This window comes from Desemzia sp. FAM 23989, from assembly GCF_045528345.1.
Taxonomy (GTDB): Bacteria; Bacillota; Bacilli; order Lactobacillales; family Carnobacteriaceae; genus Desemzia.
The window spans coordinates 1-57,671 of record NZ_JBGQQT010000007.1; the positions used below are offsets into that span (position 1 = coordinate 1).

Annotated in this window: 44 protein-coding genes and 3 pseudogenes (1 of these 47 running past the window's edge); 8 read left to right on the forward strand and 39 right to left on the reverse strand. The window is 37.5% G+C overall.

Features of this window, described 5'->3' with window-relative positions:
* Nucleotides 1-100: 100 nt before the first annotated feature.
* Nucleotides 101-1,129, reverse strand: coding sequence for a DUF1538 domain-containing protein (locus ACEN36_RS05635; RefSeq protein WP_407126140.1), 1,029 nt, complete (start codon nt 1,127-1,129; stop codon nt 101-103).
* A gap of 191 nt (nt 1,130-1,320) precedes the next feature.
* The gene (locus ACEN36_RS05640) at nt 1,321-2,595 is read right to left on the reverse strand and encodes a mechanosensitive ion channel (RefSeq protein ID WP_407126141.1); all 1,275 of its coding nucleotides are present in this window, start codon (nt 2,593-2,595) and stop codon (nt 1,321-1,323) included.
* Between the two features lie 184 nt (nt 2,596-2,779).
* On the opposite strand from ACEN36_RS05640, the gene ACEN36_RS05645 reads away from it, so the two are divergent.
* Nucleotides 2,780-4,120, forward strand: coding sequence for an MATE family efflux transporter (locus tag ACEN36_RS05645; RefSeq protein ID WP_407096435.1), 1,341 nt, complete (start codon nt 2,780-2,782; stop codon nt 4,118-4,120).
* A 233-nt stretch (nt 4,121-4,353) separates the two neighbouring features.
* Here ACEN36_RS05645 and ACEN36_RS05650 read toward each other — a convergent pair whose 3' ends face one another.
* From ACEN36_RS05650 to ACEN36_RS05670, 5 genes and pseudogenes are all read right to left on the reverse strand, one after another.
* Nucleotides 4,354-5,214 carry a DegV family protein gene (locus tag ACEN36_RS05650; RefSeq protein ID WP_407096436.1) on the reverse strand — a complete coding sequence of 287 codons (861 nt, stop codon included), beginning with the start codon at nt 5,212-5,214 and terminating at the stop codon, nt 4,354-4,356.
* 53 nt (nt 5,215-5,267) lie between these two features.
* Nucleotides 5,268-5,690: a DUF1801 domain-containing protein gene (locus ACEN36_RS05655; protein WP_407096437.1), complete on the reverse strand. Its 423-nt coding sequence runs from the start codon at nt 5,688-5,690 to the stop codon at nt 5,268-5,270.
* Between the two features lie 145 nt (nt 5,691-5,835).
* Nucleotides 5,836-5,931 (reverse strand): annotated as a pseudogene (locus ACEN36_RS05660) (SEC-C metal-binding domain-containing protein); the annotation flags it as partial.
* Between the two features lie 1,125 nt (nt 5,932-7,056).
* Complete coding sequence (locus ACEN36_RS05665; protein ID WP_407126142.1) at nt 7,057-7,617, reverse strand: hypothetical protein; 561 nt, start codon at nt 7,615-7,617, stop codon at nt 7,057-7,059.
* A 121-nt stretch (nt 7,618-7,738) separates the two neighbouring features.
* A complete protein-coding gene (locus ACEN36_RS05670) occupies nt 7,739-8,173 on the reverse strand; it encodes a VOC family protein (RefSeq protein ID WP_407126143.1) in 435 nt (144 codons plus the stop codon).
* 289 nt (nt 8,174-8,462) lie between these two features.
* Here ACEN36_RS05670 and ACEN36_RS05675 point away from each other — a divergent pair, with 289 nt between their 5' ends.
* Both ACEN36_RS05675 and ACEN36_RS05680 read left to right on the forward strand, forming a co-directional pair.
* A complete protein-coding gene (locus ACEN36_RS05675; protein ID WP_407126144.1) occupies nt 8,463-9,512 on the forward strand; it encodes a hypothetical protein in 1,050 nt (349 codons plus the stop codon).
* A 24-nt stretch (nt 9,513-9,536) separates the two neighbouring features.
* Entirely contained in the window at nt 9,537-10,214 is a 678-nt protein-coding gene (locus ACEN36_RS05680; protein WP_407096441.1) for a PspA/IM30 family protein, read from the forward strand.
* Between the two features lie 457 nt (nt 10,215-10,671).
* Here the strand turns inward: ACEN36_RS05680 and ACEN36_RS05685 are convergent, their stop codons facing one another.
* From ACEN36_RS05685 to ACEN36_RS05710, 6 genes and pseudogenes are all read right to left on the reverse strand, one after another.
* Nucleotides 10,672-10,953, reverse strand: a complete 282-nt coding sequence (locus ACEN36_RS05685) for a DUF503 domain-containing protein (protein ID WP_407096442.1) — start codon at nt 10,951-10,953, stop codon at nt 10,672-10,674.
* A 28-nt stretch (nt 10,954-10,981) separates the two neighbouring features.
* Complete coding sequence (locus ACEN36_RS05690; RefSeq protein ID WP_407126145.1) at nt 10,982-12,508, reverse strand: pyruvate kinase; 1,527 nt, start codon at nt 12,506-12,508, stop codon at nt 10,982-10,984.
* Nucleotides 12,509-12,519: 11 nt separating this feature from the next.
* On the reverse strand, nt 12,520-14,001 hold the full coding sequence (locus ACEN36_RS05695; RefSeq protein ID WP_407096444.1) for a phosphate:AMP phosphotransferase: 1,482 nt from the start codon (nt 13,999-14,001) through the stop codon (nt 12,520-12,522).
* Between the two features lie 204 nt (nt 14,002-14,205).
* Nucleotides 14,206-15,390, reverse strand: a pseudogene (locus ACEN36_RS05700) (MFS transporter).
* A 145-nt stretch (nt 15,391-15,535) separates the two neighbouring features.
* Entirely contained in the window at nt 15,536-16,741 is a 1,206-nt protein-coding gene (locus ACEN36_RS05705; protein WP_407126146.1) for a LysM peptidoglycan-binding domain-containing protein, read from the reverse strand.
* Nucleotides 16,742-16,931: 190 nt separating this feature from the next.
* Nucleotides 16,932-18,179, reverse strand: a complete 1,248-nt coding sequence (locus ACEN36_RS05710; RefSeq protein ID WP_407126147.1) for a PQQ-dependent sugar dehydrogenase — start codon at nt 18,177-18,179, stop codon at nt 16,932-16,934.
* A gap of 942 nt (nt 18,180-19,121) precedes the next feature.
* Between ACEN36_RS05710 and ACEN36_RS05715 the strand changes: the two genes are divergently transcribed.
* From ACEN36_RS05715 to ACEN36_RS05725, 3 genes and pseudogenes are all read left to right on the forward strand, one after another.
* A complete protein-coding gene (locus ACEN36_RS05715) occupies nt 19,122-20,312 on the forward strand; it encodes a glycine betaine/L-proline ABC transporter ATP-binding protein (protein ID WP_407096448.1) in 1,191 nt (396 codons plus the stop codon).
* Nucleotide 20,313: 1 nt separating this feature from the next.
* Nucleotides 20,314-21,156 (forward strand): annotated as a pseudogene (locus tag ACEN36_RS05720) (ABC transporter permease); the annotation flags it as partial.
* 219 nt (nt 21,157-21,375) lie between these two features.
* Complete coding sequence (locus ACEN36_RS05725; RefSeq protein ID WP_407126171.1) at nt 21,376-22,260, forward strand: glycine betaine ABC transporter substrate-binding protein; 885 nt, start codon at nt 21,376-21,378, stop codon at nt 22,258-22,260.
* 639 nt (nt 22,261-22,899) lie between these two features.
* Here ACEN36_RS05725 and ACEN36_RS05730 read toward each other — a convergent pair.
* The 7 genes from ACEN36_RS05730 to ACEN36_RS05760 all read right to left on the reverse strand — a co-directional run bounded on the left by ACEN36_RS05730 (nt 22,900) and on the right by ACEN36_RS05760 (nt 29,445).
* Complete coding sequence (locus ACEN36_RS05730; protein ID WP_407126148.1) at nt 22,900-24,888, reverse strand: FtsX-like permease family protein; 1,989 nt, start codon at nt 24,886-24,888, stop codon at nt 22,900-22,902.
* Nucleotides 24,881-25,648: an ABC transporter ATP-binding protein gene (locus ACEN36_RS05735; protein WP_407126149.1), complete on the reverse strand. Its 768-nt coding sequence runs from the start codon at nt 25,646-25,648 to the stop codon at nt 24,881-24,883. Before ACEN36_RS05735 ends, ACEN36_RS05730 begins: the two co-directional genes overlap by 8 nt.
* 117 nt (nt 25,649-25,765) lie before the next feature.
* Nucleotides 25,766-26,791 (reverse strand): sensor histidine kinase, encoded by a 1,026-nt coding sequence (locus ACEN36_RS05740; protein ID WP_407126150.1) that lies wholly within the window; start codon nt 26,789-26,791, stop codon nt 25,766-25,768.
* Nucleotide 26,792: 1 nt separating this feature from the next.
* The gene (locus ACEN36_RS05745; RefSeq protein WP_407126151.1) at nt 26,793-27,473 is read right to left on the reverse strand and encodes a response regulator transcription factor; all 681 of its coding nucleotides are present in this window, start codon (nt 27,471-27,473) and stop codon (nt 26,793-26,795) included.
* Between the two features lie 299 nt (nt 27,474-27,772).
* On the reverse strand, nt 27,773-28,117 hold the full coding sequence (locus ACEN36_RS05750) for an MFS transporter (RefSeq protein ID WP_407126152.1): 345 nt from the start codon (nt 28,115-28,117) through the stop codon (nt 27,773-27,775).
* Nucleotides 28,080-28,382 (reverse strand): hypothetical protein, encoded by a 303-nt coding sequence (locus ACEN36_RS05755; protein ID WP_407126153.1) that lies wholly within the window; start codon nt 28,380-28,382, stop codon nt 28,080-28,082. Before ACEN36_RS05755 ends, ACEN36_RS05750 begins: the two co-directional genes overlap by 38 nt.
* Nucleotides 28,383-28,482: 100 nt before the next feature.
* Complete coding sequence (locus ACEN36_RS05760; RefSeq protein ID WP_407126154.1) at nt 28,483-29,445, reverse strand: D-2-hydroxyacid dehydrogenase; 963 nt, start codon at nt 29,443-29,445, stop codon at nt 28,483-28,485.
* A gap of 177 nt (nt 29,446-29,622) precedes the next feature.
* Here ACEN36_RS05760 and ACEN36_RS05765 point away from each other — a divergent pair, with 177 nt between their 5' ends.
* Nucleotides 29,623-30,285 (forward strand): hypothetical protein, encoded by a 663-nt coding sequence (locus ACEN36_RS05765; RefSeq protein WP_407126155.1) that lies wholly within the window; start codon nt 29,623-29,625, stop codon nt 30,283-30,285.
* A 92-nt stretch (nt 30,286-30,377) separates the two neighbouring features.
* On the opposite strand, the gene recQ is transcribed toward ACEN36_RS05765, so the two are convergent.
* The 6 genes from recQ to ACEN36_RS05795 all read right to left on the reverse strand — a co-directional run bounded on the left by recQ (nt 30,378) and on the right by ACEN36_RS05795 (nt 38,750).
* The gene (gene recQ / locus ACEN36_RS05770) at nt 30,378-32,555 is read right to left on the reverse strand and encodes a DNA helicase RecQ (RefSeq protein WP_407126156.1); all 2,178 of its coding nucleotides are present in this window, start codon (nt 32,553-32,555) and stop codon (nt 30,378-30,380) included.
* Between the two features lie 526 nt (nt 32,556-33,081).
* Nucleotides 33,082-33,897, reverse strand: a complete 816-nt coding sequence (locus tag ACEN36_RS05775; RefSeq protein WP_407103001.1) for an ABC transporter ATP-binding protein — start codon at nt 33,895-33,897, stop codon at nt 33,082-33,084.
* Nucleotides 33,898-34,905: a FecCD family ABC transporter permease gene (locus tag ACEN36_RS05780; protein ID WP_407103002.1), complete on the reverse strand. Its 1,008-nt coding sequence runs from the start codon at nt 34,903-34,905 to the stop codon at nt 33,898-33,900. It abuts the gene before it with no gap.
* Nucleotide 34,906: 1 nt separating this feature from the next.
* On the reverse strand, nt 34,907-35,893 hold the full coding sequence (locus ACEN36_RS05785; RefSeq protein WP_407103003.1) for a FecCD family ABC transporter permease: 987 nt from the start codon (nt 35,891-35,893) through the stop codon (nt 34,907-34,909).
* Nucleotides 35,880-36,827, reverse strand: coding sequence for an ABC transporter substrate-binding protein (locus ACEN36_RS05790; protein WP_407103004.1), 948 nt, complete (start codon nt 36,825-36,827; stop codon nt 35,880-35,882). Before ACEN36_RS05790 ends, ACEN36_RS05785 begins: the two co-directional genes overlap by 14 nt.
* Nucleotides 36,828-37,064: 237 nt before the next feature.
* Nucleotides 37,065-38,750, reverse strand: coding sequence for a methyl-accepting chemotaxis protein (locus tag ACEN36_RS05795; protein ID WP_407103005.1), 1,686 nt, complete (start codon nt 38,748-38,750; stop codon nt 37,065-37,067).
* A 357-nt stretch (nt 38,751-39,107) separates the two neighbouring features.
* On the opposite strand from ACEN36_RS05795, the gene ACEN36_RS05800 reads away from it, so the two are divergent.
* Nucleotides 39,108-39,848: an alpha/beta fold hydrolase gene (locus ACEN36_RS05800; protein ID WP_407103009.1), complete on the forward strand. Its 741-nt coding sequence runs from the start codon at nt 39,108-39,110 to the stop codon at nt 39,846-39,848.
* 139 nt (nt 39,849-39,987) lie between these two features.
* Here ACEN36_RS05800 and ACEN36_RS05805 read toward each other — a convergent pair whose 3' ends face one another.
* The 13 genes from ACEN36_RS05805 to pcrA form a co-directional block, all read right to left on the reverse strand.
* Nucleotides 39,988-40,458: a glutathione peroxidase gene (locus tag ACEN36_RS05805; RefSeq protein WP_407103006.1), complete on the reverse strand. Its 471-nt coding sequence runs from the start codon at nt 40,456-40,458 to the stop codon at nt 39,988-39,990.
* 157 nt (nt 40,459-40,615) lie between these two features.
* The gene (locus ACEN36_RS05810) at nt 40,616-41,590 is read right to left on the reverse strand and encodes a tRNA dihydrouridine synthase (RefSeq protein ID WP_407103007.1); all 975 of its coding nucleotides are present in this window, start codon (nt 41,588-41,590) and stop codon (nt 40,616-40,618) included.
* Nucleotides 41,591-41,812: 222 nt separating this feature from the next.
* Nucleotides 41,813-42,469, reverse strand: coding sequence for a hypothetical protein (locus ACEN36_RS05815; RefSeq protein ID WP_407096461.1), 657 nt, complete (start codon nt 42,467-42,469; stop codon nt 41,813-41,815).
* Between the two features lie 227 nt (nt 42,470-42,696).
* Entirely contained in the window at nt 42,697-43,923 is a 1,227-nt protein-coding gene (locus tag ACEN36_RS05820; protein WP_407096462.1) for a hypothetical protein, read from the reverse strand.
* Nucleotides 43,924-44,075: 152 nt separating this feature from the next.
* A complete protein-coding gene (locus ACEN36_RS05825) occupies nt 44,076-45,794 on the reverse strand; it encodes a DUF262 domain-containing protein (protein WP_407096463.1) in 1,719 nt (572 codons plus the stop codon).
* Nucleotides 45,795-46,773: 979 nt separating this feature from the next.
* Entirely contained in the window at nt 46,774-48,156 is a 1,383-nt protein-coding gene (rlmD, locus tag ACEN36_RS05830) for a 23S rRNA (uracil(1939)-C(5))-methyltransferase RlmD (RefSeq protein ID WP_407126157.1), read from the reverse strand.
* 121 nt (nt 48,157-48,277) lie between these two features.
* On the reverse strand, nt 48,278-49,294 hold the full coding sequence (locus tag ACEN36_RS05835; protein ID WP_407096466.1) for a diacylglycerol kinase: 1,017 nt from the start codon (nt 49,292-49,294) through the stop codon (nt 48,278-48,280).
* A gap of 20 nt (nt 49,295-49,314) precedes the next feature.
* Nucleotides 49,315-50,745 (reverse strand): Asp-tRNA(Asn)/Glu-tRNA(Gln) amidotransferase subunit GatB, encoded by a 1,431-nt coding sequence (gene gatB, locus ACEN36_RS05840; RefSeq protein ID WP_407126158.1) that lies wholly within the window; start codon nt 50,743-50,745, stop codon nt 49,315-49,317.
* 15 nt (nt 50,746-50,760) lie between these two features.
* Complete coding sequence (gene gatA, locus ACEN36_RS05845; protein WP_407126159.1) at nt 50,761-52,212, reverse strand: Asp-tRNA(Asn)/Glu-tRNA(Gln) amidotransferase subunit GatA; 1,452 nt, start codon at nt 52,210-52,212, stop codon at nt 50,761-50,763.
* A gap of 1 nt (nt 52,213) precedes the next feature.
* Nucleotides 52,214-52,519, reverse strand: a complete 306-nt coding sequence (gatC, locus tag ACEN36_RS05850) for an Asp-tRNA(Asn)/Glu-tRNA(Gln) amidotransferase subunit GatC (protein ID WP_407126160.1) — start codon at nt 52,517-52,519, stop codon at nt 52,214-52,216.
* A gap of 1,071 nt (nt 52,520-53,590) precedes the next feature.
* On the reverse strand, nt 53,591-54,778 hold the full coding sequence (locus ACEN36_RS05855) for a CamS family sex pheromone protein (protein ID WP_407126161.1): 1,188 nt from the start codon (nt 54,776-54,778) through the stop codon (nt 53,591-53,593).
* Between the two features lie 4 nt (nt 54,779-54,782).
* Nucleotides 54,783-56,834, reverse strand: a complete 2,052-nt coding sequence (ligA, locus tag ACEN36_RS05860) for an NAD-dependent DNA ligase LigA (RefSeq protein ID WP_407102684.1) — start codon at nt 56,832-56,834, stop codon at nt 54,783-54,785.
* Between the two features lie 34 nt (nt 56,835-56,868).
* Nucleotides 56,869-57,671, reverse strand: partial view of a DNA helicase PcrA gene (gene pcrA / locus ACEN36_RS05865; RefSeq protein ID WP_407126162.1) — the final stretch only. 1,435 nt of this gene lie beyond the right edge of the window; only the last 803 of its 2,238 coding nucleotides appear in the window; its start codon lies beyond the right edge, outside the window — the gene reads right to left on this strand; its stop codon occupies nt 56,869-56,871.

Here is a 57,671-nt window from a genome sequence, read left to right on the forward strand (position 1 = left end):
ACGAAGCTGAACAAACAGCTTAAGACTAATTTTAACAAATTCGGTCACATTAATGCAAGCTTTTGCGAAGTAAAAGCTTGCATTAATGTGAGCCTTGGTTTTAGGACATTTTAACTTTCGCTTGACAATAAACAGATGCATCCATACCAGCAAGATTGTATCCAATTAAACTCCCAACGTTCATGAATCCAGCATTCACACCAACTAAGAAAATAATCAATCCTAGAAATACATAAACAATTCCTTTCAATACTCTTGCCAAAGGACGTTTGTGCAATTTTAAAGACAAAAAGTTGTATCCTAAGAAAGTTACCACAATTGGTACCAAAGCAATAAAAATTTCTTGAGAAATGATAGGTATTTCATGCAAGAATGGTTCCCACACGGTTCCAGATGGATTTAAATCAACAGGTAATTCACCAGTTAATTCATTTTGGCCAGTAATGATATTTAAAAACATCACTGCCATAATCGCACCAGAAGAAGAAATAGCCACTAATCCAAAACTGTCTTTTTCTGAAGCTTTTCCATTTTTTTTCATAGAAGAAATACCAGATGACAAAGACAACATAAAAGGTACTGTAAGAGCCCCTGTTGTGGCACCTGAAGCATCAAAGGAAATCGCTAAAAATTCACTAGAAGTAAAAAGTGAGAGGATAAAAATGAAGAGATAAACACCTGTTAAGATTTTAAATAAAGGAATACTGAACACAATACGCAATATTCCAACGGTCATCATGACCGCTATTCCTATGGAAACCGACACCAAGATAGTAGAACTTGGAACCAGCCCTCCAGTGACAGTATTGATCTGATTAGCTAAGATGTGCAAATCAGGTTCAGCAATTGAAATAAAAAATCCTAGAAATAATCCAGCAATCACAACTACCCAAACTTTATTGCTTTTTGTAACTCCTTTTCCCAGGTAATTACCAATAGGTGTTATACCAATATCGGTCCCTAATAAAAAAACAGCTAATCCAATAATAATGAATGTTGCTCCTAATAAGAATCGCAACACGACAGTTGTTTCTAAAGGAACAATAGTGAAATTTAATACTAAAACTATTGCAACGATTGGGAATACAGAGACTAGAACCTCCTTAAGTTTTTCTGTTAATGGGTTCAAATAAAATCCACTTCCTTTCCTATTTAATTGTTACTTAAAAAATAAACACTTATTATTGTACCATAGATTAAAAATACATGACTGAAAAATCGTGTACGCACTTGCTTTTAAAATCAGCTATTCCTTTAAACGCAGTAAAAACTGACTCAGTAAAAAGAGTCAGTTTTTATGCAACTTATATTGTTGTATTCTTAGATAGTTGAATCTGAATTTGAAGATGAGTCAGTTGTCTTATCAGCTTCTTTTTCTGCTTTTTGATTAGCTTTTTCAAGTGTACGTTTGGCAACGTCACGTCCACCAATACCAAAGGCAATAGCGAAGGCTACAGCAATACCACCCATAATGAAGATAAAGGCTGTATTAACAATGCTTGTTGCAAATTGCAATTGATCTAATGCCATAAAGATTGAGAAGATAATCAAGATGTACTTCACAGCTTCTCCAAAGAATTCGCTCTTCGTAGAACTAGAAATGAAGTTTCCTAATAATGTTCCTCCCACGATACCAAGGCCTAAAATAACTAATGCACTAATAACTAGTGGCAAGTAAGAAATGATCGCTGCTCCAATAGTGTTTAGAACTTCTAAGTTTAATACATTCAATGCTTCAACTAAGAAGAAAATTCCAATCACTACAGAAACGATTTGGCCAGCTAATTTAGCTAAGTCAATATTCATTTTACCGTTTGTATTCAAGTATTTCGTTAAGCTGTTGATACCTGTTCCACGTAATAAATCAGCAAGTAATTGTCCTACAAATTTAGCGATAAAGATCCCAAGTCCTAAAAGAATAACAGCTACTAAAACATTTGGAATGGCTGCTAAGATTGAGTTCAATACGCCCACTACTGGTCTAGAAATACTTTCAATTCCTAAAATTTCAAGAGCCGCAGTAGCAATTGGAATTAAAATGACTACGAAAACTAAGTTAGCTAAAACTTTAGCAATTGTCCCTTTTTGCGATTGTGATGGAGCTGAATCAGGTGTTTCTCCTGAACCACTTAATTTAGACATCCATTTATCTAAGTTAAGCGATAAAGCTAAGTTGTAAACCAGGTTCTTGACAAATTTTGCTACAAAGTACCCTAAAACTAGTATAAACGCCGCACCGATTAACGTCGGGATAAAGTTCAATGCTGTGTCAAACATGTTAGAGATTGGTTGAGCTACCGCAGTTAAACCTAACATACCAAGGATTGCTGGTAAGAATAATAACCATACAAGATAGTAGACAACATTTCCAATTGAATCAATGGTTGTGTTAGCTTGTTCTTCGGTTTGTACTACCCCCCATTTCACTAAACGTCTGTTAAAGCCTATTTTACGCAGGCCTTTTTGGATCCCTTTTCTTAATAATACTGCGATCAGCCAAGCAATTAGAAATAGGGCAATCGCACCTAATAGAGTGGGCAGAAAGTTAACGAATGAGTTGAAACCTGAACTGATAGTATTCGATATATTATCCATTTCATCTCTCTCCTTTATTTTTTGTAATATTTTGTACACATTTGAGTATAGACTATCTTTGCAAAAGATTAAAATAATATGCTTTATGCTTTTCTTTTTCAACTATTCATTTTCTGTATTGACAACGCTCCTGTGTATTGATACTTTTATAGTATTATTATTTTTTAGAAAAAGAGGTCATTAAATGAACGAAGAAAACCGTTTAGGTACAGAAAAAATTCCGAAATTGTTAATGGAATTTGCTATTCCGGCTATTATTGGAATGATGGTAAACGGGATTTACAATATTGTAGACAGAATATTTATTGGAAACGCCCCTGGTCTAGGTTCGCTAGGTTTAGCAGCTGTGTCGATTACCTATCCGGTAACATTGGTGTTATTAGCCTTTGCGTTAATGGTTGCTGTTGGTGGAGCTACTATTTTCTCCATTAGCTTAGGTAAAAAAGAAACCGATAAAGCGCAGCATTATTTAGGAAATGCACTGACCTTGGCTATTCTTTTAGGGGCTCTATTTATGATCTTCGGAAATATATTTATTGAGCCGATTTTGGTTTTCTTGGGGGCTAGTGCTGATGTACTACCGTACGCAGAGGAATATTTAAGTATTATTTTATATGGAGCTATCTTCCAAGCTATTGCTATGACACTGAATAACTTTGCTCGGGCAGATGGTAGTCCTAGAGTTTCTATGATTAGTATGCTCATCGGGGCAGGTTTCAATATTATTTTTGACTATATCTTTATCGTCCAACTGGGTTGGGGCATGGCGGGAGCTGCTTATGCCACAATTGGTGGTCAGTTTCTTTCTATGATTTGGCAGTTGTTTTACTTTTTGAGTGCTAGAAGCAATGTTAAATTAAAGATCAAAAACATGGCTTTAAAAAAATTCTACATCATCTCTATTCTTTCTATAGGGATCCCCGCTTTTATGCTCCAAATCGCTAATAGCGTATTAAACATTGTTCTAAATAATACCTTAGTAAATTATGGTGGAGATGTAGCCGTTTCTGTGGCCGGTATTATTACCAGTGCTGTTACTTTGATTATCATGTTTGTTTCCGGATTGATACAAGGGATGCAGCCGATCACAAGCTACAATTATGGAGCTAGGAAAGGTGACCGTGTCAAAGAAGTATTGAAAATGGGATCTATTATTGGTGGAGCCATTACCACCCTTGGTTTTTTAGCGATTCAGATCTTCCCAGAATTTGTAGTGATGATGTTTAATCAAGAACCAGCAGTCATTGAACTAGGAGTACCTGCTATTCGTATCTGGGTACTGGCATTTCCTTTAGTTGGGATTCAAATTGTCTGGGCCAATTATTTCCAAGCTATTGGTGAGGTTCGTCTAGCTAGTTTCTTGAATTTGATGCGGCAAATTATTGTGCTCATTCCATTAATTCTTTTATTCTCTCATCTCTTTGGTTTATATGGAGTCTATTTTGCAGTACCGACCGCTGAATTATTGGCTTTTGGGATTACGGCTTACTTCTTTAGAAATCAGTTTAAAAAAGACCGTTTCTAAATTGCAAAATGCTCACAAAAAAAGAGTCATTAGGTTTTCAACTCCTAATGGCTCTTTTTTTGTGAGCAAATGTTAACTAAATCGCCTATAACTCGTAATCTTACAATCTGTAGAGGTTATCTCCAGTCTGCTTAGATGCGTTGCGCAGACCAAAATTTACTCTCTCGTAAGTCTTAACATTTTGCTCCACGCTCTGGTTTAAACGCGCTAATCAAGGCAGCTAAACGCCTTGATTAGCGCTCTGATTTTTCATTATAGTAGAAAACGCCTACTCCGCCGATCCCTATGTGTGGCCCGAGTACTGCTCCTATTTTGAACAGTTCTATGTTGGCTTCTGGAATGATCTCTTTAATTTTTTCACCAATTATTTTTGCGATTTCCTCATCATCTGCATGACTAATTCCAATTGTTTGCTGCGTAAACTCTCCCACCCCATTTTGGACATCTTTAAGAATGCGTTTAAACACTCTTTTTTCTCCGCGAATCAATTTTTGAATTTTTATCCTGCCCTCTTCTAACTTCAAGTAAGGTCTGATATTTAATGCTGTTCCAACTTGGCCTGCTACTTTTGGTAAACGTCCACCCTTAACCAACCATTCTAAATTGGACACTGTAAAGTGGTATTCCATATGATCCGCACTCCATATGGCAAAGTCTACGATTTCTTCATAAGCACAGCCTTTTTCAATCATTTGCAACAGTTGCAGTGCAATCAAAGCACTACCACCAGCTCCACCTTTAGAATCTACAGCAGTAAACTTTAAATCTGGGTATTTTTCTTTATAACTTTGCATGATTTGATACCCTAAGTTATACGTTCCTGAAAGTTCCGATGATAGAGCTAAATAAATCACATCTTCTTTTTCTGCAACGTATTTATCCAATGCTTTCATCATAGACTCAGCTGAAATTTGCGAGGTCTTGGGAACTATTCCTTGTCGCATATAATCATAGACTGTATCTAATGCGATCTCTTCACCATCTAAATACGATTTTTCTGCAATCGTGATGCTCAAAGGCACCACTTCATAGTCATAATTGGCTTGCATCATTTCATTTTGATCGCAGTCGGAATCTATCATCAATCTTGTCATTCTCTTCTCCTTCAAAGATTGGTTTACCACCAACCGTTTCTTTCGCATTTCTTTTAGTTCATGCCATGCTCTTTCTGCAAATAGTCTACAGACTCATTGATCAAACGCGTTAAAGCATCTATGTGGATATCTGATAGACGTTTGACATACACGCAACCTTTTCCTTTAGTGTACTTGCCCAACTCATTCAATAGTACAACTTTTCTCTCTTCATTCAACCACAAATAAAGCGAAAACTTTCCTTTTCGGGGAGCAAAACTTGCTAGAGCACTGTCACCTTCATGTCCAGAAGGATATTTATAATGGTAACTACCGAAACCAATGATGCTTTCTCCCCACAGCTTAGCATCAAAACCAGTCGCTTCTCTAAATATCCAGATCAATTCTTTTGTTTCTTGTCTCTGCTGTTCATTTTCAATAGAATCTACGAATGCATCCACATTATGATCTGTTTCTTTTGTTTTAAGTTTTGCCACAATCTTCATCCCACCTTATCTTTATGGATGTATCTGTTGATTTCATTTTAATGGATAGTGTTAAAAATAGAAAGGGACTGTTTCAAAATCGAGTATGGATGCTCGATTTTGAAACAGTCCCTTTCGGTAACTCTATTCTATTTGTTTATTTTCCATGACACTTTTTGTATTTTTTACCGCTGCCGCATGGACATGGATCATTACGTCCAACTTTGTGCACCGTTACAGGTTGTTTCACCGGTTTTAAATTAGCAGATTGAACCATTTTGCTTGAGGCTAATTCTTGAATCGTAAAACCGTGATTGTGCCAAGTTCTTGAATGTTCTCTCAGCTCTTTAAACAATTCCACAAATTCCATAACTTCTTCTTTGCTGTCGAATGAGAATCCACGCTTAGTCAAATCTTGGTACAGTTTTTCTCCAGATTTGCCAATAACAGCTCCTTCAACAATCGTATACAAAGCGATATTCTTCGTATCTTCACCAAACTCCTTACGAGCAAGGAAGTTTTTCATGTTCAAGTATTGCAATAAATCCGCATTTATCCAATGGTCTTCATAATACTGAATATCTTCTATAGTCGGCATGAAGTAAGCTATGTGAAGGATACGTTTCAGACTTTCTTGTTCAATCCCCTCTGCATCAAATAATACCGAAGTGATAAGATTCTCATTGAAGATGAAATGAATATCCCAATCCGCTAAGTGAGTAATAGACTCACTGGCATTTTCTTCAGTGATGGCTTCACTATGGTGCTCATTCCACACCTTCACAAATTGTTCTACTGTGTACATGCCGTATAAATGGAGCAATGCCGTCACATACATTGAAAACTCTTGGTATTTAGCAGCTTTTACTGTATATTCTTCGTTATCCTCTAAGCTCTCGATTATTTCTTTTACTTCATCTGCTAAGAAAGGTTGAAATTCACCATCTTCTTCTTCCACATATAAGTATCCATACTCAGCTAAGGCAGCTAAGGGTTTAGCATCTAGGACATCAAAAATCGTTTCATTTTCTTTAAACGAAAGAACCTTTCTAAGCGTTCCTTGACTGTTGTTATCCATAGAGCTTAATAGATGAGGAAGGTTTTCCAGCATCTTTTCTTTCATACTTTCAGCCATTTTAGTTTTTGTATGACTTTTGTAAACTTTTATAGTGTGCTTGTCTGCAATATTCATCATCACGTCTTTTGTGTTTGATTGCAGCAATGTTACCAGCCCATTAGTTGAAGTGCTGGCTGTTGTTTCTTTACCATTCATGAATATTACTCCTGACCTTTTTATATCTTTCATTAGTCTATCTTATTATTTGCTGTAATAGCAACCTTTTTTAGAAAAATAATGCTTTTTCAAATGATTTTTTCATTAAGATAAGATATTCTTCTCTTTCAGCATTTTGCCAGCTTCTTCTATTTCTAATTTTGTTTCATAATACCGATTCCAAACCGTTACTAAGTAATGGACATTTATGTAGCCGAATATTTGCTTAAAAGTTGCGGCGTTACGATAAAAAGAACCAAAATTACCTGTCTCATTGCTAGTTGATACAGTTGAGTCTTGGCTTATTTGTTCAGTCCACTCGTTCGGCATTTTCATTTTTATTTGTTCACTGTCTACATATACAAATAAATAACCTTTTTCAATCCATTTTTGCAGTTGTCTAAACTCTGCTTCTTCAGCATTCTGCAGTTGCAGAAACGCTTCTTTTTCGGTTGAAGAAAAGTGGCTCCATTCAGTTGAAAAATGTTCTTTGATTACTGGAATCAATAACTCGGTGATTTTTGCCTTAGTATAACTTTTTCTTACCTCTACTTGATGCTGTACAGCTAATTGGAACAAATTATCTTTTTTGTAACTCATTAAGTGATCTGTTAAAGTTTCCTTAGGCATTCCCTTAATGACCCATAAATCTATTGCAGATTCCATACTAACCCCGACTTTCTATACATAATACTCTCATTTTACAACAAATTCGCCTTTTCGTAAAATAAGCGTCAAAAAAGAGGGCTCAACAACAGTCTCCCCCTCCTCACATTGTCCTATTTAGTTATCCATAGGTTGTATATTCTGTATTATCGAATTGATTGAAATCCATAAAACTAATTTCCCACAAATGACCATCTAAATCACTGATGCGTTTAAAATACATCATTTCTTCTTCTCCAGGATTTGATTTGTCTTTTCCTCCTGCTTCAAGAGCTTTATTGAATACTTCGTCTACTTCTTCTTTAGAAGAAAGATTAATGGCTAGGATATTTTCGTTTTCTTTAGTGGTATCTGTTATGCCTTTATGGGTGAAACTGCTGAAGAATTCTTCCATCAATAACATAACATACATATTAGGTCCCAAAACTAAACAAGCTGCATTCTCATCCGAAAAACGCTCATCAAACCCAAAACCTAGTTGCGCGAAAAATGTTTTTGACGCTTTTAGATCTTCCACTGGTAAATTAACAAATAGCTGACTGGCTTTTACTTCCATCTGTTTTCACCTCTCTTCTTCATTATCCTGAGTTACCTAAGTAAGCACTGCTGCTTTTCAAAAAAGTCGCTATTTTAGGGCGCTCTGTTATTTGCTTACATTATACTGCTTTTTGTTTGATAGCGCGAAAGTTACGTTGTACATTTTTATATTCGTGAATACTGCTTATATTATTACTGGGTATAGAGTTTTCCGTTACTTCGCAATATCATATAAATTGACAGCGTTTAACACACTGTGCTAGATTTAGGATACTAGCATTAGGTTGCATTAAGGGAGTGACACACATATGGGTAGAGGTGGCGGCAGTAGAGGCGGCGGTAGTCGCGGAGGAGGAGGATCTTTCGGGGGCAGTCGTGGTGGAGCCGGCCGAAGCGGAGGCGGCTTCGGGAGTGGCAGAGGAAGCAGTGGCGGTTTTGGGGGCTTTGGAGGTTCTTCGAGAAACAGAGGTGGTTACAACCGCCCTTCAAGACCAATCTTTATTCCAACTCGTCCCTTCTATGGCTCAAGACCCCGCAGTGGACGTTATTATGGTACTGGTGGCGGCGGAGGAGGTTGCGGCAGCTCTGGTTGCAGCACCTTAATTATCGTTTTACTGGTTATCGGAGCTATTCTGTATTTCTTTGGTTCCAGTTCAATCGGTACCAGCGGCAGCAGTGATATCACCCGTTCCACTATAGAACGAGAAGCACTACCTGAAGGTTCTGTAAATGAAACTGATTACTACACTGATCAAGCAGGTTGGATTGGTAATCAAACCGTTATGACAGACGGACTACGCCATTTCTATAATGAAACTGGAGTTCAGCCGCATGTCTATATCGCAGATAACATAAACGGTTCTACATCACCTACCAGCGCTGAACTAGAGGAATTCTCGCGAAATTTATATGATGAATTATTTACCGATGAAGCTCATTTATTATTGGTATTCTTCCAAAGAAGTGAAGCTGACTACGGCAATTACATGGATTACTATGTGACTGGAACGCAGGCAAAAAGTGTGATCGATACTGAAGCCGGAGACATTTTGTTGGACTATCTGGATAGGAATTATTACGATGAGAGTCTAACTGAAGAAGAATTTTTCAGTAACTCGTTTCGTGATGCAGCAGATAGAATGATGGAAGTAACCCGCTCTCCATGGATCACCGTCTTTATCATTTTAGGTATCGTAATATTGATTTTCTTGCTTTACACTTGGTGGAAACGAAAACAACAACAAAAGAACTTAGAAGCTAAACGTACAGAAGAAATGTTGAGTAAACCTCTAGATACTTTTGGTGATTCTGCAGCAGAAGATTTGGCAAAAAAATATGAGAACGACAATAAAAAATAAACCCACTTTTAGGAGGAATGCAACATGGCAATTTTAAATCGGTTCCAAGATATCATTAGTGCAAATATCAACGCAATCATCGACAAAATGGAAGATCCGGAAAAAATGATTGACCAGTACCTGCGCGACATGATGGAAGACTTAGCAGAAGTGAAACAAAATACCGCTGGTGTTATGGCTGAAGAAACCAAATCAAAACGCTTAGTAGATGAGAATGAAGCAGAAGTTATGAAATATACAAACTTTGCCAAAAAAGCTGTTGAAGCTGGTAATGATGATGATGCTCGTGTTTTCCTAGCTAAAAAACAAGAATTGGAAGATATCGGGACTGGGTTGGCGAAATCATACGCTTCCGCACATGAAAATGCCTCAAAGATGCGTCAAATGCATGACAAATTGGCTTCGGATATTGAAAAACTTAGAGGCCGCCGTTCAATGATCAAAGCACAAATGTCTGTGGCAGATACACAAGAAAAACTTAATAATGTCAGTGACTCTATTGGAAAAACAGAAGGTGCTATGAGTGCTTTCCAACGGATGGAAGAAAAAGCATCTCGTAGATTGGATGAAGCCAATGCCATGTCTGAATTAAACCAAGAACCCGAAGATCCAGCAAAATCATTGGAAGAAAAATACTCTTCTCAAGGATCTGCTGCAGTTGAAGACGAGCTAGCTCGTCTAAAAGGGGAAATGGGTAAATAATCTTCATTTTAAAGAGCTGGATTCAGGATAGGAATTCCTATCCTGAATCCAGCTCTTTTTTTGATACGGTGATTAAATGGAGAGAAACATGTGCTTAGGATAGCCAGCATGACGGTTATGTTATGTTTATTCCTCAAGTAGGGCTTTATCTTATGTTCACTTGAGGAATAAATCTACTTTATTAGTCAAGTGATAGTTTAATTGGTTGCGGCTTGAAGAGTAAACGTACTTTATTAATCAAGTGAGCAGTCATATAATACTCAGTTGACTAATAATCCACGTTTTCTATTCGAATGCGTGCCCTTTTCTCTCCAGAAGCATTCATAAACATGACTAAAACTAAAATTGGCTGGCATAAGTCCAATAGAATCTCGAACTCAAACCAGCCAATCAGCTACGCATGAACTACACGCTGTTCCTTTGCTCTTTTCTTAAAAAAGTTGCGCAGATCTCTCATTCACGCTTCAAATCGTTCAATTTTATACACTTCTATTGCATATGTTTTTTCGATTTCGTCCAGCACTCTGTCTAAAACTGTATGGCATTGTTGATATTCATTTCCAACTACACTTATGCCAATAACACCCTGATTCAGCATATCCTGCTTGTCAATCTCCGCTATACTGATATTGAATTTGCCATGCATTTTATGAATCATGCTTTTGACTACGCTTCGTTTATCTTTTAGAGAAAATGAATCATCGATCCGAAACATTAATTCCATTCCAACTATTGCCATTGAGTCCACCTCGATTGCCTCTTTTGGTTTAGTTATCTTTTTCAACTTCGCGTTTTGCAATGCTCAATGCTCTTAATTTAGGGGTCTTTTTGTATTCGTGCTCGTGCATTTGTTTAATGATTTCGGCTAAGAAGTCTACGCTTTCTACTAAATATTCTCCTTTATTCAACATCACACATTCTGAACGACTACCTTGGGCTGCATCCGTCACTTCTGCTCTAGTGGGGATTCCGCTGGCAACCATATTTTCCAATACTTGCGTTCCCCATACTACCGGCACGTCTGCCGCTTCACAAATCCAGAGAATCTCTTGCTGCAATTCAGCTAATCTCAAGAAACCAGCTTCAACTGCCAAGTCCCCACGAGCGATCATGACGGAAAAAGGATTTTGTCCGGCTGCTGCTACTATGATTTCAGGCAACTTCAGCACACCTTCAACGGTCTCTATTTTAGCCATCAAAGGAACAGAAAGAGCCTTTTCCTCCGTCATTCGTTTTTGCAATTCTTCCTGAATGTGCTGCACATCTTCTGCATTTTTTACAAATGAAAAACCTATAATGTCTGCATGTTTGCAGACAAAATCCAAATCTTGTTTATCTTTGTCAGTAAGGAATTCCATTTTTAATTCCGATTCTGGAAAATTCAGTCCTTTCTCTGCTTTTAAACGAACCCCTTTTTTAGAGTCCACTTTCTTGACCTCGATCATGACTCCCTCATCAATGACTTCTTTCACTATCCCTTCTACAATTCCATCATCTATTTTTATAGGGTCGCCCTTTTTTAAATCATCTAAAATTTCAGGTACACTGCAGCCTAATACCAAATCAATACCATTTACTTTTTCTGGTATTTCAGCACCCGTTAATAAAAACTTATGCCCCACTTTTACTTTTGGTTTCTTTAATGTAGTAAAAGTCCAGCTAACTCGAGCTTTAGGCCCGGCAATATCCATCAGTACCTGACACTCTTGCCCCAATTTCTTCTCACATTTGCGGATCGTTTTAATCATGGCTGACCATGTTTTAAGGTCATCATGGGCACAATTGATGCGGCCTACATTCATTCCTGCTTTCATTAATTTCTCTATCAGAGAGCTGTCTTTTGCCGCTTCGCTGGGTAGTGTCACCATGATACGGGTAAATCGTTCTTTTGGTTTCTTTCCAAATATCGTGGCTGTATTCTTTTCCAATTCTTCATTTCCAGAAATGTAGGACTCGATAGACGGATATTCCAGTTGTTCCGAGCCTATATCCTTTTCCAATATCTTTCCTAAGCTCAAAATAACAGCATTTAGATTGTCCAACACTCTGGATTCCAGTCTTCCAAGTGAGGATAGTCCCCACGGTGTTAAACCTTCTTGGATTTTACGGATGTCATGATTCCGCAGTACTAGATAATAAGCCAAATTACGAGCACTTAACTCCTTATGCTCTTTTTTTAAAAACGGTTGCCATTTGTCATATAATTTATTGCCTTCTTCAACAACCTCTTCTCGTAAGGCAATCAGTTTGTCATACAATTTTTCTGGATATTCTAAATAGGTGTTTTTAGACACTTTAGTTCCTCCTAATTCGATTCTTGATGTTCAGCAATAATCTTTTTTGCTTGATTAATAAACGTTTCGAGCACTTGGATACGAGCGTATTTTTTATCTTTTCCTGCTACGATTGTCCATGGTGCTGTTGATGTACTCGTACGTACCAGCATTTCATTCATTGAATCAATGTATTCATCCCATTTTTTACGATTTCGCCAGTCTTCATCGGTTAGTTTGTACACTTTATCTGGCTCGTTTTCACGATCTTTGAAGCGTTGTAATTGTTCCTCTTTATCAATGTACAGAAAGAACTTGACGACAAGCGTACCAAAATTAGTCAACTGAGCTTCCATTTGATTGATTTCTTCGTATGCCCGGTCCCATTCTTCAACCGATGCAAATCCCTCCACTCTTTCGACCATTACACGACCATACCAGCTGCGGTCAAAGATCTTGATATCTCCTCTTTTAGGAAAATTCTGATAAAATCTCCATAGATAATGGTATTGTTCTTCTAACTTATTGGGCGCAGATGTAGTGATCACTTCATAGCCTCGAGGGTCCATTTCTCGAGTCAGTCGTTCAATAGCACCGCCTTTTCCAGCCGCGTCCACTCCTTCAAAAACAAGAATAGTCGGTATTCTTCTAGTATAGAGCTGGAAAGCCAGTTGTTGCGCTTCTAGTTGAAGGGCATCTTTTCGTTCGTCGTATTCCTGATCTGATAAACTAAGAGTCAAATCGACTTTTTCTAACGGTCTTTCTACCTCAGAGTATTCCCGAAAATGCTGAACGCCTCCATTTTTCATCCCCATGATACGGTCGATTCCTTGATGAATTAAATCTATTGACATGCCTAATACTTGTTCAGAAGCTGCTTTTTTATCTTCCGTAGAAATGATATGCCAACGACTGAAAGGAAAATCAGATTTTTCCAGAACCTGTTCAAAGTGTTCCAAATAATCTTTATAATGCTGATACTGTTCTTCATCCCGCTCACTGATCATAAATTCTCTATAAGGATCTTTTTTCAATTCATCGATCCTTTTTTGTTGCGTCTTTTCTTTTTGATGCAAGAAGAACTTCAAGATGATCGCTTTATCATCCAACAGTTCTTTTTCAATGAGACTAATGTCTTGAATTCCTTGCTCCAATTCCTCTTTATTGATCGACAAATCCGTTAATAATTTGAAATAAAAACTGCGGTCAAAAATAGCAACATCCCCTTTTTTAGGGATTTTTTCCCAAAAACGCCACAAAAATGGTCGCGCATTTTCTTCTTCTGTTGGTGTTTCAAAAACACTCACTTTATAAGATTTCGGATTTAATTCACGGACTAAGTCTTTGATGACATATCCCTTTCCAGAAGACTCCCAGCCGTCAACAATGATCAGCACAGGAATGTCCAAATTTTTCACTAGGCGTTGTGCTCTTGCTAACCGCTCCCCTAATTCTTTGCGTTTAAAATTGGTATACAGATTAGCAGTTTCTTTAAATGAAAAGTCCTTTAACATTCTCCCACCTCCGTTTTAGTGTAGCTTTGTATTTATTATAAATTCTTAGCGGCATATTTACGAAGAAAACGGTTTATACACCTTCTATATACACAGTCCTGTCTTTGTCAATTGTTGATCATTAAAATAAAGAGGCAGCTTTTCCCTGATCAGAGAAAGCTGCCTGCTTAATTAATTATGCATCGTTCTTCATTCTTTTATCCTTCATTTGCCCAAAAGATCATTGGTTTTGGTGAATAAATAATGGTTCATTTTTTCTGAACTCCACGTCATGAGAATGATACTGAATAAAATATAATAGGGAAAAAGCGCAATGGTATTCATTGAAACTAATCCGCTGAAAACAATCGGCATAATAGAACTCCCAATATAGGCAAATGCCACTTGCAGCCCCATGACTGACTGAGATGCACTTCTGCCAAATCGATTTGGCGTATCATGCATCATGCTGGGATACATAGGCGCACATCCTAAACCGACCAACAACAGTCCAATCATTGAAAAGAAGTCAGGCAACGGCAAAATCAATACCACACTACCAGCCGCACAAATCACTTGTCCGATACGAATCAAGTTTTTATTGTTGATCGTATAGGTTAAAAAGCCGGAAACCAGTCTTCCTACCGTTATGCCTAAGAAAAACAGCGACGTCCACCGAGCTGCCAGTTCAGGTGGTAAGCCTTTGTATTCTACGAGATAAGTACTGCTCCATAATCCAGTAGTCGTTTCTATGGCGCTGTACAAAAAGAAAGACAATACCGATAATTTAACACTCGATTGTTGGATAACACTTTTTTTAGATTGCTGTTTCTCTTCGTCTTCTGCAGCCATCCGAGTGTCAGCTTGCTCTATTTTCTTCCATCTAGGTAATGCAGTAGCTATAATCACTACTAAGGCCAGCTGTAGAATACCAATCGTTAAATATCCGTTTTCCCAACTGCCGCGCGCAATGAAAAAAGACAAAATCAGTGGCCCGAGCGTTGCTCCCAATCCCCAAAAACTATGTAACCAACTCATATGGCTGGCTTTGAACTATAATGCCACAAAGTTGTTTAATGCCGCATCCACCGATCCTGCTCCCAATCCTAAGGGAATCGCTAAGACACATAACCACCAAAACGCAGGTAAAAAAGCAAAACCGAGTAAAGCAACCGCTGTAAGGAAGATACTGACCAGTGTCACTTTTCCTGTACCGAATCGTTTCAACATTCTCCCACTTAGTAAGCTGGACACCACTGTTCCTACAGTCGTAATAACCGAAATCCAGCTGACTGAAGAAATCGAAACCCCTAACCCCTGATACATAGCTGGCCAAGCAGAGCCCAGCAATGAATCTGGCAGTCCTAAACTGATAAAGGACACATACACAATCACCAAAATCAACGTCATTTAATTTATTCCTTTCATTCTTACAGAAATGTTGTAATCGCTTTTTATCTCTTTAAGTGTACTGTTTTTCTTTAAAATAGTACACGAAAAATAAAAGAAAAATCCAAGAATCTCATTCTTGGATTTTTCTTTTATTTCGATACGCTTAATTTGGGATTGTCAATACCTGTCCGATTCGAATCAGATTGAGATTAGCCATATTATTGGCTTTCGCGATCTCTAAGGCTGTCGTGTTGTATCTTTGTGCGATTCGATATAACGTATCTCCAGCTTTAACTGTATATTTGACAGGGGTCGTAGGCGGTGGTGTGGTTTGAGAGCGTGTTGGAATCGTCAATATTTGGCCGACTCGAATCAAACTTGGGTTGGTGATTTTATTTGCTGCAACGATTTGTTGTACCGTTACACCATATCTTAGTGCAATCGCATAAAGTGTGTCTCCAGCTCGAACAGTATGTCTTAGACTAGTAGGAGGAGGTGTTGTCCCGCCAGATCCTGGAATCGTCAATACTTGCCCGACTCGAATCAAATTCGGATTAGCCAAGCGATTGGTTGTTGCCAGTTGTTGAACGGTCACTCCATAACGTAACGCAATGCTGTACAATGTTTCTCCTGCTTTAACAATATGTGTTCTCCCACTTGTAGAAGAACTTTGATACGTTAATAGTTGAGAAACAGTCACAAATTTATATCCCAAAGCTTTTAATTTACTGATCATTCCGGGTAAAGCTTCAGGAGTAAACGTATCTTGTCCTGCATGCATCAACACAATAGCACCTGGTACGATGTTATTAATCACTTTATTAGTCATCGTTGCGGCAGAGTCTCCTCGCCAATCAACCGTATCAATTGTCCACATGATCGTTTTGGTATATCCCATTTCTCCTACCGTATTCAAAACGGTAGTACTGGACGCACCAAACGGCGGTCTAAAGAGCGGCTTAGTTGTTTTCCCGGTAGCATTTTTGACCATGGTCTCGGTTCTATTCAATTGGTCTTTCACTTGAGTGGTTGAAATTTTAGTAAAATCAGGATGGTTGAAGGAATGGTTTCCAATCTCGTGGCCTTGATTGACAATATTGCGAATCAAATGAGGGTGTTGTTGAGTGGCGGCTCCAGTAAGGAAGAAAGTTGCTTTAATATTGTTTTTAACTAAAATAGCCAAGATTTCGTTGATATGTCCGCCATCACTTCCGTCATCAAATGTGAAAGAAACGACTTTAGTGGTAGTATTTACTCGATAAACAGCTTGAGAGGGTGCTGCAAAGACCGGCACTGCTAAAGAAAACATCACCAGCAAGGAGGCAACTAGTGCTGCAATTACTTTCACTAGTTGAATTTTTTTTATCATCTCTATCACCTATTCTTTCTCATTCAAGCCTTAGCATGCGGGTGTGGAATAAACAGACGACAAAAGGAAGGATAGCTTTTTTATCATGGACATTCCTCCTACAGCTCATTATTGGTTCATCTTTTTTCACCTTTATTATACTTTATTTTTGCATCCATATACATCACAACAGACTATATAACAGCACAAATTAATTCGTTTCTTGAAGGCGATACAGTTTGCCGTTGAAGTCTACAATAATCAATTCTCCCTTTTCATCTAAGCCAAATGAAGAAATCATCAGGTCTGTATCAGCGATCTCCGCATTGTCTACAGATTCCTTATCCGTCATCCAAAGTGCCCATAGTTTTCCGGACACAAAATCTCCGTATATATACGTACCTTTTAGGCTGCTATTGTCTTCACCATTATAAACATATCCTCCTGTAATAGATTGCCCTTCAGAATGATCGTATTCCCAAATAGGTTCCTCCAGATCAAGTTCTTCCATTGAATCTTCAGGTGCATATTCCATTGTGCCTTCCATCAAACGCCAACCATAATTTTTGCCTGTTTCTATTAGATTGATTTCTTCCATAGCATTCTGCCCGACATCTGCCAACCAGATCCATTCCCGTTGTGCATCAAAACTAAACTTCCAAGGGTTACGCAGTCCATAAGCAAAAATTTCTTCTCGATAACCTTGATCGTTTCCAGCAAATGGATTATCTTCAGGAATCCCGTAAGGCAATCCGTTTGTTGAATTATCTACATCAATCCGCAGCAATTTGCCATAAATTTCATCTAGTGATTGTGCATTGTCTTGAGGATCTCCGCTTCCCCCTCCATCTCCGGTTCCAACATACAAGTAGCCATCTGGTCCAAAAGCAATATGTCCCCCATTATGATTTGTATAAGGTTGTGGAAATTCCATCAGAGTCATTTCACTGTCCAGCGCTGTTTCGTAAGTCAATGGGTCAGCTTCAAAACGAGACAACTTGGTTCCTTGTGCATTTGTGTAATTCACATAAAAATACCCATTTTCACTAAATTCTGGATGAAATGCCAACCCCAATAGTCCCATTTCATTTCCCGCTAAACTGATCTTATTGCTTAGATCGATAAAAAGTTCTTTTTCAGCCGCATCCGGTAAGTTTTCAAACGCATAAATTTTACCAGTTCGCTCAACCACAAAAACAGTATTCGATTGGTCACTTGCTGCAGTAAAAAAGAGCGGTTGTTCAAAAGTTAGATTTACATAGGCCTCTCTTATTTCATAGGTTGCAGGTTCAAACTCTTCAGAGACAGCATCTGATTGTATTTGAGATTCTGAGGTTTTTTCAGCAGATTCGTTTGAAGATTCAACTTGACTGCTTGAGGTCATTTCTTCATCTGTTGAGGATTCGCATGATACGAGTAAGGGGAGAGAAAACAGTAGGAATAACAGTATTATTTTCATCACATGGAACTCCTTTCTGCAAAACAACTTTCTTCTATTGATATAGGCGGTTTCGATACTCATTGAGGACAGGTAGCTGGAAATAGACAGGTTCATTTTAAAAATAAGTGGATGGATTAAAAAAGGAAGGAACCTCTGTTAGGCTCCTTCCTCTCATATGTGCAACACGTGTACTCACATTTTTATTTTCGATGCCACTTCTCATAAATGGTCTTACTACAACTAGATAGATGTCACTAAAGATTTTCTGAACTAAACTTTTTACATCTTGGTTCTTTGAATCTTTATTCTTAGAAGAGTGTTCTTTGAATAGTGTTTCTAAAAATCTAGCTGTGAGATACTCCGTGCTGCTATGATAGTAGATCCTAGTTTGATGTCTTCAATAATATTATAAATCTACGAAGTACATCAACTAAGATACTTTGGGTCAACAGCTCTACTTAAACCGTTAACCTAAGAACCTTATAAAAAGGTTCTTCTAAAGAGCGGCATGCTCTTTCTTTTCTTATCTAATGTTTCTGGCATGTCCCTCTTTACACATAGAATATAACATGAAAGCGTTTGCTTGTCAATGAGTTTTTCTTTCTTTTTTTATCTTTTTATCATAAAATACAGCATTTTCGTACTATGTCTTTTTCCAAGTTCGCTCTCTTTAGTTTAGCAATGACTAATTTTTAGTGCACGAAAATTCAGCTCCTTCCATATTTTCTCACTAAATTCTTAGAGTTCTGTCATATCGCATTTAGTAAACGATAACATTCTGATTTACGTCCTTGTGTTATTTTACATACAAGTTTCATGTATGTTACGGTTATTATTGTGTTCAAGACGCGGGAAAAAAACAAAAACTGTTTAAAAAGACGATGGAATCGATCTTTTGCACGCTTTTCACGTCAAACTGATTCCATTAGTTTTTAAAATAAACAAAGGAGTTGAACCTTTTTGCCTAAAGTAACTGTTGAAAATTTATCAAAAGTTTTTGGAAAAAAAGAAGAACAAGCTTTAAAGTTAGCCAGCCAAGGTAAAACAAAAGCTGAAATTCTTAAAGAAACTGGTGCCACTCTTGGTGTAAATAATGCTAGTTTTTCTGTTGAACAAGGAGAAATATTTGTGATCATGGGTCTTTCCGGAAGTGGAAAATCGACACTCGTTCGTTTGCTGAACCGTCTGATTGAACCTTCTAAAGGTGATGTCTTTATTGATGGAAACAATATTTCACAAATGGGAAAAGATGATTTACGTAACGTCAGAAGAAAAGAAATGAGTATGGTTTTCCAAAACTTCGGACTATTCCCACAACGTACGATATTAGAAAATACGGAATACGGATTGGAAATCCAAGGTATGGATAAAGCTGAACGTCGTCAACGTGCAGAAAAAGCATTAGACAATGCTGGACTACTTGCCTATAAAGATCAGCTTCCTAGTCAGCTTTCAGGAGGAATGCAACAACGTGTTGGGTTAGCGCGTGCTTTAGCTAACGATCCTGAAATCTTGTTAATGGATGAGGCCTTTTCAGCATTAGATCCTTTGATTCGTCGGGAAATGCAAGATGAATTGGTTGAAATGCAAGATAAAATGAACAAAACCATTATTTTTATTACGCATGATTTGAATGAAGCTTTACGTATTGGTGATCGTATCGCCTTAATGAAAGATGGAGAAATTGTTCAAATCGGCACTGGAGAAGATATTCTTACCAGTCCAGCAAATGATTATGTAGAAAAATTTGTTGAAGATGTCGATCGCGCTCGAGTATTGACTGCTGAAAATATCATGGCTCGCCCGACTGTATTAAAACTCGGACAAGACGGACCAAACGTTGCATTACGTCGTATGGAACAAGAAGGGATCTCCAACATATTGGTGATCGACGACAGTCGTAAATTACACGGATACGTTACAGACGAAGGTGCTGCGGTTGCTGTTAAAAGACAAGAAAAAACATTGGATAAAGTCTTAAGAACCGATGTTCCTACTGTAGAACGCACTACACTGATCAGTGATATATTTGAAGTTATTCATGACGCTTCGACTCCAGTTGCTGTTGTAGAAGACGGTAAATTGTTAGGAATCATTGTTCGTAGTCAAGTCATTGCTGCATTAGCAAAAGATAGTGAGGTGTCTTTATAAGATGGAAAACAGTATATTAGATAACATCCCAGAATTACCGGTTGCAGAACATGTTGAGATGTTTATGGATTGGCTGACAGCCGTTTTAAAACCAGTATTTAATTTCATACAGTCTTTCAGTGAAGTCATTATGGAGGGTTTAACAGATTTATTACTACTTGTTCCCCCACTTCTATTTATTATTGTGATTGCCGCTATTTGTTTCTTTGCAGCTGGCAAGAAATTTGGATTGGCTGCTTTTTCAATCGTCGGTTTACTGTATGTTCAAAACCAAGGACTATGGGAAGACTTGATGAACACTATTACTTTGGTCATTATTTCTAGTCTGATATCCGTTATTATCGGTGTACCACTGGGAATCTTAATGGCTAAAAGCAAATGGGCCAGCACGATCGTTACCCCTATTTTAGACTTTATGCAAACTATGCCGGCTTTTGTGTATTTGATTCCGGCTGTAGCTTTCTTTGGGATTGGTATGGTACCAGGGGTTTTCGCTTCTGTTATCTTCGCTCTTCCACCTACCGTACGTTTTACAAATTTAGGTATTCGCCAAGTTTCGGAAGAATTAGTGGAAGCTGCGGATTCATTTGGTAGCACGGGTTCACAAAAATTATTTAAAGTAGAATTGCCGCTAGCTAAATCAACTATCATGGCAGGTATTAATCAAACCGTTATGTTAGCTCTATCTATGGTGGTTATAGCTTCAATGATCGGTGCCCCAGGATTAGGTTCTGAAGTCCTTTCTTCTCTACAAAGAGCCCAAGTAGGATCAGGATTCGTATCCGGACTAGCCTTAGTAATCCTCGCCATCATCATTGACCGATTGACACAAAAGTTAACTAAATAAAACAGAGCGTGGAACAAGGCGCTTAGACTCTCGTAGAGTTCATCTTTCTCTTTTAATTGGGTGCTTTTCCCAAATAAAAGAGAAAGTGAAATCTTAGAGAGTCTGCCTTGTGCAACGCGTTTAAAAGAGCAAACTAAAAGCACTACCCTATTATTCAAACGAACAACCCGCATAGCGGATAAAAAGTACAAAAAGGAGAGTTTTAATTTGAAAAAAATGAATTGGAAACGTCTAGGATTGACAGCTACATTAGGAACAACGTTACTATTAGCAGCTTGTTCTTCAGGTGATGAAACAGCTCAAGAAGATACTGTTGGTAAAGGTGAAGAAATCGAATTATCTTATGTTGCATGGGATACTGAAATTGCTTCAACAAATGTTATTGGTAAAGTATTAGAAGACTTAGGGTATGACGTTGAATTAACTCAATTAGACAATGCTATTATGTGGGAATCAGTGGCCAGCGGAGAAGCTGACGCAATGGTAGCAGCTTGGTTACCAGGAACTCATGGTGCACAATTTGAAGAGTACGGTGACCAAATGGTTGATTTAGGCCCTAACTTAGAAGGCGCGGCTATTGGTTTAGTTGTTCCATCCTATATGGATGTTGATTCTATTGCTGATTTAACAGATGAAGCTGATATGACAATTACAGGAATCGAACCTGGTGCTGGTGTTGTAGCCGCTGCTCAACAAGCTGTTGAAGACTACGACAACTTAGAAGGTTGGACAGTTCAAACTTCTTCTTCTGGTGCTATGACAACTACGTTAGGTCAAGCATATGAAAATGAAGAAGACATTGTTGTTACTGGTTGGTCTCCTCACTGGAAATTCCAAAGTTATGACTTGAAATACTTGGAAGATCCACAAGGTACATTTGGTGAAGCTGAAACAATCAACACAATGGCTCGTGACGGCTTAGAAGAAGATATGCCTGAAGCTTACCAAGTGTTGGACCAATTTGAATGGACAACAGCAGATATGGAAGCTATTATGTTAGACATTCAAGAAGGAACAGATCCGGAAGACGCAGCTGCAACTTGGGTTGAAGAAAATCAAGACAAAGTTGCTGAATGGACAGAAGGCGTAACAGCAGAATAATAATATACACTAAAAGGATCAACTCTTTGGCTTAAGGCTTAAGGAGTTGATCCTTTTTTGGTCGAGATTGTATTATTTAAAATATTGCCCATGAAGAACAAATGGATTTCTTTAAGACGTTGTTTTCCTCTAACTGAAGATTAAGTGAAACGGATAGACTACTTCACGTTCTAACACTGACTTACCGCCCTTTTTGTTAAGCACTCTATGGTACATGAACACTTCCTTAGTACTATACCTCACTGTTCAAAAGCACTATATGGTAGTTGAACACTTCCTTAGCACCATATCTCACTGTTTGAAAACACTATAGGGTACTTGAACACCTTTTAGTACCATATCTCTCTGTTTGAAAGCAACATATGGTACTTGAACACCTTCTTAGTACCGTATCTCTCTGTTTGAAAGTAAGCCGCGCTACCTAACATCTAACATTCATAACCCCTAGTCCTAGCCTGATCCTCAAGCCCTTCAGATAGCATCTTTGTACTGTCAATCCAAAAAACGAAAGTATCCCACTTCTTTAATATGAATGAAATAAAAAGTAAAAAGCATTCCCGCTATTGGATGAAAATTCCAATAGCGGGAATACATTTTTTCTAGAGGCTTTTTATCCCAGCCACTTTAGGTTCTTCTATTCTATTTTACGATAGAGAAATATACTTTTGAAGTGATACGATAAATGATCCAGTATAAGAGACTGAAACTTACCACTACTCCTAAAATAGACCAGATGATCAGGCTTGTATCAGCAACTCCAAATATCATCAATAATTTTTGAACGATTGGAAATGCAAATGCAGTATGCATAACAGCTACTCCTAAAGGTAAGAAAAACATCCATAAAATTTGAGAACGAGTAGACTTCTGAATCGTTTTATCGTCTAGTCCTACTTTTTGCATAATTTGGAACTTGGATCTGTCATCATAACCTTCTGATACTTGTTTAAAGTAGGTGATTAAGGCTGCTCCGAATGTAAACAAGAATCCTAAAAAGATTCCTATAAATAATAATCCGCCATTCATTTGATACCAAGCTTCTTGCTCGATTTCTTTGGCTCTATACCCAACAGAATAATCTGTATCATACAGAACATCTGTCATTTCTTCCGCATATACCATTTTCTCTTCACTTGTTCCATTCGTATTCCAATCTACTGAAGAAAAAGAATCAAAGTAAAGATCTGGATAAAGTTCTTTATACATATTTATCAAAGACTGAAGATCCTCTTCATTCATCAAAACTAGTGTCGTTTCAAATAAACTTTCTCCTATCAAGTCGTCTACTTTCGCTTCAACTTTATCTACTGTTTCTTCATCTTCAAATTGATGGACTTGGTAGTTGCGAACATCCATTTTCAGAGTAGGTTCTGTATAATCTGCTTCGGTATTGAACACAACTACTTCATCTTTTTCTAAGGGAATCGTAGTACCAGCTAATTGTTCAAAATCCTCTTTAGGAACCAATACCATTTCTGTTACAACAATATTTCCCTCCAACGTTGATTTCATCACAAATTCATTTTGTTCTAAAGTACCCGTGAGTGTCTGAGAACGGTAAGCTTGAAAATTCTCTACCGCCAAACCTCTACTCTCTGTTTCAGTCGTAATGATCTCTTGAAGATCCGTTAAGTCTTTAGGTTCTGCTTCAAAAACGGTGAGATGATTTTCAAAAGGAAACTGTCTGTCCATTGCCTGTTCGGAACCTACAAAAATGGCTGCTGTCGTTGAAATAGTGATGATGACCATCGTCGCTAAAATACAGATATTGGCTAATCCAGCCGCATTTTGTTTCATACGGTACAACATGCCTGAAATAGAAATGAACGCATTTGGCTTATAATAAATTTTCTTATTTTTCTTCATCGCTTTCAAAATAAAAATAGACCCTGAAATAAACAATAGGTATGTGCCGATAATAACCAACAATACAGCAAGGAAAAAGTATATCATGGCAGATATCGGATCTTTAATGGAAAGTGAAATCCCATAACCAGCACCTAATGCTACCAAGGAAAGAATAAATAACAGAATCGAACTCTTAGGTTCTTTCTCTCCTGATTGCTTGCCTTTGACCAACTCGATTGGATTTGAAAATGTGACTTGGCTGATATTGTATAATAAGGCTATTGAGAAAACAGCGGTAAATCCAGCAAGTGTAATGACTATTGCAGTGAGAGAAAATGGGTATTCCATACTCACTGGAAAATCTAAGATATAATTCAATCCTAAAAATACGAAGCGTCCGATGATTTGGCCACTAATAATACCTAAAGCGATACTTCCCAGACTAGTAATCAAAGACTCGATCATGAGAACAAAAGCCACATGTTTTTTCTTCATTCCTAATATAGCATACAGCCCAATTTCTTTTTTTCGTCGTTTAATCAAAAAACTATTCGTATATAAAATAAAGATAAAAGAAAAAACTCCGATAACCACTGAACCTAGTGTAAATAATAGCGGCAAAGTTTCCGAACGTTGTTTAAGGTAATCATTCTCGACCAATGAATACATCAAGTAAAACATCGCTACCGTTGCAACTGAAGAAACAATATAAGGAACATAAATTTGTTTATTGGAATGAATATTTTTTACTGCCAACTTAGCAAATAACTGCTTAGTCATGTTGCTCACCTCGATTAACTAGAACCATTAGAGTTTGACTGATTTTTTCCATGAACTGGTCAACAGTTTGGTCTCCACGATATATCTCATTGAACACTACTCCATCTTGGATAAACAAAACACGATTTGAATGAGCTGCAGCACGCGTACTGTGCGTTACCATCATAATGGTCTGTCCAGCTTCATTGATAGCTTCAAACGTCTCCAGCAGGCTTTGAGATGCCTTTGAGTCCAATGCACCAGTCGGCTCATCAGCTAAAATCAATTTTGGTTGCGTAATCAAGGCTCTTGCCACTGCGGCACGTTGTTTTTGTCCACCAGATACTTCATAAGGGTAATGTCCGATCAAGTTGGCGATACCTAATTTTTCTACGATCGGCAATAAGCGAGCTTCCATTTCTTTGACTGGTGTGTTCGATAATACTAACGGCAACAAGATATTATCTTTGATCGAAAAATTATCCAATAAATTAAAATCTTGGAAAACGAATCCTAAATCTTTTCTTCTAAAATCAGAGACTCTGCTGTCTTTGATATCTGCTAAATTTTTCCCTTCTAATAACACTTCTCCAGAAGTTGCTTTATCCAACGTGGATAAAATATTCAATAAAGTGGTTTTCCCTGAACCTGATTCACCCATTACAGAAACGAACTCTCCTTTTTCAACTGTAAAGTTGACATCTTTCAATGCTTCTACCTCTTGTTGTGAGAATCGTGTTGCATATGTTTTTTTTAAATGATTTACTTCTAATAAAGTCATTGTGTTTTCCTCCTCTTGTTCTAACTAAACCTATTGTATGCTACTAGAACAATTGGTGCTTTTATCTATCCTTACAAAATGAGGGGCAACCTTACACTTTTGTAAGATTGCCGTTCATCAAAAGATTTCCAATTTTTCTTGGTTCAAATCGATCCTTACCACAGTTCCCTTGCCCAATTTCGATTGAATATACAATTTATGTCCCAATCGCTGGCAAATTTTCTTGCTGAGAAACAATCCAAGTCCTGTAGATTTCTCTTGAATTTTTCCATTCCACCCAGAATATCCTTTTTCAAAGATTTTAGGCAGATCCTCTGAACGTATACCGATTCCTGAATCTTCGATAATCAATTGGTTTTCTTCATTAGGGTCCATATAGATTTTAATGGTTCCTTGTTCTGGAGTGTATTTTAAACTATTGGACAAAATTTGTTCGATGAGGACTAACAACCATTTTTCATCCGAAAGAACGGTTTGTTGAAGTGGCTGGTAATCTAGAGAGATTTGATTATAAATGAACAAAATGGAAAACTTCTTAAGAGCTTTTTTGATTAATTGATCCAAATTTATTTCTCCTAAATCAAGCTCTTTACCGGTTTGTTCCAACTTTAAGTAGTTTAACGCCATATGAGTATAGTCTTCGACTCTTATGAGCTCTTGTCTAACACTTTTTGTCAACACCGGATTCTCTTGATTCTGCTGCATCAATAAACTCATCGCTGCAATAGGCGTTTTGATTTGATGCAGCCACAGAGTAAAGTAATCCATTTGCTCCGTATTTTTTTCTTGTTGAACCAGCTTCTCTTCAGTCAATTGTTCCAATAAAAACTCGATTTCTCTAAGAAGATATTTTTCGCTTGGGTCTATAGATGTTTCAAGTTCTCTCAAAACATCTAGCGGCTGATTTTCAATGTATGTCAACGATCGGTATCGTTCCTGGTACCCAAAGAAATGGAATACCAAAAATCCTAAAAAGAAAAAACCCGTGAACAATACTCCATAAAAGTAGAATTCCAAGGGTAATCTTCCCAAAATAAACAATGCTCCAAAAGTCAGCATCAGTCCTAAATAGATTCCGATTTCATAGCGCTTGACTGATAAAAAAGCCTGGACCAACTTTCCAAGTTGTCGTGGACGTGTCATGTTATTCCCCTTTCGTTAAACCATAGCCGTAGCCCTTTTTTGTCAAAATAAAATCTTCCAAGCCCATACCCGCTACTTTTTTTCTTAGACGGGCAATGTTTACCGCCAGCGTGTTATCATCAATGAAGGATTCATTCTCCCACAAACTGACCATAATAGCTTCTCTGGAAACAAATTCATGCTTATGCAAAAACAGCTGTTCCAATATTTTCAATTCTGTTTTGGTCAAATCGATCTCGTTTTCTTCATATTGCAATTTCAATTCATTTACTTTCAAATAAACGCTTTGATGATTCAGGAAAGAGTCGCCCTCATTAAAATCGTATGCACGTCTCAGTAAGGCTTGGATCTTAGCTATAGCCACTGTTAAATCAAATGGTTTACTGATGAAATCATCTGCTCCCATTTGAATCGCCATCACAATATCCATCCGTTCATTTTGAGAAGAGATAAAAATAATGGGAACCTGAGAAATTTTTCTGATTTCCGTACACCAGTAGTAGCCGTTGAAATAAGGCAATTTAATATCAATCAACACCAGTTGCGGTGCACTTTCGGTAAACAACTCCATCACTTGATTAAAGTCTATTGTATAAAAGGCTTGATAATTCCATTTTGTCAATTCTTCTTGCAAACTTTTTGCAATAGTCATGTCGTCTTCTATGATCATAATCTTCTGCATGCTTTCATTCCGCCCTTACGCTCTATTGTCTTTCATTATAACGGAAATCAGTAATGGCTTGAACTAAAAAACTTTTTCTTGTTCGCAAAAAAGGCTTTTCATCATTTAGGTTGGCTATTTGATGTTAATTCATGAATCTTCATCACCCTAGTTACCTCCAACCCATATTGCTACAGAAATCTATATAAGGATCAGAATAAAAAAATCGTTCGCATTTACTTACCAAAATCAAAAGTTGCAAACACGCAAAAAAGACTTGCTTAAGAGTTTTCTCTTCATAAACAAGTCTTTCTTCGTTTTTATCTTTTTGGTCTCTGGATATATTTTTGAGCATTACGATAGGCTCCGATCCAAGTCACCGCAAGTATAGCTGATAAGATACTTAACGTTCCCCAAGCAAAATTATACGAACCGGTAAAATCAGCAATGGCTGCTGCAAATAATGAGCCAAATGTTAAACTTAACTGAACTCCGCTTTGAATATAACCATAAGCTTTAGGGTAATTTTTGGAAGAATAAGTGGCTGAAGTAATCAATGGTGGTGCTACCGTACCCACTGCATTCCCCATTCCGAATAGAACAGCCATCATAAAGGCTAAGACAATATTACCAGCAAACATCATCGCTAAATAAGTCAATACCAATTAAAAAGACCAATCTAAAGTTTTTGCCAGCTAACTTTTGTGAAATATAAGGAGATAAAAAAATTTCTACCCCCAGCACTAGAGAATTACTGATTGCAAATTGACTATTGCTGATTGCAAATTGACTATTGCTGATTCCAAATTCAGCTGTAACAGGCGTTTGGAATATATTTGCTACCGCTACAGATGCCGGTCCCAGAACAGCCAAAATGACTGCTGATCCTAAAACGATCCACCACCCATAAAAAATATTGTTTTGTTTCAAATTTATTTTCCTTCCCACTAGTGAGCTTTATTGTTGCCTATTTGATATAAAACTCTTCTTATGAGTCTATACACCTGTTGAATCTTTTTCTACAACACTCTTAATGTACTACATTTTTAGGATTTCTATTTATAAATTGCTTCACATTATCCACTGCACTATCTATCAATCTTGCACGACTTTCTTTAGTAGCCCATGCGATATGCGGTGTAATAAATACATTTTTCGCTTTTAGTAACGGATTCGTATTTTCAATGGACTCCGTACTGACAACATCTACACCTGCCGCATAAATTTTACCGCTATTCAAGGCTTCAGCAACAGCTCTTTCATCCACCAAACCTCCGCGAGCAGTATTCAACAAAATTACTCCCTCTTTCATTTTGGAAATACTCTCTTGATTGATCAAAGCTTGTGTTTCTTCTACTAAAGGAATATGCAAAGAAACAACATCTGCCTTTTCTAATAACTCATCCAGCGGTACATATGTTGCTAGTTTCTTTCCTTCTTCGCTTTGGCTGCGATTATAAGCTATAACATTCATTCCCATAGCTTCAGCTATCTTTGCTGTTGCTTGTCCGATACTGCCGAATCCAATGATCCCCATTGTTTTTCCAGCTAATTCCAGTAAAGGATAATCAAAGAAGGTCCAGTCTGGATGCTCTTCCCATTTGCCTTCCTTAACAGCTTGATTATGGTGCCCAACTTGTTGACAGATTTCCAATAATAACGCAAATGTCATTTGAGCAACGGATTGCGTACTGTAATCTGGAACATTCGTGACGACGATGTCTTTTTCTTGAGCAGCTCTCACGTCGACTACATTGTAACCTGTTGCGAGTACTCCTATATATTTTATTGAGGGGCATGCTTCTATGACGGTTTTCGTGATAGGGACTTTATTTGTCAACACGATTTCTGCTTGGTTAATACGATCTATAATTTCATCTTCATTGGTTAGAGATGTACGATCATAAACTTCCAACTCCCCAAGCTCCTCCAATCCTTTCCAGCTTAGATCTCCAGGATTCGTTGTATAGCCTTCTAATATAGTGATTTTCATAACCAATCTCCTGACATTTTTTATTTCTAACTCTCCTTAACTCTAACGGATTCGAGACAAATTTGCGAATAGAATTCATTATTTAGTGACGATTTTTCAAACACTAATAAAAACACTGGTTTTCGAATACCGCTTGTTATATGATTGGATTACCAACGGCGTTGAGAGGAGAAACTCATGAAAAAATATGGAATCATTATATTTTTACTGCTTTTATTTTTTGGAATTGTTTACATAGGAGTCAATCAAACGCAACCGTTTAGCAAACATACTTCTACCGCAAAGACATCCGAACTTGAAACAACGGTTAAAGCAAAATCGGATACCAAAGAACCTATCCAGTTTGATCAATTAGAATCTATCGAGCGACTAAAAGTTCGTGGAAGTAAACTAGCTGCAGAGATGGGAGTTAGTGTTTCCAGCAGCCTTTGGGTTGTTGAAGAAGAGATCGTTGAGGAAGAAATAGAAGAAGAACTTGCAGAAAGTGAAGATATCATAGAAGATGAGGAAGAGGAATCATTTGTGTATACGGAAAGCAGTTCGACCTATACGCCAAATAAAAAATCGAATTCCTCTATAAAGAATTCATCTAATTCAAGCAGCTCCACCACTAAAAAACCAACATCAACAAAGCCTAAAAAATCTAAAGATGAACCTGAAAAAGAGGAATCTAGTGAAACTACTGAACCTCCAGAGTCAGAGGCACCGGTTGAAGAGGTGGAGCCTCCTGAACCAGAAGATCCAGCACCGACTCCAGATGAAGAGGAAACACCTTCTGAAAATGAGTCATCATCAAGTGAGAGCAGTATTGAATCTGACGAAAAGTCTTCTCCAAATTAAAGCTCAGATGAAATAAGTGATTAACAAATATCCATTTAAAAAAGCTAGATCAACTAAATAGTTGGTCTAGCTTTTTTAAATCATCTTATCGCTTATTCCGTGCTTTCTTCTGCTTTTAATTTTGCCAGTACGAACTTGATCTCATCGTATGAAATAGACTCCGAGACAGCTTCTTTGATCGGTTTTAATGGAATCATTCCCACTTCAGCTGCTGCTGCTCTTATCTCAACTGCTGCTTCCTCACTAACTAATCTCGAAAACTCCAATTCCGTCCCTTCTTGAATCAGGACGCACAAGTGGTTTACGATAGTCGTTGGGGATAGTTCGCGAATCGCTGCAATCTCAGCAACTGCTTTTCCTTCGTTGAAATAGACTAATGTTTCTTCATGAGTAGCCCCTTTTTTTGAGGAATTGCTTGAACGAGAAGCCGGTTTTACGACTACTTCTTTTACGGATAGATTTTCTTTTCTCAATTGTTCGACATCCAAAGACTGTTCTGTTGAATAATTTTGGATGATGGTAAGAAACGCTTCTCCATACTCTTCTAATTTGGCCTCTCCTACACCGTGAATAGCTAAAAATTCTTCATCTGATATTGGGAATTTAGCCGCCATATCGATCAAGCTTCTATCCGAAAAGACAACAAAAGGAGGTTTCCCAAGTTCTTGTGCAATCCCTCGACGCAATTCTCTAAGCAGTTCAAATAGTCCAGTATCGTAATTCTCAATGTTTTCGACAGATTTTTTCGTGTTTTTTGGTTCTTCTTTCAATGATTTTGTAATCGTCAACCGGACTGTTGCTTTTAATAAATCATTGGTTTTAGGAGTAAACTGCAAAATAGGGTATTGATCTCCGCCCAAATGCAAGTATCCCTCACTGATCATAATCGAGATGATATCTTTAATGTCTCCCTCAGTATATTCTTTCATTATTCCATAGGTCGATAAGTCATCAAAATGCATTTGTTTGATTCGACTCGTGGCTTTCCCTCTCAATACATCTGTCACCAAACCTGTCCCATATGCCTGATTCATTCGGAAAATACACGATAGGATTTTTTGACATTCTACAGTGACATCTGTCTTAACCATCTCACCATCGCAATTTGAACAATGATCGCATTCTGTCCATTCCGGTATTTCATCAAAATAATTCAAAATCGTTTTTCGCAAACAACTTCCCGTCTTACAGTAAGAGATCATCGTATTGAGATTCGCTTTGGCATGGGGATTGTTGCCTTGTTCGATTAAAAAGGTATTCGTGATGATATCTTGACCGGAATAAAATAAAATTGCTTCGGATGGTGCCCCGTCTCTCCCAGCACGGCCAGCTTCTTGGTAATAACTTTCCATGTCCAACGGCATATTGTAGTGGATCACTCGACGGACATTCGATTTATCGATCCCCATCCCAAATGCATTTGTCGCTACCATGATGGGTTTACGGTCATAAAGAAAATCTTCTTGATTTCGCGTTCTTTCTTGATTACTGATTCCAGCATGATAAAGAGTTACCGGATACCCTTTTTTATTCAACGTTTCATAAACTTTTTCCACATTTTTCCGTGTATTGCAATAAATAATACTCGACTCTTTATTGTCTACCATGCGTAATAATTCATTGGCTTTCTTTTTGGGTTTTACCACTGAAAAATAAAGATTCGGCCGATCAAAACTGGAGATGTATTGGTAAGGTTGGTTCAAGTTTAGTTGCTTCACCATGTCTTCTCGCACAGGTGTCGTGGCAGTAGCTGTAAAGGCCGCAAAAGGTGGTCTCGTATTTAAGACATCCATCAATTGAGGGATGTTTTGATAACTTGGCCTGAAGTCATGTCCCCATTGAGAAACACAGTGCGCTTCATCGACAGCCACTAAATTGATATTCATTTGCTGAGCATAAGAAATAAAGACTTCGTTTTGCAGTCTTTCTGGGGAGACATAAATCAAATCCAATTCCCCTTGAAGAGCACTGTACAAAATATTTTCTTGCTCGTTAAAAGTCAACTGGCTATTGATGTAAGCCGCTTTTACGCCCATCGTTTGCAAACCATCCACTTGGTCTTTCATTAAAGAGATCAACGGCGAAATGACAATCGTTACACCATCCATACAAATTGCAGGGATTTGGTAGCATAACGATTTCCCGCCACCCGTAGGCATAACGCCTAAGACGTCTTCTCCTCTTAAAATAGCATCGATCATTTGCTCCTGTCCTGGGCGAAAGGAGTCATATCCATAATAGTGTTTTAAAGTCTCTAAAATTGCTGTCATATAATCCTCCAAAAATTGTTCGTTTACACTTGCATCTCTACTAGCCTATCATACTTTTCTGAGTTACAAATAAAAAATACGAAAAAACTTTGTTAATTTTTTTATGCGAACCAGTTTTTTATGTATTTGTTCAGTCCAGTATCGTTCCTTGTTTTTTGCGTTTTTCAATGCTTATAAGTTCTCGCCAATGGAGTCGTGAAAATAATAAAATAGATTCCTTTTCTATCCATATTAGAGGGATGAAATCTCCTTGATGAAGAATGGCAGTTGAACATCATGGAAGAAAACTCCTTGATGAAGAATACCGTTTGAACATCATAGAAGAAAACTTCTTGATGAAGAATACCTTTTGAACATCAAGGCAGTTCTATCCTTGATGTAAGTATAAGATGGCATCATTAGTTGAATTCAAAAATGCCAAAAGCGGTAGTTTAGCTTTTGGCATTCTTGGATTTGACAGCTGGATTTATAATGAATTTTTTGTTTGAATACTGCTTATTTACCCTCTATAACATAATTTAACATGCTAGCGAAGCTGCGAAACAAGGATTTCCCCTTTTTTCGACACTTCATAATCCAAGCAAATGGGGTAGCGCTCATCTTCACTGATTTGCAGCTTAGCTTCGATCCCATACAGTTCATGCAAGCTTTCTTTAGTAATTGACTTGCAAGGCGGACCTTGACAAATCAGTTTCCCGCTCTTCATTCCAATGATGTTGTCTCCGTATTTGCAAGCATTATTCAATTCATGCAGGACCATCACTATAGTAAGTCCTACTGTTTGATTCAATCGGCTCAATAATTGCAGTATTTCTTGCTGATAAGACAAATCAAGATATGTCGTTGGCTCATCAAGCATGATAATATCTGTCTCTTGGGCAATCGTCATAGCGATCCAGACTCGTTGTCGTTGTCCTTGAGACAACGTGTTTAACTTACGATGGGTAAATTCTTGCAGCTCTGTTTCTTCTATAGCCCAATCGATCATCTCTTTGTCATGCTGGGATAATCCGCCAATACTTTTTTGATAAGGAAATCTTCCATAGGACACCAGATCTCGAACAGTCAATCCAATTGGGCAAATTGGTTCTTGTGGTAAGAAAGAGATTTGTTTGGCTAATGTTCTCTCTTTTTGCCCGATAATGTCTTTTCCATTGATGTAAATATTACCAGATTGTGGTTTGATCACTCTAGCAACGCTTTTTAACAGAGTAGACTTTCCACACCCATTTGCACCAATGATCACATTGATTTTTCCTTTCAGAAGGGAAAGATTTAATTGTTCTATTACAGGCTGCTCTTCGTACCCTACCGATAGATCTTTTACAATTATAGCTTCCATTTAGTTCTCCTTTATAATTAAATAAATGAAATAAGGCACTCCAAATACAGAAATAATGATTCCGACAGGTATTTCTATGGGAGAAAACAAGTTTCTAGAAACAGCATCTGCAACTAACATCATAACAGCACTAATCAAAGCAGATACAATCAAGACATATTTATGAGAAGAACCTACCAACTTTCTGGCAATGTTTGGAGAGATTAATCCTATAAAACCAATATTCCCAGCAAAAGCAGTTGCTCCTCCGGCTAAAATGACTGCATACGCCAATAATTTTTTACGCTCATGGTTTCGGTTTAACCCTAGAGCGGTGATGTGTTCATCTGAGAATTGTAGAACATCCAATTTTTTAACATTCCATAGCACTAAACCAAAAAACACGCTCACTAATGGCAAAATGATCTTAGCATACTCCCATCCTGTCCCCCATAAACTTCCAGAGGTCCAAATGAGTACTCTGTTGTATTCTCCCACTCCTCCTCTAAAAATAAAGAACGTCATAAAAGCACTCAATCCTGCATTGATTCCCAGACCTACTAAAATCATTTTTTTAGGTTTTATGCCTTTATCGCTCGAAAGAACATAAATGATGGTCGCCGAAACTGCTGCTCCAATAATGGCCATAAAAGGCAATAAGTACACAGAAAAAGAGCCAAGCTGGTTGTAATAATAGGTTGTTTGAAAAGAAACAACTAAAATAGCAGCAACAGCTGCTCCGGCATTTATTCCAATGATCCCGGGATCAGCTAGTTCATTTTTGGTAATAGTTTGGATGATTCCTCCAGATGTCGCTAATGCTATGCCTATACATATTGCCACCAACATACGCGGCAAGCGTAAATTCAAAAGAGCTGTTTCTTGAAAGGCATTGCCTCGGCCGATAAAAGTCAGAAAAATATCTGTGATACTGATTTGATAGCTTCCCCAGCTGAGGTAGACAGCTGCAGAAAGGATAAAAAATACCACCAGCAGAATCAGGATCTTCTGAATGCGTATTTCTTTCATATCAAGCTGACTCCTTTCTTGCTGCTGCGATGAAAAAAGGGACCCCTATTAAAGCAGTAATTATTCCGACAGGCATTTCATAAGGAGCATAGACTAAACGAGCACCCATGTCGGAATAAACCATCAAAACAGCCCCAAGTAAAAAGGATAGCGGAATATTTTTAGCATAATTTTCACCCACTAGTCTCCGATTGATCTGCGGAATGATCACACCGACAAAGCCAATATTCTTTCCAACCGCTACCGCTGCAGCGCACATAGGGATCAAGATAAGAAAGGTCAATAACCTTGTTTTACCAGGGTTCACACCTAAACCTGCAGCGGCTTCGTCACCTAGACTAAGAATATTGATTTTTTGAGCCAATAACAGACTACACAGTAAGCCAAAGGTACCTACACTAGCTACCAATTTAACATCCGTCCACGTAACATTTCTGAAACTGCCTGAAATCCAAAAAGCAATGAATTGAGATTTATTGGATAGAATTCCAATAGTCGTAGTCAACGAGATAAAAAATGTGCTTATGGAAATACCGGCTAATAATAATTTACTGACACCCTTTCCTTTGACTTCTTTGTAGAGAAAAAAAATCACCAATGCTGCACTGAAAGATGTGCCGATTAGAGAAGCCAACAGGATATTTTGAGTATTGATGGCGATATCGGCCGCATAAAAGAAAGCAATCATCAGTGTAGCTCCTTGGCTCACTCCCAGCAAAGAAGGTTCTGCTATAGGATTACGCGTAACTCCCTGTACCATTGCTCCTGTAGCTCCTAGAATGCCTCCAGTAAAGAGAGCTGATAGTACTCGAGGGATTCGAACGTCTCTAGCCAGTAATTGATCCAGCTCATTTGACTGACTCACTATACTGTCAACCAGTTCTGACAGACTGATCGGTATATTTCCCAGACAGATACTCAGATAAACGCCTACAAGCAGGAGCACAAAGCAACCACTGACAAAAAAAGCCGTTTTATTTTGCTTCATCTATCATCACCGCTATTTCATCTAGCAGCAACTCTCTGCCTATAGGGCTGTAGCCTTGATTGAAGTATGGTGAAGCATCTAAAGTGATCACATGACCAGATTTTACTGCAGGCAAATTGTTCCAAATAGCATTTTCTTGAAGAACGGCTAAATCTTCATCTGTTGCGATCGCAAAGATAACATCTGCTTCTATCGCAGCTAACCCTTCATACGTCACTACCGGTAAACTAATATCCGTTTGCTCCGGCATTCCGCTAGGTTTCCGCAACCCCATGTCTTCATAAAGGATATTTCCAAAACCGGCTCCATCAAATACAAAAAATTGTCCTCCGCTAGCTAAAAAGGCTAGATAAGTAGTATCCTCTCCATGAGCTCTTTTGATCCGATTTCCTATTGCTAAGGCTTTTTCATTATACCCATCTAGCCAATTCTCAGCTTTGTCTGCTTGGTTAAATACTGTCCCCACAGCTTTCACATCTTCTTGCCAATTTAAGGCTTCCAATTGAATCATCACAGTAGGTGCGATGTCTTTTAACTGCTCGTAGACTTTTTCTTGCACGGTAGACAGAATGATCATATCCGGTTCTAAATTCATAATAGCCTCGATATCAAAAGTATCTTGCATACTGTAGCCTAATATAGCAGCTCCTTCTAAAATATCTTCTAAGTAAGAAGGAAATTTAGTGTAATCATAGGCATCACTATTTGCAGTTCCAACAACTTTATAACCTAAAATAGATAAAATATCACTGTTTCCACTTAAATCGACGATTTTTTTTGGATCTTTAGGAATCTCTACTTCTCCTTTAGCATCAGTGATTGTGATCATCACTTCTTTTTCTGGAGACTCATTAGCCTGACTTGAACAACCAGTAAAAATCAATAACGATAGAAAAACAAATAAAATCATTTCAACGCTAACCTTTTTTTTCATGAATTAATCTCCTCTTGCTTCTCGTAAAGCTCAACACTTCACATTCTTATCTATTCAGTTTTATTATACTCGATATTCTAAAAATGTTAAGTCATTTTTACTATTTAGTGGAAGAATATTTGTCTTAAATAAATCTTTTCCCTATCTATTTTATCAAGCAATGAAACACTAAAAAAAAGAAACAAAAACAATGCACTAAACATTGTTTGTTGTTTCTCTAAATCGCAGGAGCATCTATTAAAGTTTAAACGCACTCACTAATCCTGTTAGTTCTTCTGCTAACTGCGCTAAGAACGTCGCTGAAGATGTCACTTCTTCGGCAGCAGCTAATTGTTCTTCAGTAGCAGCTGCAATTTCTCCAGATTTAGCGGAAGAGTCTTTCGCCAATTCCGCTACTTCTTCAATCGCTGCATTAACTTGTTGTACACTGGCTGATATTTGTTCAGAAGTCGCTGACAATTCTTGAGTTTGAACATTGGTATCTTCAATAGAATGTACAATCAGTTCAAATGCTTTTCCAGTTTCTTCTGCAATAGACATACCTTGAGTAATTTCATCGTTTCCATGTTGCATCATTTCAACAGCTTTTGTAGTATCAGCTTGGATGTGTTGGATCAATTCTGCAATTTGATTCGCAGATTCTCTAGATTGTTCGGCTAATTTACGGACTTCATCAGCAACGACTGCAAAACCTTTTCCATGTTCACCAGCACGCGCTGACTCAATGGCAGCATTGAGAGCTAGCAGGTTCGTTTGATTAGAAATATCTGTAATGACATTGATGATATTGCCAATTACCATTGATCTCTTCTCTAAAGATTCCATCACTTGATTGGTTTCTTTATTTGCTTGATAAATAGTCGTCATTTGCTGAACGACACTTTGGATTTTTTGAGTTCCTTGATCTGCTTGTTTTTTAGTTTCAATCGTCGTTTGAGCCACCACATTTGTGTTGCTGGTAATTTGCAGAATCCCTGTAGCGATTTCACTCACCCCATGCGAACTCTCTTCTGTGCTCTTGCTTTGCGTTTCAACACCATCTGCAACATCTGTAATAGAAGTAGCTATTTGATTCGTTACCGCTGTAGTTTCTTCTGCGATCGCTAAAAACTCTTGTGAAGAAGAAGCTACTTGTTCCGATGTATTGCTGACTTGTTGGATCATGTTTCTCAAATTAATAATCATTCTATTGAATGTATGTCCTAATTGACTGATTTCATCTTTGCTGGTGATGGTAATTTCTTCAATGGCTAAATCACCATCAGCAATTTTTTCAGCTACTTCTGCTACTTGATTTACACGACTGGAAATCATTCGACTCAATCGTAGAGCAATAATGACTCCTGCAGCAACCGCTAAGATGCTAATGATCATAATAACGGTTAGCATTTTTTTTATTTGATTTGTCAAATCATCACTTACTTTTGTAAAAGCATCTTGATGGTAAAACAGTAGTTCTTTCCCAATAGACTGTATTCGATTAAATATTTCATTTCCTCTACCATTCATCAAGGCAGTGTAAGCTTCAGTGTTTCCTGCTTGTTTATAAGAAATAGCTTCCTCCGCTATTTCTCCATATTCTGCTTCTGCTGAAATTATTTGGTTTGTTAACTCTAATCCTTCTTCATAATTAGTATGTGAAGTAAGATTAGCAACATTTTCTTGAAATTCTTTTTGATTCACAGAAAACGCATCAAGATTCTCTGAATTCCCGGCTGTTAAATAAGTCTGCAACTCTATTTCTTCTTGATAAGTCTCAAATAAAGTATATGAGGTCAATCGAATTTTATTTGTACCTTCTGCTATTGCAGAAGTATATTTATCGTTTACGTCCTTTAATTGAACATATGTAATTCCGCTGATTAAAATCAATAATGTCGTGATCGTAAAAAATCCTGTTAGTAATTTTTGCTTTAATTTCATTTTTGATGCCCTTCCTCTTCTGTATTAACCATTTAAATCCCTAAAATCATTTTTATCTTCTTGATTCCCCTGTAGGATTAATCGGACAAATTTTATATTATTTTACTTAAAACTAATAAAAATACGTTTTCAATACAACTAAAAAGTGACTACTTTGTTACAATTATTATTGATCTGTCTTTCTCCTATTACTATAAACGGTGCAATAAACACATTGAGATAGCTTTTCCAATGCATAATTATTCAAGTTTATCATCATTTCTTAAATTGAAACCTGATTTTAAAATCCGTTTTAATGCTGCTTTATCGATTCCTTTCGCTTCCCTATTTTGATATGATAGTTGCGAGGTGGATAAAGTGAAATTGACCATTCGAAAAAGAATGTTAGGCAACATCCCATTATTAGAAGTTGTCCCGACAAAACAACGCAATGAAAAGTTGCCTTTAATTATTTATTATCACGGCTGGCAATCTGTAAAAGAACTGAATTTGACACAAGCTCGTTATTTAGCACGCGAAGGTTTTCGAGTATTATTGCCTGACGCTGTGAATCATGGAGAAAGAAAACAACCGATTTCCAACATTCCTTCTCTCACTTTTTTCCAAAGCATTCATTCGAATTTATTTGAATTCGGCTTTATCGTTGATCATTTTCGCAAGATTGGGTTTGTCGATGATATGATTGGTGTTGGAGGAACGTCTATGGGCGGCATCACGACATGTGCGTTGTTGACACATCACCCTGAAATCAAAGCGGCAGCTTGTCTGATGGGTTCGCCTAAATTACTGGCTTATCAAGAACGCATTGTCAAACATGCAACTCGGCTTAAGCGCCATTTGCCAGAGGATTATTTTGACTTGCTGAGTTGGATTCCGAATTATGACTTATCTTTACGTCCTGAAACCTTACAAGGCCGTCCGTTGTACATTTGGCATGGTACGCAAGACCAGATTGTGCCTTATGATCACGTAGCTGAATTTGCGGAAGAGCAAAAGCACACGCCAAATATTTACTTTACGGATGAAGAAGAAGATCATTTAGTGAAAACAAGTACGATGCATGATGTCACAATATTCTTTGTGAACGAGTTGTTGTAATCGAAAAAAACGTCATTCAGAGTGTTCCCAAAAACTTTTAGACTGCTTAAAAGACCACGTCAACATTTAGGCGAACATACCTGGATGTTGACGTGGTCTTTAGTTATAGAAAAGATTTATTTCCTTGTTCTTAAAAGCTTTAATTATATTGAGTCAACTCTTTTTCGATTGAAAGAGGTGTCGTTGTTGGCGCAAATCGTTTGATGATAGTCCCTTTTTTGTCTACTAAGAATTTTGTAAAGTTCCATTTCACAGCTTTTCCAGTGATGCCTTTTGTCTCTTCCGTTAATAATTTAAAAAGCGGATGAGCATCAGATCCATTGACCTTTACCATATCATGCATCGGAAAAGTAACTCCGTAAGTCATGCGGCAAGATTCTGCAGCATCACTAGCTGAGTCGATTTCTTGTTTGAATTGATTGGTCGGAAAGCCTAAAACAATGAAATCATCATCCTTATATTTATCATACAATTTTTGCAGCTCATCAAACTGTGGCGCCAAACCACATTTAGTAGCTGTATTGACAATAAGCAGTGTTTTGCCTTTATATTTATCCAATTTATAAGTTTCTCCGTTTTCGAGTGCTACTTCAATATCATAAATATTCATCTGATTATGCCCCCACTTTGATTAGCTTTTTATACTAACTTACTTATATCACTTATCTGATGAGATTAATACATATTTTATCTGTAAACACAAAAAAAGTTAGAATCCCCATGTGTTTTGTCACGGATATTCTAGCTTCTTTACTAGTGCTGTTTTTCTATAAAAAATCTTTATTGGCTTCTTCAAATGCATCCAACAAAGTACGAGCCTCGTCAATCGATTGCGTCTCCATTAATTGTGTTCTTAAGTCGCTTGCCCCACGAATACCGCGAACATATATCTTGAAGAAGCGGCGCAATGGTTTAAATGAGCGATCTTCATTGGCAAAATGTTCCTCGAAAAGATCCAAATGAAGTCTAAACAAACTCAACAACTCTTTAGCTGAATGCTCTTTCGGTTCTTTTTCAAAAGCATACGGATTGGTAAAGACACCGCGGCCGATCATAATTCCATCAACGCCGTACTCTTCCACTAACTTCAATCCTGTTTCACGGTCAGGAATGTCTCCATTGATAGTCAGTAGCGTATCAGGAGCCACTTCATCACGCAATTTTTTGATGCCTGCAATCATGTCCCAGTGAGCATTCCCTTTACTCATTTCTTTTCGGGTACGCAAATGAATCGACAAGTTAGCAATGTCTTGTTGTAAAACATGTGTCAACCAATCACGGTACTCATCGACATGAGTGTAACCAAGTCTGGTTTTGACGCTGACTGGCAACCCTCCAGCTTTTGCGGCTTGGATTAATTCTGCAGCTACTTCTGGACGTTGAATAAGACCGCTCCCCTTGCCTTTACCTGCTACGTTAGGTACTGGACAACCCATGTTGATATCAATTCCGCTGAAGCCTTCCTCTGCCATCCCGATACTCATTTGACGGAAGTGTTCAGGTTGATCTCCCCATATGTGAGCTACCAGTGGTTGTTCATCTTCAGTAAACGTTAAACGACCGCGCACACTGTCTTTTCCTTCAGGATGACAGTAACTAACCGTGTTTGTAAATTCTGTAAAAAAGACGTCCGGTCTTCCCGCTTCACTGATGACATGACGAAAAGCAACATCTGTTACATCTTCCATCGGTGCCAAAATAAAAAACGGTCGCGGCAACTTATTCCAAAAATTCTCTTTCATCTAAAAAACCCTCTCGTTATAGGTGTAAATGTTTATCTCAAAAATAAAAAGCAGAAAAATCCTGCTTTTTAGCTTATATTAGTCTATACTATTTTATCCGACCGACTACAATAGTCTATTCTAACAAATTTGAGTTAAAAACGAAACTGTTTTTTATGAGAATCTTGTAAAAGCTGTGTGAAGCTAAAGGAAAACAGTTTATCAATCAAAGTTATTTACCAACTAATGGCCATATCTACGCTTAAAATCTTCTACACCTAATCTACAAGCAGTTTTATCGCCGACCATTCGAAACATCTCAAAATAATCCAGACTATCAAACGTAGGTGTGTCAATACGTTCGACCCCAATACGATTCCCGGCCCAGCTTCCTTCTTCGAATTCACTTTTTTGTTCCGCTTGGGCAAGAATAAAGTAAGGCATCAAATTATTTTTCATCCTGAACAGCCGTTGATCAATGGTCATGAACAGATGTGAATCATAATTAATAAGAACGTATTGATTCATAAATTTTTCCCATCTCTTTTGTATTCTGTTTGCTTCTGCAGGAGGAATCGTAATCAGATGGATTCCATTTTCTTTGCGAACTCTACGTTCTATTTTGTGTTTGTATTTTCGGTGATACGTATATCCTTCTTGTTCAATGAGGTATTCCTTTGCATTTTTTGAGTCCTCCACTACGGCGATCCTGTCACCTTTCCATTCATCCATCAACAAATGAAACAATTCATATTGAAATGGATTCCCAAATCGCGGATGAACAAAAGAAATAGCCATAACATTGCTTTCACCAGACAGAATCAATTTTGCCGGCTCTAGAATGCATTTTTTATCTAGGTTTACCAGTAACTTATTTTGCTCCATTGTTTCTATAATCAACGCCTCCAATATATTTTATAGGATTTTATTCCTCAATATAAAGTACGTGATTTTGGTGAATTTCATTTTTTTAAACAAAAAATATCTACGAAATTTATCTCGCTAACCTTTAAAATAGAAAAATTCCAAAATATCCTTTAGATATCATGGACCTAAATTAGCGGTAAAACATAAACCTTATTATTTTAGTGAAAAAAGAATTGAAGTTCGATATAAATAAATTCATGCTACTCTTTTATATATATTTTTTCTTCACGATACAATATTTCTACCTTTTGATTTTGAATTTTACTGTATTGTTCAATAGCTAAAGGTATCGCAAGTAAATCTTTTGGATTTGAGTAGTCATCTATATATTGCTGCATCTCTGAAATGTTTTCTTGCTTACTGACTTCTTTCTTTTTATTTTCTTTATTCAATATCCAATCTGCACTCAATTCTGCAAATGTTGCCAATAATTCTATTTTCATCCCTCCAGTATCTTTTAACATTTTTGGGAATACATTATACCATGCTCCATCTTTACTTTTTAAAATTCTAAGACCTTCGAAGTATTCCGGAATCAAATCATATGTTTCCGCAAATTCTATCGTGCTATCTATTATGTTATCTAATAATTTTGTTAGCCAAACCTCATCAGATTGCCCTGACATAAGTATTTCAATTAAAATAGCTAAATTATAAGATTTCAAAGCATAATTATACGCATAATAGTTCTTTTTAAATTTATGTTTGTTATCTTGAATCTGTTTCTTTTTATCTTTATCCGACATTTTACTTCTTAAATCTTTTATCTGACTATGATAAAATTTCACATCCGCTAATGATTTAATCCGAATAGATTGAATATTTGTAAGTGTTGCCTGTGTATACAATGAACTAGTCATATAATACTCTAAATTTGAGTATACTTCCGTTATAAATTCAGTGTTAGCTTCAGCCAGACTTCTTTTGTCAGCCTCGAGAAAATTTTGAATTTCATTTATATTTTCTAACAGGCTTTTTAGACTTGTATTTATTTGACTTAAAAAATATTGATTAGTTGCAACTGAACAGACATTATAAACAGATAAAATTATGTTTGAAATTCCCATTACTTGTGATGGAGAGATATGTTGCCATTCAGCTTGTCCTAAAACTTTATTATTTGTGCCATATTCAACAATATTTCCTCTGACTAAATTGACATTATTAGCAGATTTCTGTAACTGACCTAATCCTTTATCAAAAACAACTTTGTACGCACCTTCATATTTTTGGGAATCACTTACTTGTTTTAACACATTAGGAAGTTGTTGAAATACAGCCAGATTTTTACTTGTATTTAGATTCTCCAAACGTTTCCATTCTTTTGTATCAAATTCTGAGACTGGTTCGAAACCTACTAGTCCATTAATATTTTGTATAATTAATTTATAGTCATTGTTATCAATTACTTCTTTATCAAAGTCCATTTTAGCCATCCCTAACTATTATCATTATTTTCATCTCTAGTTTACCAACTACTATGATATTAATCTTAAATTCTTTTCGAAACATATCCTTTTTTTTTAAATTAACCTTCAATATTATCCTAGCAACATCAGTATAAGGAAAAGTCATAATTTTAAAGTAAAATTGCTTTCAAAGCATCACCCATTAATTTTTGTCGTTTTTCCATAAACTCTTCAAATTGTGATAGTTCATAAGAAGAATCATCCGGCATATATTTAGCATTCTCACTATTCTCTAGAATCTTAATCCAGTCTACTAGGGGCGTTGCATTTTTTCTAACATTCTCGCGCCCTTCTAATAATTGAAGATTCGCTAATGTATTTCTTCTACGTCTCCAATCATCTTTTCTATCATCATCAATTACTAATCCATTAGCAAGCTGAAGACTTGCAATCTTGTTCTCTTCAAAACCGGTATGTGGATGTAAGTGATCTTGATGGAAACCTTTCTGACTATATTTTAAATTTGGATAAAGCAAAGATAACAACATAAAGGTATATGCGCCAATTTCATACGTATCAAATAGTGCATCTATCTCTTCAGAAGTGTAGCGCAATGTTCTTTCACCAGTAAAGCGTACATTTAGTAAATTACTCATCCTAAATGAATCTGTTGGCACTACTTTCAAAGCTTCTCGTATACTTGTTAGTGCTGAGTTTGTAGCTGCACCAAAAACCTGTTTTACCTGTGCAATAACTATATACTTTCTTAATTCTAAAATGCTTTCATTATCAAAATTTCCACCATTAAAACGATAATATACCATTGGTGATACAGCCACATAAGATATAATATTCTCTGAATTAAAGCCGAATTCATTAAGTAGATCTACTGTGTCCTTGATAGCTTTACGAATGCTCTCCCAATTATCTTTTATCTTTAATACGCTTTCCTTCTTGAATGTCTCAACTTTAAGCGTAACGGACATATCGAGGAGATATAGACAAGTACGCATGATAAAATCATTGGAAAACTTATATCCTTCACCAATTTTATTAATTTCTGCAAGCAGTTTATCTATTTCATCTCTAGCTTTGTCCCAATGCGAAACAATGGTAGAGAATAACAAATCACTCTTCGATAAAATAGTACCACCAGAATTCACACGAACGAATATATCGAGGACGCTGTCGATATAGTCCGTTTGAACTTCAAAATAGTTAATTATTTCGTCACCCACAAGTCGAGTATGTAGCAAAGATATATTCTTCATTGCAATTTTATTCGCAGCCCAACCGCTCGGAATAATTAAATCTGTTACTAACTCATCTTGAGAATACTTTAATATATCTTTAACTAGGTACCATAGTTTATCATCTTTTTGCTTTTCAGCCTCTATTTGTGTCAGAAATTTAAACTCGTAAGAGATATCCTCCTCATCAGTTCTCTGACTATGCAGATTTAAATACAATTCTTTTATAGGGAATGCATCATCATTTTTCCATCGCTTGTTTGGTAACTTCCTGCTCATGCTACCTTGCAAAGCTATGTACAAAGAGGTTAATCTTTGTTGACCATCAAGAACAGCCCATATTGTTTCTTCATCACTTCCAATAGGAAATGGTTGTGGTGCAGATGGGTTTTTATAGATATCTCTTTCATGAAAATTTTTTATAAATTCGTACATTGAGTACTCTTTTTTGTTAATGATTGATTTTCTAACTTTCCAAAATAGAAAAGTTCCTATAGGATATCCAAGCATGATAGAATCCATCAACTTTGTTATTTGATCATTATTCCACACATATTTTCTTTGTATTGCCGGAAGATAAATTTTGCGACTATTTATTTCTTCGATTACAGCTCTTATATTTTTCTTTTCATATGCCATAAGTGTCTCTCCATTTTCCCTTTATTTTACTTTTTCTTATTGTAATTCTTATCGATCTATCAAACATACTTGTCACTCTGCAGATCCTTTAGTACAGCTATGAAAGTTCTATTTTTGATATCATTTAATAATGAGAATGGTTCTTCGTCTTCCTATAATTTTGTACCGGCTTTCAATTCATCCGATGTGAATCACTTTTTAATTTCCTATTAAAATTCTATGCCTTTCCCAAACTCGTTTTGCAAGTTCAGCAACCCTTATATATTCGTACATTAGGTTAATCATATCTGCTCTAGTTAGCATACAACATCTCCAATATACACTAATTATACTGTAATTCACTTGATTGTTGAACATAACAAATATTTCATATTTAAAGAAGCAGTCTTTGGACTTATTGATTTAATTGTGCATCACTACAAAAAAGTTCTAAACAAACTTTTATTGCCTTTGATAGAGATATGGTATATTCAATACATATTTACACTATACTTCATAAAACGATCGTTACTTATTCTGCTAAAACAAAAATGATTTATTTGAAAACATATGAGGGAAACCAAACAAAATTATTGTGAAAACATGCTCCTTTTGGTGTCCTAAGAAAGAATGTTATACTATTGATATCGTAAAATAACATCTTTTTTAATTCTCTACCTTTCAGTTACTCATTCCTAAAAATTTTTGGAGAAATATGGGGTTGCTTATAGCCATGAATAAGGATGCAATGAGAATTACTTAGCGTTAGGCTTTAGCCGTTACGCTAAGTTTGAAGCTTGCAAGCCTTGAGATGCGGTTTTCAGCTCAAGGTGTTCCCATGGCTTTCATAAGCAGCCCCATAGGTCGGAGGAAATTTCTTTACCAATATCAGAAGATAAAGGCATAAAAAAAAGAAGCTACTCAATAATAAAATCAAGTTAGCTTCTTTCTATTTTAAAGTACTAGTGCATTCACTACATATCTTGTTATACGAAGTTTACTAGTCTTCTATTCTTGTCAACAACGTTACCGACTCTATATGAGTAGTTTGTGGGAACATATCTACTGGTTGTACTTTTTCAACAGAATAGCCGCCTTCAGCTAGTAAAGCCACATCACGAGCTAATGTTGCTGGGTTACAGCTGACATACACCATTTTAGTAGGTTTCATTTCAAGTACAGCATCAATAAATTGTCCTTCTAATCCTTTACGTGGAGGATCTACCACTAGTAAATCTGCCGTACGTTCTTCTTGACTCCATTCAAGCATCACTTCTTCAGCCGCTCCAACTTGGTAAGTTACGTTTTCGACGCCATTTAACACAGCGTTGCGTTTTGCATCTTCAACGGCCATTTCAACGATTTCGATTCCGTATACTTCTTTAGCTTTTTTAGCCAAAGCAAGAGTAATGGTACCAATACCGCAATAAGCATCAATAACAGTTTCTTCACCCGTCATATCTGCAAAATCAAGGACTGTTTGGTACAATTTCTCCGTTTGCAATGGGTTGACTTGATAGAAAGAACGGTGAGAAATCTCAAACGTATTTCCCATCAATTCATCCGTAAATTTGTCTTCACCATGCAATACGATAGCTTCTTCTCCTAAGATCACGTTTGTGCCTCTTGGATTGACGTTTTGAACGATACTGACAACCTCTGGCAATGCTTCAAGAATATCTGGAATAATCTTGCTTGTCGGGAACAATTTCGCTGTACGTGTTACCAACACGATCATCATTTCACCAGTATGGTATCCTCTGCGAACCACAATGTGGCGCAAGTTCCCTGTGTTGTCTTTTTCGTTATACGGTTTAACACCGTATTCACGCATAATATCTCGAACCGCAATAATCGCTTGATCGATTTTAGGATCTTGAATCAGGAAGTCTTCAATCGGAATCAAGTCATGACTATTTTTACGGTAAAAACCGGTTGTCAATAGATCTCCAACCTTACGAACTGGAACCTGTGCTTTATTGCGGTATCCCCAAGGTTCTTCCATACCGATAGTGTCCAATACCGGAACTTCAGGCATTCTTGCAATACGCTGCATCACATTCTCAACTTGTTGTTTTTTGAACGCTAATTGAGACGAATAAGACATGTGTTGCAATGGTGTAATTCCTGTACGTGTATACATTTGGTTTCTTAAAGGTACACGATCAGAACTTGAAGTCAAACGATTCATGACTTTTCCATAACCATAAGTTTTTCCTGTTTTGTGAATTTTGATTTCTACTTTTTCTCCGGGCAAAGCATCTTCAATAAAAAGCGGGTAGCCATTTATTTTTCCAACACCCATCCCTTCAAATGTTAAATCTTCAATCGTAACCGTATGCTGTTCGTTTTTATTTACTGGAATAGTTTGGTCTTTTTTCAAATCCTTTTCTCCTTCCACTCAAAAACATTCTCTGTCTTTGGTGCGCTTGTTCTCATTTGCAACGGCCGTTTTTCTTGTGCTGCATGAAGCGAAAGTGATCTAAAAAGAAAACTTTCGTGTATTATTTTTCTTCTGGCAAATCCCCAGTTAATTCTTCCACTTGTTTCAAGAAAGCTTCTTCTACATCATCTGCAAATTCATCTTTTTCTTCTACATCATACGGAATCAAATCAACATCAGCAAACATTTCAATATGCTGTTGCAAATTGGTGAACTCTACTGGTGAATCTCCGCCATATTCTCCATCTAAATTGATCATCAATGGCGCTGAATCAGTTGTTTGTGCTTTAATCTTATTCGTTTTGATGTACATAATTTTAGAACTGTTGATGTGTTTTCCACCATTTAATAATTCTGCTATCAAACGGAATATTTCTAACAAATTGGCCGTTTTAACAATAATCAACGTAAATTTCCCATCATCTAATCGGGCATCCGGCGCAATTTGCTCAAAACCGCCTACTGAGTTGGTCAAAGCCACGAAAAACATAGAAGCATTTTCTTCAAAAATACCATCATCGTATTCAATTTTCATAGGAACAGCTTTAATGCGGGGCAACATTTCTGCGCCTTTAACAAAATAAGCTAAATACCCAAATACAGATTTTAATTGAGACGGCACTTCATAAGTCAATTCAGTAAGATATCCGGCAGCACCAATATTAATAAAGTAAGACAATTGCTTTTCTGTCTTCGCTTGACCAATATCCATATGAATGGTTTGTTTTTTTTCAATGATTTTTGCTGCAGCGATCATATCATTTCTCGGAATGTGCAATGCTCGAGCGTAATCATTCGTCGTACCAGCAGGAATAATAGCCATTTTAGGACGTTTTTTTAGTCCAGCCAATCCATTGACAACTTCATTGATCGTCCCGTCACCACCAGCAGCGACAATCAAATCGAAACCTGCTTTAGCAGCTCTTTCGGCTTCTATTTGAGCAGAAAAAGGTTCTGGTGTAGTAGCAAAAGTACTGGTTTCATAACCAGCACTTTCGTAAACACGCAATATTTCAACTAGGTTTTTCTTTAATAATTCACGCCCAGATGTTGGATTATAAATAATTCTCGCACGCATCTGTCTACCTTCTTTCCAAATTACCGTTTGCTTAACTCTTGGTTTAACAGTTTATTCACAACACCAGGGTTTGCTTGTCCTTTAGTTGCTTTCATAATTTGACCCACGAGGAATCCGATAGCTCGGTCTTTTCCGTTTTTGTAATCTTCAATAGACTGTGCGTTATTGTCTAGAATCTCATTGATGATCGGCAACAATTTAGCAGGATCACTTAATTGAACCCAACCGTTGGCTTCTACAACAGTTCCGGCATCTCCGCCATTTAGAATCAATTCACGGAAAACTTTTTTCGCAATTTTTGAACTGATAGTTCCATCAGCAATCAAATTAATCATCCCTGCTAAGTTTTCAGGAGTCAATTTCGTATCGTGTAACTCTAATTTTTCACTGTTTAAGTAAGCTGATACTTCACCCATCAACCAGTTGGCTGCTTGTTTAGCGTCAGCTCCTTTTTCAAGAGTTTCTTCAAAAAAGTCTGACATTTCTTTAGTAGCCGTCAATTGAGACGAGTCAGTTTCAGAAAGTCCAAAGTCATTAGCGTAACGAATACGACGTTCTTTCGGCATTTCAGGAATCGATTCTCTGACACGTTCGATCCATTCATCTTCAATGTATAAGTTTGGCAGATCTGGTTCAGGGAAGTAGCGGTAATCACTCGAACCTTCTTTGACACGCATCAAAATGGTTTCACCAGTAGATTCGTCGTAACGACGCGTTTCTTGTTGAATAACGCCTCCAGCTAGCAATACTTTCTCTTGGCGTTTTTCTTCAAAGGCTAACCCTCTGCGCACAAAGTTGAAGGAGTTTAAGTTCTTCAATTCGGTTTTCGTACCAAATTCATCTTGACCGAACGGACGAATCGAGATATTGGCGTCACAACGCATAGAACCTTCTTCCATTTTAACATCACTTACACCAGAGTATTGGATGATTTGTTTAATCGCTTCTAAATAAGCATAAGCTTCTTCCGGTGAACGCATGTCTGCTTCGGAAACAATCTCAATCAAAGGAGTTCCTTGACGGTTTAAATCGACATAAGAATAGCCGTCTGTACCGTGAGTGTTTTTCCCAGCATCTTCTTCTAAGTGGACGCGTTCGATACGGATTTTTTTCTTTTTGCCTTCCACTTCAACTTCGATCCATCCATCATGTCCAACAGGTTGGTCAAATTGAGAAATTTGGTACGCTTTGGGATTATCTGGATAGAAATAATTTTTACGGTCAAATTTAGTGTCTTGTGAAATTTCACAATTTAAGGCTAATGCAGCACGAATACCAAATTCTACAGCACCTTTATTGATGGTTGGTAAAACTCCTGGGTAACCCCAGTCAACTACGTTTGTATTGGTATTCGGTTCAGCTCCAAAATGTGCTGGAGATGGCGAGAACATTTTAGAGTCGGTTTTTAATTCTACGTGGACTTCTAGTCCAATAACTGTTTCAAAATTCATGTACTTTCTCTCCTCCTACAAGTTTGGTCTTGCTTTGTGGAATTCTGTTGCTTGCTCGAAAGCATAAGCTGCTCGGTAGATCGTTTGTTCATCGAAATGGTTTCCGATCAACTGCAATCCAACTGGCATGCCTTCTGAGAAACCACAAGGGATAGAAATTGCAGGAACTCCAGCTAAGTTCACTGGTACTGTTAAGATATCTGACAAGTACATAGCAATTGGGTCATCAACTTGTTCTCCAATACCATATGCAGTTGTGGTTGTTGTTGGACCTAAAATCAAATCGTATTCTTTAAAGACATTTTCAAAGTCTTGGCGAATTAATGTACGAGCTTTAGAAGCTTGTTTAAAGTGGGCATCATAAAAACCAGAACTTAAAGAGAATGTTCCCAGCATAATACGACGTTTCACTTCTGGTCCAAAACCTTCCGTACGTGTTTTAACATACAACTCTTCTAAAGATTCTGCATCTTTAGCTCTATATCCATAACGAACGCCATCAAAGCGTTGTAGGTTAGAAGAAGCTTCAGAAGAAGAAATAATGTAGTAAGCTGCAATACCGTACTTAGAATGCGGTAAGCTCACGGTTTCAATAATAGCACCAAGTTCTTTATATGTTTCAATAGCTTTCAAGACTGCTTCTTTCACGCCTTCTTGCAGACCATCTTCTAAGTATTCTTTAGGAACACCAATTTTCATTCCTTTAACGCCATCGGCAATCCCTTTGGTAAAGTCTGGTGTTTCTTTTGTGGAGCTCATTGCATCTTTTGGATCGTGACCGCTGATCGCATTTAATGCAATCGCATTGTCTTTTACATTACGCGTAAAGGGTCCAATTTGATCTAAACTAGATCCGAAAGCAATCAATCCAAAACGTGATACACGTCCATAAGTTGGTTTCATTCCAACCACACCAGTAAAGGCTGCTGGTTCACGAATGGATCCACCGGTATCCGTTCCTAATGAAACGGGAACTTGTCCAGCTGCTACTGCTGCTGCAGAACCACCTGAAGAACCACCGGGAACTTTAGATAAATCCCATGGGTTGCGAGTTAATTTGAAGTAAGAGTTTTCTGTACTTCCACCCATCGCAAATTCGTCCATGTTTAATTTCCCAACTGAAATCATTCCAGAATCCGTTACTTTTTCAGTAACAGTTGCATTATATACTGGAATAAAGTCTTCTAACATACGACTGGCAGCTGTTGTTAAAGTTCCTTCAGTAACAATATTATCTTTGATTCCAATAGGCAATCCAGATAGAATATTTTCAGGGTCAATCCCTGCTTCGTCCATTTCACGAGCTTTTAATAAAGCTTCTTCTTCTGTCAATGTAATGAAAGAACCCACTTGATCTTCTGTTTCGGAAATACGGGCAAAAACGGCTGTCATAATTTTTTCTGCTGTCGTTTCTTTGTTGACCAGCATGGTATGAAGTTCTTCTAACGAATGATCTAATAAACTCATCTTATGCTCCTCCTTCCGTATTGTCTATCATAGCTGGAACTTTTATTAAACCGTCTTTTTCAGATTTTACATTTTTAAATAATTTTTCGCGATCTGTACCAGGAGCTGCTTTGTCTTCACGCATGACACTGTAAGTTCTCATTCCGTGTGTCATAGTGGGTACATGTTCAGTATCTAATTCACTTAATTGTTCCACCATTTCAATGATTTTATCCATTTGATCGGTGAATTTTGCAATCTCATCATCTGGGATTTCTAATTTTGCTAATTTTGCAACGTGTCTGATATCTTCTTCAGTTACTGTCATTTATTATTTCACTCACTTTCTAAAAGTTCACAGATTTAAAACTTCCTTCCTATAATATCACAAACCGCGTACAGACTCTATGAATTCTTCATTTCAATGGCGAGAATTTAACGGTTGTTTAATCTCCTAGAACTTTTTTCGATCTTTTTTCAACTTATTTTTCATGATGAATAAGATAAAATCGGTTCTACAATAGTTGCCATTGGTAAATAGATAATACCCTTCTTTTTAACTCTAAGCCTATTAGAAACACATTTCTAGAAATTTCAGGAGGAATATGGGGTTGCTTATAGCCATGAAAAAGGATGCAATGGGAATTAATCCCGAGTTAAAGCTTCAGCTTTTACTCGGAGTTTGTTCTCCGCTGCGCTGCGCATACCATTTCCGTACGTCGCTAGCGCTCCAACGGCTTCGGCAACGCTCGCAAACCTTGAGTCGCGGTTTTCGGCATCAAAACGCGCTTTAAACATCAAGGATAAAATTACCTTGATGAAAAATACGCTTTAAACATCAAGGCTAAAACTTCCTTGATGAAAAACACGCTTTGAACATCAAGGATAAAACTTCCTTGATGAAAAATACGCTTTGAACATCAAGGATAAAATTACCTTGATGAAAAATACGCTTTGAACATCAAGGCTAAAACTTCCTTGATGAACAATTCGCTTTGAACATCAAGGCTAAAACTTCCTTGATGAACAATTCACTTTAAACATCAAGGCTAAAACTTCCTTGATGAAAAATTTGCTTTAAACATCAAGGCTAAAATTACCTTGATGAAAAACACGCTTTAAACATCAAGGCTAAAATCTCCTTGATGAAAAACACCATTTAAACATTAAGAGCAAAATTGGCCGGCTTGAATCGGTTAAATAACAAACTTAAATCAGTTAATCAACTCCATAATAAAAAACTCTACTTTTAAGGGTCAGCACCATGGTGTTCCCATGGATTTCCATCAGCAACCCCATAGGCCAGAGCCAATTTCTTTACCAACGCTATTTGACAAAGAGACATAAAACCAGCCACTCTTACTTAAATAACAGTAAGAGTGGCTGGTTTTATGTCTTGTTAGTCAAATATATGAGTATAAAATTCTGTTTCTCCAGTTTCTCGAGCTAAGAATGCTTCCATTCCATTTATGGAAGAAATGGATACTTCAATAGGAATGTTTGGCGGCAAAAATTTAACGGCCTGATCGTACACATGTTGTGTAAAAGCAATGACTTCCGTTTCTCCATAGAATTGCGTCACCAAATCTACTTTCATTTTCACCAATGTATCGTCGATATAAGTAGCTTCAGCAGTAACTCCGCTTAAATTAGGAAAGAAACTTTCCACTTCAGATTTGAAGTTTTGGAAACTATTCAGCTCCGTACTTTCCCCACCTTCTAATGGAAAGACCAATTTTTTCATCGACAATTTATTCCATCCGCCTACTGAATTACTTCCATTTTCGCTGATCCCCTCTGCAACATACGTACCGCCTGCTAAACTATCTTGCGGAGTTTGTTTGAAGATTCCTACTACGATCGGGATATCTTCTAATCCTTCCATTTGACGCATACGCTCCACGATTTTATCGGCCATTTCTTTCCCTTGTTGAATCAATTCTTCTTCACTGATGTCTGTTTCAAAACTGGCACCGTATTGTTCCTTCTGGTAATAATCAACCGTGTTCATTGCCAGCCCGATACTGATTCCGGACAAAGAATAGCCGTTTTCTGTCTGTACCGTAAAATTTTGTTCCAAAATAGATTTTAAATAGATCGGTGTTCGTTCATTTTCTAATTTGCTTCCATTATGTTGCGGGTTCAATCCTTCAAGATTTTCGTTTCCTTCTTCAACAGTTCGAGCGTTTCCGTATTGGTCAAATCCTTCGCCTACTGGAGTATATCTTCCAAGCCATGAGTTGGCTGTTTCGCCATCCAGGTATTGTCCTTCTTGAATCAAGTGGTCATTCGTAGAAAAATAATCTTGCGAGATCTCCAACAATCCTGTTTCAAAAGCTTTTAAATTGTAATTTGAATTTGTTCCAAGTGAAGCACCTCTGTTCACACCCGGCTGATATTGCCCATCCGTTATCAACGAACGGTAATAGTCATCAGATAATTGACGCGATGTACTGGTCGTATCTTCTGCTGCTAACTCTGATTGTGACCCATCTGACGTTGTTTCTCCTGTTTCTTCTTCAGGAGTTGCACAGGCAGTCAACAATAATACACTTCCTGCAAGTAAAATGAGTAGTTTGCTTTTCAAACTGTTATTCCTCTCCTTCTAATGTTTCCAACAATTGATCTTCATTCCATACAGGGACATCCAAGCTTTGTGCTTTCGTTAATTTGCTTCCAGCGTCTTCTCCAACAACTAAGAAATCCGTTTTTTTGGAGACACTTCCGGTTACTTTACCGCCTAAATTCTCGATCCGCTCCTTAGCTTCCTCACGGGTGAAGTGCGTCAATTTCCCGGTCAAGACAATGGTTTTCCCGTTAAAATACGAATCACTTTCTGCTACAGTTTCTTTTTTCTTGCCAAGATACGTAAGATTGACCCCTTTTGACCGAAGTTCTTCAATCAGATCCGTTACTTCCGGCAATTCAAAAAACGTCACGACACTTTCTGCAATGATATCTCCGATACCTTCGATAGCAATAATCGCTTCTTTGTCTGCTTGTTGCAATCCTTCAATCGTTTCAAATTCTTCCGCCAATAATTTTGCTGCGTTAGCTCCGACATTTCGAATTCCCAGCCCGAACACTAGTCTTTCTAAAGAATTGCTGCGACTAGCACTGATCGCAGTCAACAAATTATTTGCGGATTTATCTTTGATTTTATCCAATGTGACTAATTGGTCATAGGTCAAGCTGTAGAGATCAGCTACATCTTTGACTAAGCCTTTTTCATACAGTTGAATAATGACCTTGTTGCCTAGACCGTCAATGTTCATCGCATTACGTGACACAAAGTGTGTTAATCCTTCAATGATTTGTGCTGGACATTTTGGATTGATGCAGCGTAGAGCTACCTCTTCATCCAAATGGACCAACTCACTTTCGCATGCCGGACAATGCGTTGGAAATTCATAAGGGACACTGTCTGCTGGCCGCAAGTCTTCTACTACACGCGTCACTTCTGGAATGATATCACCTGCTTTATGAATCACGACGGTATCATTCAAGCGAATATCGCGTTCTCGAATCAAATCGACATTGTGCAAGCTGGCACGTTGAACAGTGGTACCGGCTAACTGGACAGGATTCATAATGGCTGTAGGCGTAACGACACCCGTTCTGCCAACTGTCCATTCGATTTCATTGACCACCGTATTCGCTTCTTCAGCCGGAAATTTATATGCGATAGCCCAACGAGGAGCTTTGATCGTAAAACCGATATCCTCTTGCGCTTTAAATTCATTCACTTTGATCACGATTCCGTCTATGTCGTAAGGTAAACTACTGCGCTGTTCTTGGAATTCTTGCGTATACTCCCAAACTTCCTCAATGGTTTCAAACACTCGACGTTCGTGATTGGTACGGATGCCGATTTTATCCAATTGATCTAGTGCATCCGATTGACTGGCAGCTTCCATTTCTCCAAAATCTGCCACAGTATACATAAATGTATTCAAGTTTCGTTTAGCTGTTTGTTTGGGATCTAAATTCCGCAGACCTCCTGCAGCAGCATTTCTTGGGTTTGCAAAGATATCTTCCCCATTTTCTTCCCGCTTCTGATTCAATTCCACGAAAGAAGTTTTCGGCATATAACATTCACCTCGAACTTCTATTGAATACGGATATTTTAACTTCAGCGGGACAGATTTGATCGTCCGAACGTTTTGCGTCACATTTTCTCCAACCACTCCGTCGCCACGAGTTGCTGCTTGAATCAGTTTCCCATCTTCATATTTCAAAGAAAGAGCTAGTCCATCTATTTTCAATTCACAAATATACTCAACTTTTTTGTCCGTCAATTTACGGATTCTTTTGTCGAAATCCAACAGATCTCCTTCTCCAAAAGCATTTCCCAGACTAAGCATAGGAATATCATGAGTTACTTTTTCAAATCCAGGCAGAATAGTGCCCCCGACACGTTGAGTGGGAGAGTCTCCGCTGATCAGTTCAGGATAAGTTTCTTCCAAAGTTACTAATTCACGATACAATAAATCGTATTCAGCATCCGTTACAGTCGGCTTATCCAACACGTAATATTCGTGGCTGTACCGATCCAAAGTCTCTCTTAATACTTCAACTCTCTCTGTTGCTTCTTCAAAAGACACTTCATCTAGTGGATGATTTTTTTCAGGTTTGTCTGTCAAATGGAGCACCTTCTTTCTATGTCAGTCAATACTCTTATTGTATTTTTTCAATGGGTGCGAAAGCAGCTAATAACCGTTTGATACCTGTTGGAGCAGAAAAAGCAATATCCAACTGTAAATTATCTTCGTTTCCTGTCAATTTCACGACTGTTCCGATACCCCATTTTTTATGAGCGGCTTTGTCACCAACATTCCACCCTACTTTATCTGCGCCGCTGCTGATTTTATTTGTGACTGGAGCTTGAGCTGGCGTTTGATAAGGAGTGCTGGCTGCTCGTTTCTGTACACTACTGAAAGGACCGGAATTTCTAAATGGAATAGAGCTGGCTTGTTTGTCTTCCGACTCCATGATTTCTGCATTGATTTCACTGATAAAACGAGAAGCCGCATTGGCTTGTGTACGTCCATATAAGACGCGCGAGTACGCATTTGTCAGATAGAGTTTTTTCTCCGCACGAGTGATTCCTACATAAGCTAACCGACGTTCTTCTTCTAATTGTTCTTCTTCCATCATGGCACGAGACAAGGGGAAGATCCCTTCTTCCATCCCAATCAAAAAGACAACCGGAAACTCCAATCCTTTGGCAGCATGAAGCGTCATTAAGGTGACTTCACCGTTTTCTGCTTCCAAATTATCTAGATCAGAGACCAAGGACAAGTCTGTTAAGAAAGTTAACAGATCCGTTTCTCCACCAGCGTTATCTTTTTCAAATTGTTGCGTTACAGACAAGAACTCTTGGATATTTTCTAAACGCGACTCTGACTCCAAGCTTTTTTCATTTTCTAAAGCTTCTTGGTACCCGCTGCGTTTCAACAATTCTTCTACTAGTTCAGTTA

Coding starts and splice junctions, on each gene's coding strand:
- ACEN36_RS05665 (WP_407126142.1), bottom strand. CDS start 7,617: ATGGAATCTGCAATAGATTTATGGGTCATTAAGGGAATGCCTAAGGAA.
- ACEN36_RS05765 (WP_407126155.1), top strand. CDS start 29,623: ATGAAAAAATATGGAATCATTATATTTTTACTGCTTTTATTTTTTGGA.
- ACEN36_RS05640 (WP_407126141.1), bottom strand. CDS start 2,595: ATGGATAATATATCGAATACTATCAGTTCAGGTTTCAACTCATTCGTT.
- ACEN36_RS05805 (WP_407103006.1), bottom strand. CDS start 40,458: ATGAATATTTATGATATTGAAGTAGCACTCGAAAACGGAGAAACTTAT.
- ACEN36_RS05735 (WP_407126149.1), bottom strand. CDS start 25,648: ATGACTTTATTAGAAGTAAATCATTTAAAAAAAACATATGCAACACGA.
- ACEN36_RS05795 (WP_407103005.1), bottom strand. CDS start 38,750: ATGAAATTAAAGCAAAAATTACTAACAGGATTTTTTACGATCACGACA.
- ACEN36_RS05680 (WP_407096441.1), top strand. CDS start 9,537: ATGGCAATTTTAAATCGGTTCCAAGATATCATTAGTGCAAATATCAAC.
- ACEN36_RS05825 (WP_407096463.1), bottom strand. CDS start 45,794: ATGGCATATGAAAAGAAAAATATAAGAGCTGTAATCGAAGAAATAAAT.
- ACEN36_RS05760 (WP_407126154.1), bottom strand. CDS start 29,445: ATGAAAATCACTATATTAGAAGGCTATACAACGAATCCTGGAGATCTA.
- ACEN36_RS05785 (WP_407103003.1), bottom strand. CDS start 35,893: ATGAAGCAAAATAAAACGGCTTTTTTTGTCAGTGGTTGCTTTGTGCTC.
- gatB (WP_407126158.1), bottom strand. CDS start 50,745: ATGAATTTTGAAACAGTTATTGGACTAGAAGTCCACGTAGAATTAAAA.
- ACEN36_RS05725 (WP_407126171.1), top strand. CDS start 21,376: ATGAATTGGAAACGTCTAGGATTGACAGCTACATTAGGAACAACGTTA.
- ACEN36_RS05650 (WP_407096436.1), bottom strand. CDS start 5,214: ATGACAAGATTGATGATAGATTCCGACTGCGATCAAAATGAAATGATG.
- ACEN36_RS05710 (WP_407126147.1), bottom strand. CDS start 18,179: ATGAAAATAATACTGTTATTCCTACTGTTTTCTCTCCCCTTACTCGTA.
- ACEN36_RS05745 (WP_407126151.1), bottom strand. CDS start 27,473: ATGCAGAAGATTATGATCATAGAAGACGACATGACTATTGCAAAAAGT.
- ACEN36_RS05790 (WP_407103004.1), bottom strand. CDS start 36,827: ATGAAAAAAAAGGTTAGCGTTGAAATGATTTTATTTGTTTTTCTATCG.
- gatA (WP_407126159.1), bottom strand. CDS start 52,212: ATGAGTTTATTAGATCATTCGTTAGAAGAACTTCATACCATGCTGGTC.
- ACEN36_RS05695 (WP_407096444.1), bottom strand. CDS start 14,001: ATGTTAAAGGACTTTTCATTTAAAGAAACTGCTAATCTGTATACCAAT.
- ACEN36_RS05835 (WP_407096466.1), bottom strand. CDS start 49,294: ATGCGTGCGAGAATTATTTATAATCCAACATCTGGGCGTGAATTATTA.
- ACEN36_RS05810 (WP_407103007.1), bottom strand. CDS start 41,590: ATGAAAGAGAATTTTTGGAATAAGTTGCCGCGACCGTTTTTTATTTTG.
- gatC (WP_407126160.1), bottom strand. CDS start 52,519: ATGACAGTAACTGAAGAAGATATCAGACACGTTGCAAAATTAGCAAAA.
- ACEN36_RS05740 (WP_407126150.1), bottom strand. CDS start 26,791: ATGACACGTCCACGACAACTTGGAAAGTTGGTCCAGGCTTTTTTATCA.
- ACEN36_RS05675 (WP_407126144.1), top strand. CDS start 8,463: ATGGGTAGAGGTGGCGGCAGTAGAGGCGGCGGTAGTCGCGGAGGAGGA.
- ACEN36_RS05775 (WP_407103001.1), bottom strand. CDS start 33,897: ATGGAAGCTATAATTGTAAAAGATCTATCGGTAGGGTACGAAGAGCAG.
- ACEN36_RS05685 (WP_407096442.1), bottom strand. CDS start 10,953: ATGGCAATAGTTGGAATGGAATTAATGTTTCGGATCGATGATTCATTT.
- recQ (WP_407126156.1), bottom strand. CDS start 32,555: ATGACAGCAATTTTAGAGACTTTAAAACACTATTATGGATATGACTCC.
- ACEN36_RS05670 (WP_407126143.1), bottom strand. CDS start 8,173: ATGGAAGTAAAAGCCAGTCAGCTATTTGTTAATTTACCAGTGGAAGAT.
- ACEN36_RS05730 (WP_407126148.1), bottom strand. CDS start 24,888: ATGACTAAGCAGTTATTTGCTAAGTTGGCAGTAAAAAATATTCATTCC.
- ACEN36_RS05645 (WP_407096435.1), top strand. CDS start 2,780: ATGAACGAAGAAAACCGTTTAGGTACAGAAAAAATTCCGAAATTGTTA.
- ACEN36_RS05820 (WP_407096462.1), bottom strand. CDS start 43,923: ATGGACTTTGATAAAGAAGTAATTGATAACAATGACTATAAATTAATT.
- ACEN36_RS05705 (WP_407126146.1), bottom strand. CDS start 16,741: ATGATAAAAAAAATTCAACTAGTGAAAGTAATTGCAGCACTAGTTGCC.
- ACEN36_RS05780 (WP_407103002.1), bottom strand. CDS start 34,905: ATGAAAGAAATACGCATTCAGAAGATCCTGATTCTGCTGGTGGTATTT.